The organism is Duganella sp. CF517, from assembly GCF_900110275.1.
Classification (GTDB): Bacteria; Pseudomonadota; Gammaproteobacteria; order Burkholderiales; family Burkholderiaceae_D; genus Rugamonas.
The window spans coordinates 172,154-228,820 of sequence record NZ_FODC01000009.1 but is presented as its reverse complement, the minus strand read 5'-3'; the positions used below and the strand labels follow the sequence as shown (position 1 = coordinate 228,820).

Genomic DNA, 56,667 nt, shown 5'->3' with positions numbered 1-56,667 from the left:
TGCGCCGCAACCGCCACTGTGACGGATACTCCCGCCGCTCCCAACAACCATGCCGCTCGTCTCATAACGCTTCCGTCCCGGTAATTTGCAAAATAGATAGCTCAGCAATGAAATTTATACCCCGACATTACCAGTGTCAAGAAAAGTATCCGGCGGTCAAGGCTGCGCCGGGCAGCGCTTTTCTTCTCCATACTTGTTGCCAGTTCGACTACCCGCCCCCGCTATGACAACCACCAACGACGTGCATGGGTCCGGCCACCTGGAACTCTGGGGTGGCCTGGAAGCGACCGTCAACCGGGTGCGCGACAGTTATTTCAGCCAGATGGAACAGAACGGCCACGACGGCAGAATCAGCGATCTGGACCGCTTCGCGTCGCTCGGCATCACCGCCCTGCGCTATCCGGTGCTGTGGGAACTGGTCGCCCCCGACGGCCTCGACAACGCCGACTGGTCGTGGACCGACGAACGCCTGCCGGCGCTGCGCAGCCTGGGCATCGCCCCGATCGCCGGCCTGGTCCACCACGGCAGCGGCCCGCGCGACACCAGCCTGCTCGATCCGGCCTTCCCCGAGAAACTGGCCGCCTATGCCGGCGCCGTCGCCCGCCGCTATCCGTGGCTGGAACAGTACACACCGGTCAACGAACCGTGCACCACCGCGCGCTTTTGCGCGTTGTACGGGCTGTGGTATCCGCACGAACGCAGCGACCGCGCCTTCGTGCGCGCGCTGCTCAACCAGTGCAAGGGCACGGTGCTGGCGATGCAGGCGATCCGCGCCGTCAACCCGCGCGCCAAACTGATCCAGACGGACGACCTCGGCAAGACCTACAGCACGCCGGAGATGGCCGCGCAAGCCCGGTTCTACAACGAGCGCCGCTGGCTGCCGTGGGACCTGCTGTGCGGCATGGTCGGGCCCCAGCACGCGCTGTGGCGCTACCTGCGCGACAGCGGCGCCTGCGCCGACGAGCTGCAATGGTTCCGCGATCACCCGTGCCCGCCGGACGTCGTCGGCATTAATTACTACATCACCAGCGAGCGCTGGCTCGACCACCGCGCCGAACACTACCCGGCGCAGGACGTCGGCGCGGACGGCTACGCCGACGTCGTCGCCGCGCGCGCGCTGGAAACGCCGCGCCCCGGCATCGGCCCGCTGCTGCAGGAGGCGTGGGAGCGCTACGGCCTGCCGCTGGCCGTCACCGAGGCCCACATCGACGCCAACCGCGAAGACCAGCTGCGCTGGGTGCTGGAGATCTGGCAGGCCGCGCAGCGAGCGCGGGGCGACGGCATCGACATGCGCGCCGTCACGGTCTGGTCGCTGCTCGGCTCGTTCGACTGGAACTGCCTGGTCACCGAGCGCAAGGGCTACTACGAAAACGGCCCCTACGACCTGCGCGGCCCCGAACCGAGGCCGACCGCGCTGGCCACCTTGATGCGCGAGCTGGCGACCGGCCGCACGCCGTCGAGCCCGGTACTGCAGGGGCTGGGCTGGTGGCGCCGGCCGCAACGCCTGGTGTGTCCGCCGATGCCGTTCGGGCCGGCGCTGGTGCCGGAACTGGTCACGCCGGCCGAGCCGGGCCGGCCTATCCTCATCAGCGGCGCCAGCGGCACCCTGGGCGGCGCCTTCGCCCGCCTGTGCGCCGAGCGCCACCTGGCCTGCCACGTGCTGACGCGGCAGGAAATGGACATCGCCGACCCCGCCTCGGTGGACGCCGCCATCCGCCGCTACCGGCCGTGGGCCATCGTCAACGCCGGCGGCTACGTCCGCGTGCAGCGGGCCGAACAGGACGCCGAACGCTGCCTGCGCGAAAATGCCCAGGGGCCGGTGATCCTGGCGACCGCCTGCGCCCGCCACGCGATCGAACTGCTGAGTTTTTCGAGCGACCTGGTGTTCGACGGCAGCAAGGGCAGCCCGTATCTGGAAAGCGACCCGGTCGCCCCGCTCAACGTCTACGGCCAGAGCAAGGCCGAGGCCGAGCAGCGCGTGCTCGCGGTCCACCCGCGCGCGCTGATGGTGCGCACCAGCGCCTTCTTCGGGCCGTGGGACAGGCATAATTTCGTCACCCACGCGCTGCGGACACTGGCGGCCGGCCAGCCGTTCACCGCCGCGAGCGACCTGATCGTCTCGCCGACGTACGTGCCGGACCTGGTCGACACCTGCCTGGACCTGCTGATCGACGGCGAGGCCGGCATTTGGCACTTGAGCAGCGGCAGCGCGCTGAGCTGGGCGGAACTGGCGCAGCGGGCGGCCACCTTGGCCGGGGTGTCGACCGAGCGGCTGCGGGCGCGCCCGGCCACGGCGCTGGAGATGGGCGCCGCGCACCCGGTGTTCAGCGCGCTGGGCAGCGAACGCGGCCAGCTGATGCCGCCGCTGGACGACGCGCTGGGGCGCTATCTGGCGGCGCTGGACGGGGGGCTTGGCGAATCCAGACAGGACTGCTACAATAGCGCGCCTTGGCCTGGTAGCTCAGTTGGTAGAGCAGAGGATTGAAAATCCTTGTGTCGGTGGTTCGATTCCGCCCCGGGCCACCAAGAATATGAAAAACGCCACCTTCGGGTGGCTTTTTTTTTGCAACTCCAGGATAAGTCCCATGCCATCGCGTAAAAAACTATTTAGCGCCGCGCTTATCATCATCGCCCTGCTTGTTGCCGCCGCTGCCCTCCGGTATGAGAAACCTGACACTGCGCCGCCGGCACCACCGCCAACCGCTACGGCGCACGCGCAATCAAGCCCACGGGTTGAAAAAGTGGAGGAAATAGAAACAAGTTATACACAGACACTGAAAGGACGCGACTTTCGCCTGCGTGTCAGCGTCAACGGTAACGACAGCTATCGCAACGTGGAGGTCGACATGGACGACGGAAAACCCGTCGCCTTGCTGGGAACGCTCGACGGCCAAGCCGCGAAATTAGAGAACATCACCTTCAATCCCAACGATCGCTTCAAGCTCGTCAAGCTGATTCCCGGCGATGACCGCGAGCAAATCGTCTGCGAGGGTAGTGCATACCTCAGCCGTGGCGAAGGATTATTGGAGACCTATATCGTCTACCGAATCGAAGGCGACCGTCTGCGGGAATTGATGAGTGTAATCATGCAGCGCGATCGCGAGGAAGGCAACGGCCCGCCCGCACAAAAGCTGGACGCCCGCATCGAGCCGACCACGCAGGATGGAAAAGCCGCCTTTATCTATCGTGTCAAGGCGGGCGCTGAACCGGAGCGAACCATCGTTTTCATTTGGAACGGGGAACGATTTGAGGACACCAGCGGCGCCTACGAGAAAATCCACGAAGAGTACAGTCCATAAGGCGTCAGCCTTTCGCCTGACGCCGCATCAACCACGCGAACAACAACCCACCCGCATACATCAGCACGCCGTACAACGCGCCCGGCACCGCCATCTGGTCCTGCTTCAGGACGGTGCTGGCGATCACCATGGCCAACGTCGCGTTCTGCACCGACGTTTCGATGCCGAGCGTGACCGACTGCTGGCGCGACAGGCGCGCGAGCCGGGCCACGCCGAAGCCGGTCGCCAGCATCAGCAGGTTCAATGAAATGGCGAACGGCGCCAGGGTGCCGAAATTGTCGCGCAGCGCCGCCCAGTTCTTCGACACCGCGCCCAGCACGATGATGATGAACAGCACCGTGGCGATCCTGGTCGCCACCGGCTCGATGCGCAGGGCGCGCGCGGTCCATTGGTGGCGCACGAACATGCCGATCGCCACCGGCAGGCCCAGCATGATGAAGATCTGCGCCATCATCATCCCGGCCGGCGCGCGCACCGTCTGGGCCGCACCGGCGAAGTGGTCCAGCGCGAACGCGACGATCAGCGGCAAGGTGAAGATGGTCAGCACGCTCGCCACGGCGGTGAAGCTTAACGCCAGCGCCACGTCGCCGCGCGCAAGATACGTCAGCAGGTTGGACGTGGTGCCGGTCGGACTGGCCGCGAGGATCATGAACCCGACCGCGAACACGCCGGCCATGCCGCTGACCTTGATCATGGCGAAGCACACCAGCGGCAGCAGGATGAAATGGCAGACCACCCCGACCAGCAGCGCGCGCGGCTGGCGCACGATGCGGCCGAAGTCCGCGGGCGTGAGGCCCAGTCCCAGCGAAAACATGATCAGGGCCAGCGATAGCGGCAGCAGCAACGACGAGAACAGATCTCCTTGCACGCGTTTCTCCAATGAGGGTTGAATGACGATGACGGGCAGCCATCATACTGCGTTTTAGTGTTGCAATATGATTATTGAAAACCTCGTTGGGCGCACCCTGCGCACCCGGCTAGCGCAGCACCACCAGCTTGGTTTTTTTGCCGGCGCGGTAGGTGGAAACGGTCAGCGCGCCATCCCTGATATCGCCGTTGGCGTCGAAGCGGATGGTGCCGGTCAGGCCGGGATGCTGGATCTGGCGCAGCACCGGCAGGAACTTGACCGGGTCGGTGGAACCGGCTTGCCGCATGGCCGCCGCCACCGTCATCGTGGCGTCGTAGGCATGCGGGGCGTAGGTCTGGATGTCGCTGTGGAAGCGCGCGTGGAAGCGGGCGACGAAATCGGCGACCGCCTTCTCGTGCGCGGCGTCGATGCCGCCGGCCTCGGCGCAGTAGACCGCGCCGTCGCGCATGGTTCCGCCGGCCAGCGTGGGCAGCGCCTCGGTGCAGATGCCGTCGCCGCCCATGAAAGGCAGCGCCATGCCGAGCGCCTTCATCTGGCGCAGCACGCCGCCGGCGGTGGCGTCCATGCCGCCGAAGAACACCAGATCCGGCTTCTTGGCGCGGATGCGGGTCAGGATGGCGCTGAAATCGCTGGCCTTGGCGGTGGTGAACTCGCGGCCGATGATTTTCAGCCCCGGCACACTGGCCTCGGCGCTTTTGATGAATTCGTCGGCCACGCCCTGCCCGTAGGCCGAGCGGTCGTCGATCACGGCGATCCGGCGCGCGCCCAGTTCGTTGACCGCGTAGCGGCCCAGCGAGCTTCCCAGCATGTTGTCGTTGGCCACCACGCGAAACGCGCCGGCGAATTTCTGCCGCGTGTACGCGGGGGTGGTGGCCGAAGGCGAGATCTGCACCACGCCGGCGGCGTTGTAGATGCGCGAGGCCGGCACGGTGGTGCCGGAGTTGGCGTGGCCGATGACCGCCTTGACGCCCGCGTCGACCAGTTTCTGCGCCACGGCCGTGCCCTGTTTCGGATCGGCCGCGTCATCCTCGCTTTGCATGACGAACACCGCCTTGCGGCCGCCGATGGTGACGCCGCGCGCATTCAAATCCTCGATGGCCAGCGCCACGCCGTTTTCCATCGCCTTGCCCAGATGCGCGATCTCGCCGGACAACGGTCCCGCCACGCCGATCTTGACCACGTCCTGCGCCATGACGGCGCAACTCCACAGTCCGCCAAGCAATAAGGGAAAAATGCGCGTCATTGCGGCTCCGGGTGGTGAATGATTTGCGCATTCTAGCAACGAACAGGCCGATCGAGGACAACATCGCGAAACCCTGCGGCATTCCCGTACCCGAAGCCGGTGTTTGCTCTAGAATGATTGCATTTCCATCACTACACGGGCGAGCTATGAAACGGGTGATCTTCAATCAAAAAGGTGGCGTGGGGAAATCGACGATCGCGGTGAACCTCGCGGCCATCGCGGCAAGCCAGGGAAAGCGGACGCTGCTGATCGACATCGACCCGCAGTGCAACTCCAGCCGCTACGTGCTGGGGAACGCGGCGCGCGACCTCTCGCCGACCTTGGGCGCCTACTTCGAACAAGTGCTCAGCTTCAGCCAGTTCGCGCAGCCGGCCGGCCATTACGTCCACCCGACGCCGTTTGAGAACCTGTCGGTCATCGTGGCCCATCCGGAACTGGGCGACCTGCAATCGAAGCTCGAATCACGCAACAAGATCTACAAGCTGCGCGACTTGCTGCGCGAACTGGGCAAGGAGTACGACGAAATCTTCGTCGACACACCGCCCGCCTACAACTTCTTCAGCCAGGCCGCCTTGATCGCCGCCGACAGCTGCCTGATCCCTTTCGACTGCGACGATTTCTCGCGCCAGGCGCTGTACACGCTGATCAACAACATCAAGGAGATCAAGGCCGACCACAACGCCGACCTGGTGATCGAGGGCATCGTGGTCAACCAGTTCCAACCACGGGCATTGCTGCCGCAGCGCATGGTCGAACAGCTTAAGGAAGAAGGCTTGCCGGTATTCGACAGCAAGTTGTCGAGCTCGATCCGCATCCGCGAATCGCACGAACGCAATCTGCCGATGATCCACCTCGACCGCAACCACAAGCTCAGCCAGGAGTACCTTGCGCTGTATGGCGAGTTGCGGGCCGCCTAGGGCGGCGGCGTGCCGCGGCTAGCGCAGAAACATCGTCGCGACGGATCGGCACCGTGCACATGCGCCGTCTTGCTCAACGGTCGCGCCCATAGGCGGCGGGCGTTTGGCCGAAAGTCCGCTTGAACAGGCTGATGAAGGCGCTCGCGCTGGAATAGCCCAGATCGAAAGCGACCGCCTGCACCGGCATGCCCTCGGCAAGCATTTCCAGCGACCGCATCAACCTGGCCCGTTGCCGCCACGCCGTGAAGTTAAATCCGGTCTCGGCGACAAAACGCCGGCTCAAAGTGCGCGCGCCGATGGCCGCCCAGGCTGCCCAGCTGCCCAGATCGCGATCATCGGCGGGGTCGTCGATCAGCGCTTGCGCGATCTTTTGGAGCCGGGCATCGGTGGGCAGCGGCAGGCCGAAAGGCTCGACCGGCAAGGTCCTGATCTCGTCGAGGATGACTTCCACGATACGCCGCTTTTGCTCGCTCCACTCCCCTTCCGGCCACGTACTCGCGCGCAGCACCGCCTCCCTCAGCAGGCCCGAGGTGCGGATGGTGCAGGGTTGCCGGGGCAAATCATGGCAAGCCTCCTCCGCGACGTACGCGCTCCAGCCGTGAAACGGTCCATGCGACCGGCCCGAGTGCAAGTGATGCGGCGGCAGCCACACCGCGTGGATCGCCGGCACGATCCACACGCCGTCCTCCACGCCGACGGACAACAGGCCTTGCATCGACGCGAACAACTGCCCCCGGGAATGCCGGTGCGCCTCGGTGACCAGCTCTTCCTCCTGGCTGCCCTCGACGACGAACACCACCGGCCCTTCCGAGGAATTGCTGGCGTGGCGATTGATGGATAGTCTGCGCATGGCCGCATTTTGACATTAAATGGCACGGATGACGTACAGCCGCCACCAAAATCGCATTAATCTGAAGCCTTGAGTAAACAAGGAGCCAGACCATGAGCGCAGCCGGTGAAGTACCAGAGACCACAGACAAGATAGCCGCCGACGGAGGCGCCGTCGACCTCGACGCCCTGTACGCCCCGCCGTCGGAGATGATCCAGAAGGCGGTGCTGGACCACCTGGTCGATTTCCACCTGGAGTATCTGAGCGCGGCGACGTTCTTCTGCCTGGCCACGGGCAGCGATCAAGGGCTGGACGCGTCGCCGCGCGGCGGCCCCGCCGGGTTCGTGCACGCGCTCGACGCGCACACGGTGGCCTTTGCCGATTGGCCGGGCAACAACCGTATCGAATCGCTGCGCAACATCGAGCGGGACGGTCGCCTCGGCATGCTGTTCATCTTCCCGGGGCTGGAAATCTTCATGCGCATCAACGGCCGTGGCGAAGTGTCGGCCGATCCCGCATTGCTGGCGCGGCTGGCCGAAGGAGACCGCCTGCCGAAGACCGCGACGGTGGTCCGGATCGACCAAGTGCTGCTCCACTGCGGCAAGGCCGTCAACCGCGCCAAGCTATGGCGCGCCGAGTCGCAACTCGCACCCGGCGCACTGCCGAGCGTCGGCAAGATCATCGCCGCGCTCGGAAAACGCGACCATCCCGAGGCGTCCATGGACGCCGCGCAGATCGAACAGATCAACCAGCACTACGATCACTCGGTACGGCACGACCTGTACTAGCCGCTAATCATCCCGCGCCCTTTTTGGTGACGACCACCTCCAGATATTCGGCCGGCGCGACCAGCGACGACGGCCCGGCGATATTCACCCGCTCCAGCAGGTCGAGCAGATCGCGCTCGAGCGCCTGGCGGCCGGCGGGATCGAGCGCGGCGAACGCCTTGTGCGTCGGTCCGTAGTAATCCCGGAACACCTGTAGCCAGTGGCGCGGCGACGCATAGCGGAACTTGAACATGCGGGACGCGATGTCGATGCGCCCCGCCTGCTCGCCGAACAGGCCGCGCAGATGCGTCTCCGTCCCCCACAGCAGCGGCGACTGCACACCGGCCGGCGGCGGCACATGGGCGCCGACCACCTTGAACAGCTGGCCGATGACGCCGGCCGGCGTCCAGTTGGCCAGGCCGATGCGGCCGCCGGCGCGCACCACGCGCAGCATTTCGCCCGCGGTGCGCGCATGGTCCGGGGCGAACATCGCGCCGAACGTCGACAGCGCGACATCGAACGCGCCATCGGCGAACGGCAGGTCTTCGGCGTCGGCCTCGCGGAACTCGACCGCCAGCCCCTCGGCGGCGGCGCGCGCCCGCCCCTTCTCCAGCAGGGCAGGCACATAGTCGGTGGACGTGACCGAGGCGAAGCGGCGCGCCGCCGCCAGGGTGGCGTTGCCGTTGCCGGCGGCGACGTCGATGACCTTTTCGCCGGCGCGCAAATCGACCGCCTCCGCCAGCGATTCGCCGACGATTTGCAGCGTGACGCCGACCACGGCGAAATCGCCGCTGGCCCAGGTCGCCTGCTGCCGCTGCTTGACGGCGGCCAGGTCCGGCGTGGTTGTGGGGATGGATGCGCTCATGGGACCTCCTTGCTCAAACCTGTTGGACCGCCGGCGGCCGCACAGGTTCAAACCGCGACGCTCACTTCACGGGGATCACCGCGGGCTTGTCCTTGTCCTTGAGCAGCCACACCAAAAACTTCGCCGGCTTGGTCTTGCTGGCGTTGCGTCCCACCGTGTGCAGGTCGGCCGGCCCCTCGTAAAAAGTCTGGCCGGCGTTGAGCGTATGTTCCTTGCCGCCCTGGACGCCCATGACGATGCTGCCCTCGAGCACGTAGATGAAGCCGTGCGCGTCGTGGCGGTGCACCGGGTCGGCGCCGCCCGGCGCATAGTCGACGGTAATCATCAGCACTTCCTTGCCGGGAAAATCGGCCAGCGCCTGGGTGAACAGCGGCGTGACGACCGGTTCCGGCGCGGCGGCGCGCACCGGCGGCGCGAGCAACACGGCCGGCAACAGGCCGGCGAGACAGAGGATCTTGTTGAGTTGGGACATGGCGCGGCTCCTTGATCGGTGCGGCTGCGACATCGCAGCGGCAGCCGCAGTGTGGGGCCGCGCGCGCCGCCGCGCTAGCCACGCGCCGGGCCCCACACTGGTGCCTCAAGAACACCAATCGCGCGCCGGCGCCCGTGGCACAGTGAGTCCTTTACCAAGCTTGGGACTGGCTATGCACATCGGTAAATCCTATGGGGTGTTCGAGTTCGTGCGCTGGACGCGCCGCAAGGCCTGCATCCTGGCGCCGCTCACGCTGGCGCCGGTCGCGCTGTATCAACTGGCGGGATGGCGCTGGCTGTCGCTGCCCTGGCCGGTGCTGGCACTGCTGGGCACGGCCGCCGCTTTCATCGTCGGCTTCAAGAACGCCCACACCTACGGCCGCACGGTCGAGGCGCAGCAGATCTGGAGCGCGATCACCAGCGCCAGCCGCTATTGGGGACTGATCAGCCGCGACTTCCCGGCCGGCGGCGCGGCGACTCGGGAACTGGTGCACCGCCACCTGGCGTGGCTGACGGCGCTGCGCTACGAGCTGCGCAGCCCGCGCGTGTGGGAGTCGGCCGCGCGCCACCACAACCTCGACTACGGAAACCGGCGCTACGAGGTGCCCGAGCGCGCCGTCGCGCTCGACCGCGCGCTGAGCCCACATCTGCCACCGGAGACGGTGGCGGCGCTGCTGCGGGGCGGCCGCCCGGCAACCGACCTGCTCGCGCTGCAGAGCGGCGCCATCCGCGCGCTGTACGCCGACCAGCACCTGCCCGTGCTGCACCATACCGAGATGCAAAAGACGCTCAAGGACCTGACCGAGCAACAGGCCCGCGCCGAGCGCATCAAGAATTTTTCGTACCCGCGCCAGTACGCCGTCATCCACGCCATCCTGGTGTGGACCTTCGCCGCGCTGCTGCCGCTGGGCGTGGTGCGGGAGTTCGACCGGCTCAACGACGGCGCCGCCGGGCTGATGGCCGGGCAGATGGCCTGGCTGGCGGTGCCGTTCAGCATGCTGCTGTCGTGGATGTACGTCTCGCTCGACCAGGTCGGCGAGAGCACCGAAAACCCGTTCGAGGGCGGCGCCAACGACGTGCCGATCTCGCAGATCTGCGCCAACCTCGAGGCCGAGCTGCACGCGCTGATCGGCGAGGCGGCGCCGGCGGCGATGCCGGCGCCGCCGCGCAACGACATCGTCCTTTAACCCCCCATCCCACCGGAGACTCCCGATGAAACTCTACCATATGCCCGGCGCCTGCTCGCTGGCCGACCTGATCGTGCTCGACTGGATCGGCGCGCCGCACCAGGCGATCCGCATGGACCTCGACAGCATCAAGTCGCCGCACTACCTCGCCATCAACGCCGGCGGCAATGTGCCGCTGCTGGTGCACGGCGACTTCCTGCTGACCGAGAACGTCGCCATCCTCGGCTACCTGGCCGATCTGCACCCCGGCGCCGCGTTGCTGGGCGACGGCAGCGCGCGCGGCCGGGCCGAGGTGATGCGCTGGCTCGGCTTCCTGAACTCCGACGTCCACAAGGCGTTCAAGCCGCTGTTCTCGCCGGCGCGCTTCCTCGACGAACGCGACCGCGACGACGCGCTGGCGCGCAACGCGCGCCACCACGTGCGCCTGTACCTGGAACGGCTCGAGGCGCACATGGACGGCCGCGAGTGGCTCACCGGCGCGCGCTCCGTGGCCGATCCCTACCTGTTCGTGGTGCTGCGCTGGGCCGAGGCCAAGCTGGTGGACCTGCACGGCCTGCCCAACCTGGCCCGCTTCAGCGACCGCATGGCGCGCGACCCCGGCGTGCGCGCGGCGCTGCGCGCCGAGCAGGCCTGAGCGGGCGGCGCCGGCCATGGCGCGATTTGCCCGCTATTTGTCGTTTACGCGGCGCCCCCGCCAACCCTATGATGAAAAGGACATTGACGGCGGCATCGATTGAAAGGACGGCATGAAAAGCGAAAGCTTCGGGAGCGGGGACCAGGGCGCGCCGCCGGGCGGCATCGCGGCAACTATCGGCAAGGCCGGCGCGCCGGCGCCCGACCCGCTGGCGTCGAGCTTCTCGACCACCTATGCCGGCGTGCTGGCGTTCATCGCGGTGGTGCACGAGGGCTCGTTCGCCAAGGCGGCCGAGCGGCTGGGCATCGGCCGCTCGGCGGTCAGCCGCAGCGTCCAAAAGCTGGAGACGCAACTCGACACCCGGCTGTTCCTGCGCACCACCCGCAGCACCTCGCTCACCGGCGAGGGCGAGCTGTTCTACGCCAACTGCAAACCCGGCGTCGAGCGCATCGTGCAATCGGTCGAGGAGATGCGCGAACTGCGTTGCGGCAGTCCGCGCGGCCAGCTGCGCCTGCACGCGACGGTCGATTTCGGCCGCCAGGTGGTGGCCCCGCTGCTGCGCGGTTTCCACGCCAGCTATCCGGATATCACGCTCGACCTGATCCTCGACGACAGCCCGGTCGACTTCATCGCCGACCGCATCGACGTCTCCTTCCGCAACGGCCGCATGGACGACGGCCAGGTGGTGGTGCGGCAGTTGATTCCGATGCAGATGCTGGTGTGCGCCGCGCCCGCGTACGCGCGCGCGCACGGCCTGCCGCAAACGATCGCCGAGCTGGAACGGCACCGCTGCGTCAACCTGCGCCTGCCGTCCGGCCGCCTGTATGAATGGGAATTCAAGGAAAACGGCCTGCCGCGCAAGCTGCTGCCCAAGGCGGCGCACAGCTTCAACGACGCCGGCCTGGTGCTGCAGGCGGTGCTCGACGGCGAGGGCGTGGCGCAGATGGCCGGCTACCAGGTGTGCGAGCACCTGCGCGCCGGCCGGCTGGTGGCCTGCCTGCCGCAGCACGCCCCGGACGACCGCGGCCACTTCATCTGCTACCTGAGCCGGCACCACCTGCCGCCGCGCATCCGCGTGTTCATCGATTACATGACGCCGCGCATCCGCGCCCTCGACCTGCATTGCCTGAGCAGCTTCGCGGCGCAGTTGCCGCGCGGGCTGGCCGCCACGCTCTGACGCGGGCCGCCGGCGCCCGCGCCGGCGCCGACGGTCCATTGGTGCCAAACACGCACCGTGGCGTGTCCCGCAACGTGCCTAGTGCGGCCCGCCGCGCGGCCCTACACTGGGTGCGCCACCAAGGAGACCCCCGTTGAAAAAGCGCCTCGCGCCCCCCTCGATATCGCTGCTCGACAAATACGTCGGCGACACCTTCCAGCCGTTGTACTCGACCAGCGTGCGGGTCAGCGGCGGCGAGACCGCGCACGGGCGCGCCTCCGGCGTGGCCCGCTCCGACGACGGCAACCTGGAACTGGAGTTGCGCCTGCCGGGCGCGCTGGGCGGCCCCGGCGGCGGCACCAATCCCGAACAGCTGTTCGCCGCCGGTTTCGCCGCCTGTTTCCACGGCGCCCTCAATCTGCTGGCGACCAAGGCCGGCATCGCGGTCGGCGACGCCACCGTCGATGTCGCCGTCAGCTTCGGCCGCGACCCGGTCGACGGCCTCTACACCTTGACGGCCGACGTGCGCATCGACCTGCCGGGCGTGCCGCGCGCCATCGCCGAGGACCTGATACGCAGCACCGAACGGGTCTGCCCCTACGCCAAGATGGCGCGCCAGGGCATCGTCTGCGTCGTCGCGCTGGTGCGCTAGCGGACCGGCCGGCGGCCGCGCCGATTGGTGCGTTCGGCGCACCACGGTGCGGCCCGCCACAGGGCTACCGCCCTGCCGGCCACCGTCCTACACTCGATTCCGAACTGCGACACTCGCAAACGGAATCCCAGCCGCACTGGGACGGGCCGCACCGGCCCGCTATCGGGAGTATCACCTCATGAAAATCATCGTTATCGGCGGCACAGGCCTGATCGGCAGCAAACTGGTCGCCCTGTTGAACCAGCGTGGCCACGAGGCTGTGGCCGCGTCGCCCAACTCGGGCGTCAACACGCTCACCGGCGAAGGCCTGGCCGGCGCGCTGGCCGGCGCCGACATCGTGGTCGACGTCGCCAACTCGCCCTCGTTCGCCGACCAGGACGTCATGGACTTCTTCACCACGTCCGGCCGCAACCTGCTGGCGGCCGCCGCCGCCGCCGACGTCAAGCACCACGTGGCGCTGTCGGTGGTCGGCACCGACCGGCTGGCCGACAGCGGCTACTTCCGCGGCAAGATCGCACAGGAAAAACTGATCCGCGAATCGGGCCTGCCCTACACCATCGTGCACTCGACGCAATTCTTCGAATTCCTCGGCGGCATCGCAGCCTCGGCGGCCGATGGCGACACCATCCGCCTGTCGCCGGCCTATGTGCAAGCGATCAGCTCCGACGACGTGGCGCAGGCGATGGCTGACTACACGCTCGGCGCGCCGCAAAACGGCGTGGTCGAAATCGGCGGGCCGGAGCGGGTACGCTTGTCGGACTTGGTACAGCATTACCTGACGTTTAAAAACGATCCCCGCAAGGTCGTCGCCGACGTCCACGCGCGCTACTTCGGCGCCGAACTCCAGGAAAACACGCTGGTGCCCGGCGACGACGCCCGCCTGGGCGCGATCAAGGTCGACGCCTGGTTGCAGGCGCAGGCGGCCAGGTAACAGCGGCGCGGCGCGTCAAGCGCCGCGCGCCGCGCCGGGTTCGGCCGCCAGCCGGCGCCGGTACTCGGTGGGCGACAGCTGCAAATGCCGCTGGAACGTCTTGCGCATGCGCCCTTCGTCGCCGAAGCCGCATTGCAACGCGATCTGGTCGATGTTGCGATCGGAATCCTCGAGCAGCCGGCGCGCCGCCTCGAGGCGAAAATTCTCGACCGCCTTGGCCGGTGTCTGGCCGGTCTTTTCCTTGTAGACGCGGGTGAAGTTGCGCGGACTCATTTGCATGCGTTCTGCCAGCAACTCGACGCTGAAGTCGACCACGGCCAGGTTCTCCACGATCCACAGATGCAAGCGGTCGAACAACGGGCTGTCCGTCGACTGCGCCCGCAACATCGAGCTGAGCTGGGGATGGCCGCTGGGCCGCTTGACGAACACCACCAGCTCGCGCGCGACCGCCAGCGCCACCTCGCGCCCGCAATCCTGTTCCACCATCGCCAGCGCCAGGTCGATGCCGGCGGTGACGCCGCCCGAGGTCCAGGTCTCGCCTTGCTGCACGAAGATCGCTTCGCGGTCGACCTCGATGGACGGGTGGGTCTGGCGCAGCAGGTCGCACACCAGCCAATGGGTGGCGGCGCGCTTGCCGTCCAGCAGCCCGGCCGCCGCCAGCAGGAACGCGCCGGTGCACACCGAGGCCACGCGGCGCGTGGCGGCGGCGCGTGCCCGCAGCCAGTCCACCAGCGGCGCCGAGCGCGCCACGGCGGCGACGATGTCCGGCGCGCCGGGGACGACCAGGGTGTCGATGCCGACGCCCGCGAAGGCGTCGAGCGGCTCGGTCTGGAACCCGACGCCCTCCAGGGTCTGCACCATGCCGCCGTCGACGCTGACGGTGTGGCGCGCATAGCCCGGCAGGCCGCGCTCCTCCATGTACTTCGACGCGCACCAGAACACGGTTTGCGGCCCGGCGATATCGAGCATGCACATGCCGGGAAAGCCGACAAACAGCACCACGCGTGCTGGTCCGGGCGGCGGCGAAGAGGTGGTCGCGATCATGTGCATGCCTTCGATGAAACCTTCGGAATGTGCCCGCAAGGCCCGGGCCGGGTGCCTGAAATAAACTGCGACAAACTGAGTCGGAGTTAAGTATAGCATCGCCGGCGGGGCGCTTGCCAGACGCGGCGAAAGCGCCTACCATCGAATTACGATCCATCGAGTCCGAGTTTTCATGTCACACATCAGTACCGCCGTCGAGTACGGCCTGCATTGCCTGTTGCTGCTGGCTACCGCCGAGGCGTCCACGCCCGAGACCAGCGCGCGCGACCTGGCCGAGCTGCAAGGCGTGTCGCCCGACTACGTCGCCAAGCTGTTCACCAAGCTGGGCAAGGCGGGACTGGTGCGCGCCACCGAGGGCGCGCGCGGCGGCTATACGCTGGCCAAGCCGCTCGACCAGATCAGCGTGCTGGCCGTGGTGGAGGCGATCGACGGCAAAAAGGACCTGTTCGCCTGCCGGGAGATCCGCGCCCGTTGCGCCGTCTTCGACGGCGAGCCGCCGCGCTGGGCGACCCAGGGGGTGTGTTCGATCCACGCCGTGATGCTGGCGGCCGAGCAAAGCATGCGCGCGGTGCTGGCCGGGCACACCTTGGCCGATCTGAGCCGGCGGGTCGACGCCAAGGCGCCGGCCGGCTTTTCGTCGTCGGTGGTCGGATGGCTGGAGCGCAGGCGCTAGGGCGCGCGCGGGCGATATCGATTTTAATATCGGATCGACCATAAACTTCATTGGACCGCCGCCCCGTATCGGCCTACCGTCGGCGGACAACCCCGTTACCGACGAGAGAATAACAATGAAGAGACTATTTACCGCTCTGAGCCTTGCGGCCAGCGCGCAGCTATGCATGGCGGCGCCACCGGCCCCCGTTCCGGTCAAGTTGACCGTCGACGCGGCCAAGGTCCAGGGCCCGATGACGCCGATCTGGGCCTGGTTCGGCTATGACGAACCCAACTACACCACCGCGCCCAATGGCAAGAAGCTGCTCGGCGATATCGCAGCGCTGAGCCCGGTCCCGGTGTATGTGCGCGCGCACAACCTGATGACCTCGGGCGACGGCAGCTACGCGCTCAAATGGGGCTCGACCGATATGTACAGCGAAGACCGGGACGGCAAGCCGGTCTACAACTGGACCATCATCGACCGGATCTTCGACACCTATATCGAACGTGGCATGAAACCGCTGGCGCAAATCGGTTTCATGCCGCAGGCGCTGTCGCAGCGTCCGCATCCCTACCAGCATCGCTGGCAGCCGGGCACGCGCTACGAGGAGATCATGACCGGCTGGGCCACGCCGCCCAACGACTACGACAAGTGGGCCGAGCTGATCTACCAATGGGTCCGCCACAGCGTGGCGCGCTACGGCCAGCAGGAAGTGGAAAGCTGGTATTGGGAAGTGTGGAACGAGCCGGACGGCCACTACCTGATCGCGCCCGACACCAAGCTCGAATACTTCAAGATGTACGACTACGCGGCCGACGCCGTCAAGCGCGCGCTGCCGACGGCGCGCATGGGCGGACCGCACACGGCCGGCGCGGGACGCTTCATGGACGATTTCCTCGAGCACGTCCTGCGCGGCAAGAACCACGCGACCGGCAAGACCGGCGCGCCGCTGGACTTCGTCGCCTTCCACGCCAAAGGCTCGCCCAAGCTGGTCGACGGCGTGGTGCGCATGGGCATGGACATGCATTTCAAGCGGCTCGACCAGGGGTTCGCGCTGGTCGAGAAATACCCCGAGCTCAAGGGCGTTCCGGTAATCATCGGCGAATCCGATCCGGAAGGCTGCGCAGCCTGCGGCATGGCGACCAATCCGGAAAACGCCTACCGCAACGGCACGCTGTATTCGAGCTATACGGCGGCCTCGATCGCGCGCGAGTTCGATCTGGCGGCCCGGCGCGGCGTCAATCTGATCGGCGCCGTCAACTGGTCGTTCGAGTTCGAGGACCAGCCCTGGTTCGCCGGCTTCCGCGACCTCGCCACCAACGGCGTCAACAAGCCGGTGCTGAACGTGTTCCGCATGTTCGGCATGATGAAGGGCGAGCGTGTCGCCGTCGGCGGCGACCAGGCCTACGACGCGGCGCGCATCATGGCCGAAGGCGTGCGCGGCCCGCGCACCGACATCAACGCGCTGGCGAGCCGGGACAACAACAGCATCGCGGTGATGGTGTGGAACTACCACGACGACGACGTCATCGACGCCGGCTCGCCGGTGGAACTGCGCATCGCCGGCATTCCGGCCAAACAGGTACTGATGCGGCACTACCGCGTCGACAACGACACCAGCAATTCCTACACCGCATGGAAGCGCATGGGCGCGCCGGCCAGTCCGACAGCGGCGCAAATCGCCGAGCTGCAAAAGGCCAGCGAACTCGCGCAAGTGGGCGCGACGTCGACGCTGAAAACGACCAACGGCAGCGCGCTGGTGAAGATGCAGCTGCCGCGCCAGGCGGTATCGCTGGTCATCCTGAGCTACAAATAAGTCGGATGGCGTGGGGCGGATCCGGCGCAACGCCGCAATCCGCCCGATCTGACTTGAATGCCTAGTTGGCGATCACGAACGGCCAGCCATCGGCGGTGAAGCCGAGCGGGTTGATGCCGAGGGTGGCGGCGCCGCCGTTGTTGCCGTCGTAGTAGTGATAAACAAACGTCGGCCGGTTGTTGTTGCCGGCGTCGGTGAACACGCTGCCGCCGCCCGGACCGATCACGTTGCCGTGGGTGCTGAGCAGGATCGTGCCGCCGCCGGCCGTCAACGCCACGCCGCCGCGATCCACATACGGCCCGGTCACGCTGGTCGAGCGGCCCACGATCGTGCGGTACGGCGAGCTGGCGTTGCAGCACACGTTGATCGGCGCGAAGAAGTAGTAATACCCGTTGTAGTAATAGATGAACGGCCCCTCGACGGCCGACGTCGGCGAGCCGCGCCGCGCGATCGTATAGACGGTGGTGTTGGTGGTCGACTGCAGGCCGGTGGCCGGATTGAGCTGCATCAGATGCAGGCCATCGGTCCACGAACCCCACGTCATCCACCAGTTGCCGCTGGCGTCGCGGAACGGCGCCGGATCGATCGCGTTGTCGGTGGTCTTCTTGAAACCGGCCGGCGGCACGTCGTTGCTGGTCCAGGACCGCGTGACGACGCCCTTGTCGGTCCACGGTCCTTGCGGCGCGGAACTGGTGGCGACGCCGATCAGCGCCTTGGCCTGCGTGCTCGGCAGGTAAGGAATCGAGTAGTACTGGTAGTAGGTGCCGTTGACCACCATCAGGCTCGGGGCCCAGATGTCGGTGTTGGCGCCGTTGTTCCATCCCTTCGGCGTCTGCAGGCCGCTCCACGACGGGAAATCCGGTCCGATCGACGGGCACGTCGCATAGCCGCCGCGCTGCGCGGTGGTGCAGTTGGTGTACGGCGTGAAGGTGTTGAGATCGGTCGATGTGGCCAAGGTCTGATGGCTGCCGTAGAGCCAGTAGGTCCCGCCCGCATCCCTCAGCATGTAGGGATCGTGGACGAAGCGGCCGTTGCCGCTGACGGCGCGCGGCAGCGGATACGGCCGCACCTGCGTGTTCACCAGCTGCCACTCCTGGCAGGCGCAGCCGGTCAAGCCCCACTGGTCGATGGTGGCGGTGTTCAGGTTACTGGCCTGGAACACTTCCAGATACTTGCCGCTGTTGACGTTCTGGATCAGGAAGTTGCCGCTGGCGGCCTGGGTGACGGTCCACAGGTGGTCGCGCGTGCCGCTGTCGGCCCACTGGACGATTTGCGCGCCGTCGGCGGTCGAGGCGCTGGACACGCCCAGCACCTGGTGCGTCAGCATGTTCTCGATGTTGTACTCGCCGTTGCCCATCGGCATGAAGTGCCACAGGTGATCGGTGGTGCCGTTGTCGGCCCATTGCACCACCTTGGCGCCGGCGGCCTGGCTGGCGCCGTCGATGCCCAGCACCAGCCCGCTGGCGGCGTTCTTGATCTTGTACTGCACGCTGGTGTTGATCGTGATCGCGGCGTGCGCGGAAAAGGCCGAGCCGGCCAGGCAGGCCAGCATCGCCAACCATAAAAGTATGCGTTTCATTATTGTCTCCAAGGATAGTGATCAGGTAGTCCGGAGCAATGCATGAATTCGTTCTTATCGGGAGGACCCGGCTCCGAACCGCGCGTGTCGATTTTTTTATTATTGCCAGTCCATGCTACTGGGCGCCCCCGAATCCCTCCAATCACATTTTCACCGGCGTCGATACGGGTTTCGGTATGCGCGCGGCGCCGACGCGGCCCGCGCCCGCCCGGATTACTCAGCAGCTGAAAAGCCGTTTCACATCGCGGGATCGCGCCGCAATTTATGCGGACCCAGCCATATCATTTTTTGAAAGTTCGTTTCACATGCCAAAATTCACAAATCAAGTCGTTGAATACAAACAGATAAATTTATGTCCTATGTCTTATATAAGACCTTGATGCAACGCACCAAAATACCCTACTATTTAGTCATGGAGTTCGCGATAAAACACCCAGCGGAACTCGACGATTTTCCAAACGCGCTTTTTTTCCTTCAGGAGATACACATGTCCCAATATCAAGACGACATCAAGGCAGTTGCCGGTTTAAAAGAACAACAAGGTAGCGCCTGGAACGCCATCAATCCCGAATCGGCCGCCCGCATGCGCGCCCAGAACAAATTCAAGACCGGTCTGGACATCGCCAAGTACACCGCCAAGATCATGCGCGCCGACATGGCCGCCTACGACGCCGACTCGTCCAAGTACACCCAGTCGCTCGGTTGCTGGCACGGTTTCATCGGCCAGCAGAAGATGATCTCGATCAAGAAGCACTTCAACAGCACCGACCGCCGCTACCTCTACCTGTCGGGCTGGATGGTCGCCGCGCTGCGCTCCGAATTCGGCCCGCTGCCGGACCAGTCGATGCACGAGAAAACCGCCGTCACCGCGCTGATCAAGGAGCTGTACACCTTCCTGCGCCAGGCCGACGCCCGCGAACTGGGCGGCCTGTTCCGTGAGCTGGACGCCGCCGAAGGCGCAGCCAAGGCCGCCATCCAGGAAAAAATCGACAACCACATCACCCATGTGGTGCCGATCATCGCCGACATCGACGCCGGCTTCGGCAACGCCGAGGCGACCTACCTGCTGGCCAAGCAATTCATCGAAGCGGGCGCGTGCTGCATCCAGATCGAAAACCAGGTCTCCGACGAGAAGCAATGCGGCCACCAGGACGGCAAGGTCACCGTGCCGCACGAAGACTTCCTGGCCAAGATCCGCGCCATCCGCTACGCCTTCCTGGAACTGGGCGTGGACGACGGCGTCATCGTCGCCCGCACCGATTCGCTCGGCGCCGGCCTGACCAAGCAGATCGCCGTCACCGCCACGCCGGGCGACCTGGGCGACCAGTACAACGCCTTCCTCGATTGCGAGGAAGTGTCGGCCGACGCGCTGGGCAACGGCGACGTCATCATCAAGCGCGACGGCAAGCTGCTGCGTCCGAAGCGCCTGCCAAGCAACCTGTTCCAGTTCCGCGCCGGCACCGGCGAGGCGCGCTGCGTGCTCGACTGCATCACGTCGCTGCAGAACGGCGCCGACCTGCTGTGGATCGAGACCGAAAAACCGCACATCTCGCAGATCGGCGGCATGGTCAGCGAAATCCGCAAGGTCATCCCGAACGCCAAGCTGGTCTACAACAACAGCCCGTCGTTCAACTGGACCCTGAACTTCCGCCAGCAGGTGTACGACGCGATGAAGGAAGCCGGCAAGGATGTGTCGTCGTACGAGCGCAGCAAGCTGATGAGCGTGGAATACGACCAGAGCGAACTGGCCATCACGGCCGACGAGAAGATCCGCACCTTCCAGGCCGACGCGGCCCGCGAAGCCGGCATCTTCCACCACCTGATCACGCTGCCGACCTACCACACCGCCGCGCTGTCGACCGACAACCTGGCCAAGGAATACTTCGGCGAGCAAGGCATGCTGGGCTATGTGGCCGGCGTGCAACGCAAGGAAATCCGCCAGGGCATCGCCTGCGTCAAGCACCAGAACATGTCCGGCTCGGACATCGGCGACGACCACAAGGATTACTTCAGCGGCGAGGCGGCACTGAAAGCGGCCGGTAAAGACAACACCATGAACCAGTTCTAAGATCCACGAAATCCGCTGACTGACTGAAAAAGCCCGCTACCGCGGGCTTTTTTTTCGCCCGGGCGCGCCGCCACCGGCGCCCCGGGGGATTGACGGGTATTGAGCCCGCCACGCGGCGGAAGGCGCATAATCGGCAGGCGGCAATCCGGCAACCTCGACCAAGGAGCACATCATGACCCGTCCCCGTTTCAGCGATGCATGGGCCGCCTCGCTGCGGATTTACGACCGCGACAATTCCGCCGCCAGGGTGGCGGAGGTGATCGGCGGCTATGTGGCCAGGAACATCAACAACCCCAACCCTTCCCAGCGCTGGGAAAACACCTGCGCCGTGCGGATGAGTTATATCCTGGGCGAAGCCGGCATGGTGTTGCCCGCGATGCGCGGCAAGACGGTGTCGGGGGCGGACAAGCGCCAGTATTTTTTCCGTGTGCGCGACCTGATCGCGTTCCTGACGCGCCAATGGGGCAAGCCGGAAGTAGTCGACCATCCCGCCTCCGGCGGCGGCCCGCTGGCCGGCCGGCAGGGCCTGATCCTGTTCGAGGTGTCCGGCTGGGACGACGCGCTGGGCCATGCGACGCTCTACGACGGCATCGCCTGCTATGACAACTGCTATTTCAACGAGCCGGGAGCAAAATACCGCACCGACCGCGCCAACTTCTGGAGCCTGAATTAGATTTTCACTTATCCACTTTGGTTTCAGCGGCGCCAAACTGAGCAGCAGCAGCAGCAGCAGCAGCGGCAGCAGCGGCGCCGGCATCGCAACCAAGGCAACACCGTCAGCGCCGTGCCGGGGAATCTGCCTGTTGCTGGATGGACTTGATGTGCCGCATCGGCGGCGCGCCGAACATGCGGCGGTACTCGCGGTTGAACTGGGTCGGGCTTTCATAGCCGACGCGGAAGGCGGCGGTGGCCGCGTCGGCCGCTTCGCTCAGCATCAATTCGCGCGCGTGGTGCAGGCGCAGGTGCTTTTGGTATTGCAGCGGGCTCATCGCCGTCATGGCGCGGAAGTGATGGTGCAGGGTCGACACGCCCATGCGCGCGATCCCGGCCAGTTGCTCGACGCGCAGCGGCGCCATGTAGTTCTGCTTGAGCCAGGAAATGGCCGCCGCCACCCGGTTGGTCTGCGTGCCGGACAGCGCGATGCGCCGCAGGTGCTCGCCCTGCTCTCCGCTGAGCAGCCGGTACAGGATCTCCTCGTGGATGTGTGCGGCGAGAAAGGGCAGGTCGCGCGGCGTGTCCATCAGTCCGATCAGGCGCGCCAGCGCGTCGAACAGCCCGGTGGTGGCCGTTCCCACCGCGATGGCCATGTCCCCCCGCTGCGGCGCGCTGGCGCGCACGTCGTGCTGCACGATGAGACGGCGCAGGCACTCCAGGTCGAGCCGCAGCAACGCCGCGTAATAGGGCTCGGCGTCGCTGGCGTCGAGAATCCGCACCGTTGTCGGCAGATCGATCGCCGTCAGCAGGAAGTTCGACTCGTCGTAGTCCAACACCGCCGCGCCGACCACCACCTGCTTGCGGCCACGAATGATCAAGGACACGCTGGGCTCGTAAATGCTGGAAAACGGCGCCGACGGTTCCGTCACGCGGTACAAGGTCAGGCCCGGAATGCCCGTCTCCAAGGCAGGCGAATGCCACGCCAGCCGCTCGCAATCGGCCAGGATGCGCCGTCGCACGGGCAAGGTGTGCGCGCTCGCCGGACGGTCCTTCAACTCTGATGCTTTCACAGGCGCTCCCGAAATCCCACCCCCACAGTCTAGCCGTTCGCGTGTGGATTGCGCCAGCACATTGCTTCACGGCGACAGGATTGGGCAAGAGTTGGACAGCATCGGGCTAGCCGATCGCTTATTTTTCCATCGGCGGAAACACCGAGAAGTCGGGCAGCGGATAGCGTTCGAGTTCGGCCTCGTTGCCGATGCGCGTCACCGACGCGTTCGTGCCGTCGTAGGCGGGCCAGGCCGGCAAACCCTTGCCCTCGGGGCTGCCCATGGCGGCGAAGTTGACCCAGGTCCGGGCCAGCCGCGCGGCCAGTTCACGATCCGGCTTGCTCCACGCGCGCCCGTCTTTGTCCAGATTGTCGAACACGTACGCAATCTCGGCCCCGTGGCCGGCGCCGCAGCCATAGCCGCAAGGCGTCGCCGGTTCGGCCGGCTGGTGCGCGAAAAAGTACGCGTACGATTTGGCGCGGCCATGCCTGGCGTGCAGCTTGGCCCAGGACAGGCTGCCCCAGCCCCACCAGTCGTTGGTGAGCTGATCGATGGAGGCTTTGGCCTGGGCATCGGTGGCGCCGGGATAGCGCGCCAGCAACGCTTCGGACGGCGCGTCACCGAGCAACCTGGTCGCCAGCTCGCGGTGCCGGGCCGCCGTGAAATCGCCGGTGCCCAGGATTTCCGGCGCCAGGTCCTTGCCCTCCTCGGCGTTCCATCCGACCAGCAGCGGCACGTCGTTCTGACGGTGCCGGCGATAGGTCGTGGCCAGGTCTTCGCGCAGCACGTGGCCATCGACAATCGCCTGCGGCGACCACGCCGGCTTTTGCAACGCCTCGACGCTCAGCGCGCGCAGCCGCGCCACGTCCGTCGCGCCCAAGCCCCGCGCGAAGGCCAGTCCCTGCGCCTCGGCGCGCCGGCGATCGAGGTGGCTGCGGTCGCCGGCGTCGCGCGGCACCGCCGCGTAGCCGCTCTCGGCGATGGCGCGCTGGAACAGGCCCTTCGCCAGCGGCGAGACCACCATCGCCCCGACCGACGTGCCGCCCGCCGACTCGCCGGCGATCGCCACGCGCTCCGGATCGCCGCCGAAGGCCGCGATGTTGTCCTTGACCCAGCGTAATGCCGCGATCTGGTCCAGCAAGCCCTGGTTGCCGGAGGCGCGGTGCGGCGATTCGGCCGACAGGTCCGGATGGGCGAAGAAGCCGAAGATGCCGAGGCGGTAGTTGATGGTGACGACGATGGCGCCGTGCCCGGCCAGGTTGGCGCCGTCGAAGCCGCCCTGCGCGGCGGTGCCGCCGTAGTAGCCGCCGCCGTGTATCCAGACGATCACCGGCAGCTTGGCGGCCTTTTCGGGCGCCCAGATGTTGAGGTAAAGGCAGTCTTCGCTTTTCGGGTTGCTCACCCACACGGCGGTCTGCGCGCACGCGGGCGAATACGCGGTCGCCGGCTTGACGCCTTTCCACGGCGCCACGGCCTGCGGCGCCCGCCAGCGCAACGCGCCGACCGGCGCGGCGGCGAAGGGGACACCGAGGTAGGTGTTCATCGCGCCGTCGCGCGTGCCGGCGATCGCGCCGCCGGTGACCTTGACCGGAACGGTCGGCTGGGCCGCGTGGGCCGCGCCGGCCGCCAGGCCCCCGAGCTGCAACGCGACCAGGGCGGCCGCACGTAAATGTCTCATTATTATGTTCTCCGATAATGGTCGGAATGCTACTCCCTTTATTGCTTGGCAAGCGTGTGAATTTGCGCAGCCGGCTTTTCGACATTCACCAACGGCTTGCGACGAAAAAAAACGCGCCGGGGGCCGTGGCCCGCGACGCGCAAATGAAATCGCCCCCTTGCGGCGACTACTACATGGTGACGCTTACATCTTCCAGCGCAAGCCAACCGCGACCGAACGTCCGATCTGGAGCGTACCGAAGTTGGTCGTCTGCGGGGTACCCGCATTGCCGAAGTGGTAGTACTGCTGCTGCATTTCGTTGGTCAGGTTGACACCGCTGATATCGACCGACATGTTGTCGTTGATTTTGTACGACACTTGCATGTCCACGCTCTTTTCCGGACGGCGCCAGATACCGAGCGGATTGGCGAACTGGGCGGCTTCGTTGGTGGACAGGAAGCCGGAGCGCCACACATAGGACAGGCGCGCGCTGACCGGACCCTTTTCGTAAGCCAGCGTGGCGTTGTACGACCGGTTGGACACGCCGAAGAACGGTGTCTCGAGCTGGGCGACGATGTCGCCGGCATCATTGACCTCGGGCACGTTCTGCGACGACGACAGTTTCGTGAAGCTACCCTGGAACCCCAGGCCGTCCAGCACGCTAGGCAGCCATTTCGGGAAATAAACCAGCCCCAGCTCGACGCCCTTGATCTTGCCGTCCGAAGCGTTGACCGGCGAGTTGATGACGTAGTCGTAGCCGTTCGTATGGTCGCCGCCCGAGGTCGAGTTACGGAACGGATCGTTCGCCGGATCGACGTGTACCCGGCGGCGCAAATCGACGATCAAGCCCTCGATCTTGCGCTGGAACGCGGTACCGTAGAGTGCGCTGTCCTTCTGGAAATACCACTCGGCCGTCAGATCCAGGTTCTTGGAGCGCGTCGGTTCCAGGTCCGGATTGCCGCCGCTGCCCGAGCCGTAACCCACCCGGGTCACGTCGTCGCCGAGTTGCAGGACCGGATTCAAACTACCGAAGTTCGGGCGGCGCAGGGTTTGACCATAATTGGCGCGTAGCACGACGTCCTTGGCCGCGTCGTAAATCAAGGTCGCGCTGGGCAGGAATTTGCTGGTCGACTTGCTGGCACTGGACGGCGTGACGGCTTTGGTGGTGGCATCGATCTTATAGAACGTCATGTCGGTATCGACCTTGACGTAGCGCATACCGAAATTGCCGCGCAGGCGATTGCCGAACAGCTCGTTTTGGGTATTCCCCATCAGGAACAAGTTGCTCGTCTTTTCATCGACCTGGAACGTCTTCTGCAGCCTCAGCTGGTCCGTCGTCAGGAAGTTCGGATCGGTCGAGCTGAACATCTTGCGCCAGTCGTCGATATGGTCGCGGATGTAGTAGGCATTGGGTTCCACCCATGCGCGCGGAACGTCCGCGATGTCGGTGCCGAAGCCCGAGTTGGTGGAGGAATACTCCGGACCGAGCGAGGCGAGGTTGCGGTTCAACGTGCCCGACTGGTTGCGGTTGGCCTCCGACGCCTTGCGCTCGTCGAGGCGCGCGCCGAAGTGGATCGTCTGCAGCGGGCCCCAGTCGGCATCGTAGATGCCCGACAGATTGGCCGTCGCTGCGCTACCCTTGTTGCGGTTGGCGGTATCGAAGAACTGCGCGACATTCCACTTGGTCGGGTCGGTCAGGTCGGCATTGTTGTTGAAACCAAAGGCCGTGTTGCCGCCGCCGGCATTGAAGTCGACGTTGATGGAAGGTGCGACGCGATCGATCCGGGTGGCGGTGAATTCCGAGTGGAAGCTGCTGGACTGGTACGAGACATCACCCTCCAGCTTCAGCCTGTCGCCGATATCCCACTTGCCGTTCAGGGCATACACGCGCGAATCGGTGGCCGACGTGGTGTAGTCGCCGCTGTTGAAGCCATAGACGCTGCCGACATTCCGGCTCTTGATGATATTGGTTCCCGGGAAGGTCGTAATCGTCCCCGCGGGGTTGCTGCCGAGATCGCCCCACCAGTCGGCAAAGCTGAACAGCAACTGGTTGAAGGCCTTGTCACGATAACCGCTGTACATCGATTCGAAGGTGTAGAGCGAACTGCTGTTCGGTTTCCACTGCAACGCGAGATTGGCGGCGGGACGCTCGCGCTTGCCCTGCAGGTCGCTCTGGAACACGGCGTCGCGCGCCAGGTAGTAAGGATAGGCCTTGCCGTTGAAATCGAGCGTGGAACCTGCCGCCATCGGCAAGCCGGTACGGGTGCCCGGGGTCCAGATGCTGGTGTCGGTGATGCGCTGCAGGGGCGTGTAGCCGGCGGGGACTTCGGCCGCGTTGGGGCTGGTGAACGGCACCATCGCCCCCGGCGTCACGCTTTCGTTGCGGTACTTCGTCCGGCTGGCCGACAGATTGATCAGGGCGCCGACTTCGCCGATGCCGGTTTCCCAACGGTTGCTGAGCAAGGCGCTGAGTTGCGGGTTGGCTTTCTTGGCGGGATCGAGATAGGTCTCACGCGCCAACAGCGACACTTTCGATCCCTTGAAATCGAACGGCCGCAGCGTCTTGACGTCCACCTGGCCGGCGATTCCAATCTCCAACTGGCTGGCGTCGCGCGTCTTGTAGACGTCGATCTGGCGAACCAGGTTCGACGGAATGTCCTGCAGCGCGACCTGTGTGCCGGACGCGGTAAAGATCGTGCGGCCGTTCCACGTGGTTTGGACGTCGGGCAGGCCGCGGATGGACAAGGTACCGACTTCGCCGCCGGAGCGGTTGGTGACCTGGATCCCCGTCACGCGCTGCAGCGCCTCGACCACATTGTTATCGGGCAGCTTGCCGATGTCTTCGGCAACGATCGATTCCACCACCTGGTCGTTGGTGCGCTTGATCGCCAGGCTCTTGATCAGCGACGCCTTGACGCCGGTGACGACCACGGTGTCGATCGGCGCCGCCTGTTCGGCCGGCGCTTGCGCCCACACCGAGGCGCTGCTCAGGATACCGGCGCCGGCGAGGACGGCGACCGACAGCTTGATTTTCAGATGATATTGGGGTGCCGCGTGTTGCCCCGTCGCAGGAACGCTCATGTCTGTCTCCGTAATTATAATTTTTGTAAATGATTTAGTTCGCAAGCATGTTTTCTTGTGCTGCGAAACTAATCTTAAGGAGCGAACCGACAGCGAACCAATCAAATTTTTCCCGGTTCCGATACCGAAACAGTTATGACAACGCGCTGGAAGTTACTGTTTTCGATCGTGAACGGCACTGCCCGGCCGACGGCTACACCGGGCGCACAAGCGGCAAAAGGGGGGATTCGGGCGCGCGCCGCGCACCGGCGCGGCGGCTACCTGAAGAAGAGCTCGCCACAAGCCGGGCGGCAGTAAAAAAAACCGGCCACGCGGCAAATTGTTGCGTGAAAGCCGCACTGCGGCGATGGCGGGGGGCGGGTGAGGCGGCCTCGGTAGAACCGCCGGCCCCGCCTGCCGGTTTGCGCGGGCTTATTCCGCGCGGCGCGCTTCGCCGCTGCGGGAGGCGAGTTTGGCCCGCAACTCCTTGATCTCGGCGGCGAAACTGTCGCGCGCCGTGACCGCGCCGACCAGTTCCATCTCGGCTTTGAGCCGCGCGTCGGACAACGCGGCGGCGGCCGCCACGTTGCGCTCGATCTGCGCGCGCAGGTCGGCCAACTGGCTATCCTTGCCCTCGATGGCCAGCTGGTCCTTCGCCTTGCCGACCAGCGCGTCGGTGGCGATATGGCGCGCGTTGCGCAGCTCGGCCTGCAACTGGTCGATCTCCTCGCCACGCTCGACCAGGGTCGCCAGCGCCTCGTCGCGCTCGGCCGTCAGGCCGGCCACCTGGGCCAGCAACTCCTCGCGCTCGGCCTCGAACTGCTCGCCGGACTTGAGCAGCACCTCCATATCCTCCTCGGACTGCGCCAGCGCGTCGCGCGCGCCGACGCCGGCCTCCTCGGCCAACTGCTGCGCCCACTTGCCCAGCGCGACGGCGATCGGCTCCGGAATATCGAGCTTGGGCGCCGCCGCCGGCTTGGCGTTGCGCGCGCGCCACGCCGTCAAATGCTTGTGCACCGCGTTGACGGAGGCGCCGTCGAGCAGCGCGCTCACCGCCTCGATCGTCACCCGCGTGCCGTCGCGCTGTAACCCATCGGCCGCCGAGGCGACCTGTTCGGCTGTGACTTCTTGACGTGACATTGCATGCTCCAGTGGAAATTTAACAAATACGATCCCCACAAGATACAGATGTTGTTACGCGACGGCAAGACTAATCCGGCGAATGTGCACGCCGCGCGCACAGGTCGCACAGCGGGTTGCTTAGTTGGTCACGACCTTGATTTGCTTAACGTCCAGGGTCGATTCGCCAAAGGTTTCCTTGTCGAATTCGCCGGTCAGCTCGACCAGCGTGTTCTGGTCGATCTTGGCGCCGTCCGGGAAGCGCTTGGCGTCGATCTCGACGGTCATCTTGCCGCTCTGGTCGGCGAACTCGTATTCCTCGCCGCCCTTGTGGTTGACCAGCTTGCCCTTGAGCTTGACGTACTGGTCGTCCTTGCCTTTGGCCAGCAAATCCTTGGCCGTCATCAGCTGCACGGTCGACGGGCCGGAGTAGCCGGCCGGCGCGGCGTTGGTCGACGGCCCGGCGTAGCCGCCGGGCTGGGCGACGGCGAAGGCCGAACCGGCCAGCAAAGCGGTGACGAGGGAGAGTTGGAATATGCGTTTCATGGTGTTGTCCTTTGTGGTTGTAAGTCGTTATCGGGACCTGCTATGTGTTGCAGGCACAGACGCATTACACCGATTGGACATTAACCGTATCTTAAAGAATCTTAGAGCATGCGAGGAGGAAGTTTGACATGCTCTCGATGAAGCACAACGAGACGCCGCGACCTACGCGGGTTCACACCAGTTGCTCACGAAAACTTGCATTCCTTGCGCGAGTGCAAAGGGCATTCCTGGCAGGAGTCTACGCTAAAAGCGCCTGCGCGATTGAAGCCCGTCAATCCAGTCACGGTAATCAGCCTTCGATACGAAAGACCGATATGATGATGACACAACCAGCCGCCGCCAAGGCGCGTTCCAGCTACGAGTTGTGGCAAGACACGATAGACGCTTCACTAAAGGATCGCCGATGGCACTCGCACGATTGTGACCTCCAACGCATAGTCGCCGAATTGAACCGTCATTTGTCCGGTAAGGGCGGCTATTTCCCACTCGATTGGCGTATCGTCAAGGCGATGGTTTGGACCGAATCAGGCGGTCCGAACAACCCGGCATGGCATAACAATCCAATGCAGATCGGCAATAGCGGGGACCCCGGACTGGCGGCCTTATTGTCGGGGAAAGAGGGCGGAAAAAGCTCAACCCCGGAGCATTCGTCCTGAAGCCGGGTCAGACACTGAAGTATCAGAAAGCAGCTATTCAGAAGGTCATTGTAGGATGGGACATGGTGACGACATCGACCGTCGCGGCGCGCTACAACGTCGGCGATCCGGCTTACGCGAAGAAGTTGAATTACTGCTTGGCTACGATGCGCAAAAGTGCGGTAAATGGCGACGGATGTGCGCCATGATCCGGCTCGCGCTTGCTTTATGCATGGCGGCGGGACTGACGGCACAGGCCGGCGAAGCGCCATTCACTGGTCGTTTCCTCGGTACCGGTCGGGCCTGCTATGGCATGCTCGCAGTGCGTACCCAGACCATATCCTGGCTAACTACATTCAGTCAGTGCCAGGCGCCCCATAAATTGGTCGAACACACGGACAGCGACGGGCACTTGCGCATCACCTGGCGCTTCACGCGAATCATTCCTGGCTGCCGCTACGAGCTCATCTCGCTCACGCATGATGGCGGCCCCAATCAAGACATCGGTTGGAGCGTTACAGGATATGGCAGCGAGCAAAGTTACCTCAACGATAAGCGTGCCGGCTATAAGGCTGCTACTCCGGACACAATGTCGTGCTACCTGGTCCGAGAAGCCGACCAAAAACCTCGCTAGAAAAAACACACAGGATAACCCTCGGTATCCGTGGATCGTTAAGGAAGAGGATCGGGCGGCAGGTTTAGCGTCACACCCAGGCCCCGGCCGTCGAGGCCGACGCCGAACACGATGTCGATGCCGTGCAGGTCGGCGATGCGCTTGACGATCGACAGACCGAGTCCGCTGCCGCCCTGCCCCTGCCCCAGCACGCGGAAGAACCGCTCCGTCAGCCGCCGCCGGCTGGCCTCGTCGACGCCCGGACCGTCGTCGCGCACGACGATGCGGCCGCAACCGGCGATGCGGTCCGCCGCGATCTCGACCCGGCTGCCGGCCGGGCAATAGCGCAGCGCGTTGTCGATCAGGTTGCGCAGCATGATCTCCAGCATCTGCGGATTGGCGTCCACCTGCTCCAGATCGCAGCGCGCGGTCAGCGTGACGCCGCGCCGCTCGGCCTCGGCCGCGTGGGCGGCCAGCAGCCGTTCGAACAACGGCGCCAGCGCCACCGGCTGGCGCACCAATTGTTCGCGCGCCAGCGGGTCGAGCCGGGCCAGCGCCAGCAGGCTGTCGACCAGCGCCGTCATGCGCGCGATATCCTGGCGCAGCTTCTGGAACGACGCCGCCAGGTCCGGATGCTGCCGCTGCAGCAATTGCACGTGCATGTGCAGCCCCGCCAGCGGCGTGCGCAGTTCGTGCGCGGCGTCGGCGGTGAAGCGGCGCTCGGCTTGCAGCGCCGCATCGAGACGGCCCAGCACGCCGTTCAGCGCCAGCACGATCGGCAACAGTTCGCGCGGCTGGCCGGCGGTCGGCACCAGCGCCAGATCGTCCGGCGTCTTGGCCGCGATGGCCGACGCGGTCCGGCGCAAGGGCTTGAGCACGCGCCCGGTCAAGACCCAGCACACCAGCGCCAGCAACGTCAGAAAGCCCAGCACCGGCAGCCACAGCGACTCGGCCAGTTCCTCCAGGATGTCGAAGCGTTTCTTGTACTGCTGGCCGACCTGCACCTCGAAGCGGCGCGCCTCGTCGCGCACCACGAACACGCGCCAGCGGCGCTCGTCCACCTCGGGATCGGCGAAGCCGTGGCTGTCGTCGAAGCCGGTGACGAACGGCCGTACCGGGGCGCCGCTGGTACGCTGGATCACGCGCCCATCGACGACGATCTGGTATTGCATGTCGACCTTGCGGCCGTTCGCGCCGCCGGGCCGCGCCGACGCCAGCAGGCCGCGCTCGTTCCATTCGGTGGTGGCGGCCATGATCATGTAGCCGGACTCCTCCAGCGCGTCGTCGAACACCTCGTTGGTCTCGTGCCAGGCGATGACGGTGACGATGCCCAGGCTGGCCAGCCACAGCACGGTGCTGGCCGCGACGATCGCCGCCAGCAGGCGCCGCCGCAGCGACCACGGCGCGCGGTGCGCGTCGGCCGGTTCAGTCGTCATTGTTTTTCAACCGGTAGCCGAGGCCGCGCACGGTGACGATGTTGTCGGCGCCCAGCTTTTTGCGCAGGTTGTGGATGTAGACCTCGATGGCGTTGCTCTCCACCTCATCGCCCCAGCCGTACAGGGTTTCCTCGATCTGTGCGCGGGTGACGATGCTGTTCTTGCGCAGCAGCAGCGCGTACAGCACGTGGTATTCGCGCGCGGTCAGCGCCACCGGCTGGCCGCCCAGGCTGGCCTGCTTGGTGTCGAGGTTGAGCGCGATGTCGGCGTGCACCAGGTCGTTGCTCACCTGGTCGGCGCCACGCCGCACCGCCGCCCGGATGCGCGCCGACATTTCCTCCAACTCGAACGGTTTGACCAGGTAGTCGTCGGCGCCCAGGTCCAGTCCTTCGACCCGGTCGGCCAGCGCGTTGAAGGCGGTGATGAGGATGACCGGCACGTGGTTGCCGGTGGCGCGCAGTTCGGCCAGCAGGGCGTCGCCGGACATGCCGGGCAAGCCACGGTCGAGCAACACGCAATCGTAGCGGTGCGTCATCAGCGCGGTCTGGGCCGAATCGCCACGCTGCACCCAATCGACCGCATGCTGGTCAAGCCGCAGCCACGCGAAGATGGTTTCGCCCAGGGAGGTGTCGTCTTCGACTAACAGTATGCGCATAGGGACTCGTAAAGGAGATTGCCGCCAGTATGGCGGAAGAACGCGGTCGAGTTTGGCGCGGCAAGATGAAACGAATCTTAAAGCAGGTCGCTCACCTTTAGCAGGTCGGGCGAATGTGTTTAAGGAAGCGGCTAGAAGTCTCTCAACAGGCGTCGCGTGAGCAGCGAGGTCATATCGCGCCGCACATCAACGATCATGTGGACGTAAATCTTGTCTTGGCGGACTTCATAAATTATGCGATTCAGCTCAGAAACGACTTGCCTAAACTGGTGAAGATTGAATTTTTCAATCTCGTCCGGGACGCCGCCCGAAAAAGGGACGTTCTGCAAATGTCGAATGGATTCTTTTAACTTTGCGTAAGTATCCCGCCATACTTCCAATGAGAAATTTTTGACAATGCAGCTTTTCAAGTCCTTGAGGTCTCGCTCGGCAGAGTCAAGGATGATCACCCGCATTCTCATCAGTCGTCAGCTTTATCCAATTCGGCAAAAACATCTTCTGCGTCTCGGAATTTGCCTTGTTCGATTTCTCGACTGCCTAAAGCTAACATCTTCAGCATCGCGAGCGTCTGCTCCTGCTCCTCGTAGCTCTTCACATCTACCTTCCGACAATGACAAACCAATTTTAGTCCGAATTTAGTCCAGCGCCCATAGGCTTAAAGCTTTTTTGAAACTCATGTGACGCCCATGCGGCACTGATGTAGCCACGGCGGCTGAACCGTTAATGAACCGTATATCACGCCACACAGTACGACATCCAGCGGACAATATTCGTTTGAACCTATAAATTACACCCATGCCGGTTGCAAAACGGTTCACTCAAAGGAGATCTACATGAAGAAGTTCTTGATGGCAGCAGCTTTCACCATGGCTTTCGGCGCGGCCAACGCGGCGGACATCGTCGACACCGCCAAATCGGCCGGCTCGTTCAACACGCTGGTGACGGCGGTGCAGGCCGCTGGCCTGGTCGACACGCTCAAAGGTCCGGGTCCGTTCACCGTGTTCGCGCCGACCGACGAAGCCTTCGCGAAGATTCCAAAGGCCAAGCTCGACGCCCTGCTGAAAGACAAAGCCGCGCTGACCAAAGTGCTGACCTACCACGTGGTGCCGGGCAAAGTGATGGCCGCCGACGTCAAACCGGGCAAGGTCAAGACCGTGCAAGGCGAATCGCTGACCGTCACCGCCAAGGATGGCAAGGTCATGGTCGACAAGGCCCACGTCACCAAGACCGACATCGCCGCCGACAACGGCGTGATCCACGTGATCGACACCGTCGTCATGCCGAAGTAATTTTCAAAGTCTCACCGTTTGCGACGGGCTGGGTTCTGCGGAACCCGGCCCTTTTCCGTTTGCGCATCAAGCCGACAAAGTCTCCAGCGCGGCCTGCTGGATTGCCTGCGTGGCAGGATGACTGATGCGCCGCTCGGTCGTGATCGCGTAGACCTGCTCGCGCAGCGACGGAATGGTGCCGATCAACGCCACGCCGTACTGCGCGCAAATGGTGTCGGCGATCGCCGCCGGCGCGAAGAACAGCCCGGCGCCGGATTGCCCGAAGGCCTTGATCATGGCGCTGTCGTCGAACTCGCCGATCACGCGCAGACGTGGCACATGCGTGTGCAGCCATTGCATCAACCTGGCATGCACCGCGAAATCCTCTCCGGGCAACAGCAGCGGGGCATTGTTCAGGCATTCCGGAAACGACCCGCTCAACGTCTCCACCAGGGACGGCGCTCCGAACACGCCTAGCTCGCTTTCTCCCAGCAAGTGGTTGTAGCCCCGCACGCTTAAATGGCTGGGCATGGCGCGGTCGGTGATGATCAGGTCGAGTTTGTGCACCGCCATGTCGGCCAGCAGCGCGGCCAGCCGCCCCTCCCTGCAGATCAATCGTGTCGGCTCGGCCAGCGACAGCGCCGGCGCCACCAGGCGGCAAGCCACCGCCTTCGACACCGAATCGGAAACCCCCACCCGGAACGTGGTGGCTTGTGTAGCGGACTGGTCCTTGACGACCTCCAGCAAGGCGTCGCCGGCGCTGAAGATGTCCTCGGCGTGGCGCAGCACGCGGTTGCCGGTCTCGGTCAGCTCCAGCCGCCGCCCCACGCGCCGGAACAGCTCGACGCCGAGCGTGTCGGCGAATTCGGTGAGCTGGCCGGAGATCGATTGCGGCGTCAAATGCAGCTGCTCGGCCGCCTTGGCGATGCTGCCGCTGCGCGCCACCATCCAGAAGTAACGCAGGTGTTTGTAGTTCAGAGTGGCCATGATGAATCCCCCAAATACATCGGTTAACTCGATGAATTAACCAAGTATATTCGAATTGTACGAATGATTGAGTGCCCCTATCATGAGCCTTGTCATCCACCAAGAAAGGAAATGATCATGAACATCGCAATCCAATCGAACGGCCTGGTCCTGACCGAAAGCCTGCGCGCCTACGTGTATCGTCGCCTGGAAACGTCGCTGGGGTGGGCGCTGACCCGCCGCCTGGCCGTCTGGCTGTCGGACATCAACGGCCCGCGCGGCGGGCGCGACAAGCGCTGCAAGATTCAGATCAGCCTCGACAACGGCAAGACCGTCGTCATCGAGGACACCGAGGAAGACATGTACGCCGCGATCGACCGCGCCGCCGAACGCGCCGACCGCGCGCTGGCGCGCCAGTTGTCGCGCAGCCGCGCCTTCACCCACGACAAGGTGGCCACCCTGGCGCCGGCGGACGACGAGTCCGACGGCAAAGACGATCGTTAAACGTAACCACCAAGCGGAGAGCGGCAAATGACTGGAATCGAAAACATCGCCACCGCCCCCATGTGGGCGGGCTTCGTGGCCTTCGTGCTGTTGATGCTGGCCGTCGACCTGTGGGTCTTCGGCGGCAACAAGGCGCACAAGGTGACATTGCGCGAGGCGGGCGCGTGGTCGGTAGGCTGGTTCAGCCTGGCGCTGGCGTTTAACGGCGGCCTGTGGTGGTATTTGAACGGCACCGTTGGCGCCGAGATCGCGGAGCAAAAATCGCTGGAGTTCCTGTCCGGCTACCTGATCGAGAAGGCGTTGTCGGTCGACAATATCTTCGTCTTCCTGCTGATCTTCACCGCGTTCCAGGTCAAGCCCGAATACCAGCGCCGCGTGCTGATCTACGGTGTGCTCGGTGCGATCGTCATGCGCGCCGTCATGATTCTGGCCGGCGCATGGGTGGTCAGCGAATTCAGCTGGGTACTGTACCTGTTCGGCGCGTTCCTGCTGTACACCGGCGTCAAGATGTTCAGGGCGGTCGACGACGAACCGGACGTCACCAACAACCCGGTGCTGAAGTTCGCCCGGCGCCACCTGCCGGTGTCGGAAGGCGATCACGGCGAGAAGTTCTTCGTGTGGAAAGACGGCAAGCGTTATGTGACGCCGCTGCTGCTGGTGCTGATCCTGATCGAGGTGACCGACCTGGTGTTCGCGGTCGATTCGATCCCGGCCATCTTCGCCATCACGTCGGACCCGTTCATCGTGTTCACGTCGAACATGTTCGCGATCCTGGGTTTGCGGGCGCTGTACTTCCTGCTGGCCGATATCGCAGACCGGTTCCACCTGCTCAAATTCGGCCTGGCACTGGTGCTGTGCTTCATCGGCTTGAAGATGCTGTTGCTGCCGTGGATACACATCCCGGTCCATATCTCGCTGTCGGTGGTGGCCTTGCTGATCGCGGGTAGCGTCGTCGCCAGCTTGTATGTGACGCGTAAAAAATAAGTTAAATTCTGAAGGAGTAACGCAATGCGACATTACGAAACCGATAGCGCCAGCGCCGCTGGCCGACTCGTGGCCCTGTGTATGGTGGTGGACGGCAACATGGCGCCGTCCGAGCTGCAGGCGCTGCAACGTTCGCGGCTGCTGGAATACATCGATATCGATATCGACAACTTCCACGACCTGGTCGACGACCTGTGCCAGGACATGCTGAGCACCGCCGTCAAGCACGAGCACGTGGTGCTGGACGAGGCCACCATCGACGCCCTGCTCGGCGAAATCCACGACCCGGCGCTGCGCCGCCAGTTGCTGCGCGCCATGTGGAACATCGCCGACGCCGACGGCGTGCTGGCCGACGCCGAGGCCAAGCTGCTGTCCCGGGCCTGCGCCGTGTGGTCGGCCGAGTCGCACTTCGTCAAGGACGAAGCCAGGCAGCTGGCGGTTCGCTAAGCTGAACCGACTAGGCAAGGAGCCGCCACCGCCGAAAAGCGGTGGCGGCTTTTTTTTACGTTTCTATTTCGGCAGCGGCAGCACGCCGGCGGATTTGAGCGTACCGTCCGGCTGCGCCAGCGCCACCACCATCTCGCCCTGCGCCAGGCTCTCGCCGACCAGCACGCGGATGTTGATGTCGTGGGTCACCAGCACCAGGTTGCCCGGCGCCTTGTGCGCGGACAGATAGGCCCGCAACGCGCGCACCTTGTTCTGGCGCGCCGCGTCGTCGTCGTTGAACATCGAATCGACCATCGCCTCCGGCCGCACGCGGCCGAACGCCAACTGCGCCGTATCGACGCAGCGGCACCACCTGCTCGACAGCACCTCGGACACCGGCACCTCGCGCTCGCGGAAGGCGGCGCCGACGCGGCGCGCATCCTCGCGTCCACGATCCGACAAATTGCGTTGGGTAGCGCACGCTCCGAGCTTAAAATTTTCCGGGTCGCCGACGCCCGGCACGGTCGCCGCGTGGCGCATCAGCACCACATAACCGCCTTCGCGCAGGCGGCGCCACAAGGCCGCGCTGTCCGTATCGGCAGCACTGGCGGGGCGCGCGCCCAGCAGCGCCAGTATTCCCATAAATGAACGACGCAGCATAACGCCTCCTGAATTGGCCAATCCAGACAGTATGCGGCACAGCTCGACCGTGTGACGCGCTCTTGGCATCTGGCGTATGCTGAATGTCCATTCCATCCACTTGAGGAGCCCTCCCATGTCAGGCACATCGAAGACGCTGCGCGCGCTCGCGGCAACGCTGATGCTCACCACCGCCGTCGCCGCCTCGGCCCAGGACAGCAAGGGCAACAAGACGGAAGTGCAATGGCTGGGACAGGCCACGTTCAAGATCACCACGCCGGGCGGCAAGGTCATCGTCGTCGATCCGTGGCTGACCTCGAATCCCAAAACCCCGGCGGCTTATAAGAACCTGGAAGCCCTGGGCAAGGTCGACCTGATCCTGGTCACGCACGGCCACAACGACCACTTCGCCGACGCCCCGGCGCTGGCCAAGCTGAACAACGTGCCCGTCTACGGCCCCGCCGGACTGATGCAATCGGTGGCGGCGCTGGAGATCCTGCCGGCCGCGCAGGCGGTACGCTTCGGCAAGAGCGGCACCGTCACGCCGCTCGGGCCCGACATCAAGATCACCGCCGTGCACGCCGAGCACAGCTCGGAGCTGGGCTGGAAGAACCCGGCCACCGGCAAGGACGAGGTGCACGTCGGCGGCGAGCCGGTCGGCTACATCATCGAACTGGAAAACGGCTTCAAGATTTACCACATGGGCGACACCGGCCTGTTCGGCGACATGAAATTCATCGGCGACTACTACAAGCCGGACCTGGCGCTGATGCCGATCGGCGGCCACTTCGTCATGAGCCCGAAGGACGCCGCCATGGCGACGCGCGAATGGCTGCATCCGCGCTACGTCATCCCGATGCACTACGGCACCACGCCTCAGCTGAAGGGCACGCCGGCCGAATACAGCGCGGCGCTGGGCCACGGCAAGATCAAGGTCATGGCGATCAATCCCGGCGACAAGCTCGACTTTTAACATCACACAAAGGACACACATGAACATTCTGATGGTACTCACCTCGCACGACCAACTGGGCGACACCGGCAAGAAAACCGGCTTCTGGCTGGAGGAATTCGCCGCGCCGTACTACAAGCTCAAGGAAGCGGGAGCGAAACTGACCGTGGTGTCGCCGAAGGGCGGCCAGCCGCCGCTCGACCCGAAAAGCGACGAAGCCGACGCGCAAACCGAAGCGACGAAACGCTTCAAGGCCGATCCGGAGGCGCAAGCGACGCTGGCCAACACCGGCAAACTGGCCGACGTGTCGGCCGCCGAGTTCGACGCCGTCTTCTATCCGGGCGGCCACGGCCCGCTGTGGGATCTGGCCGAGGACCGCGACTCGATCACGCTGATCGAAGCGATGATCGCCGCCGGCAAGCCGGTCGCCGCCGTCTGCCACGCCCCCGGCGTGCTGCGCCACGTGAACGGCCCGGACGGCAAGCCGCTGGTCAACAGCAAGAAGGTGACCGGCTTCACCAACACCGAAGAGGAAGCGGTCGGCCTGACCGACGTGGTGCCGTTCCTGGTCGAGGACATGCTGCGCGAACGCGGCGGCATGTATTCGAAGCTGGGCGACTGGCAGCCGTACGCGGTCACCGACGGCCTGCTCGTCACGGGGCAGAATCCGGCGTCGTCGGAAGTCGCCGCCGAAGAACTGCTGAAACTGCTGAAGTAGACCAGGACCGCCCCATGGACAACACCGTCACCTCCCTGAGCGCGCAGCAATGGGCGCTCGGCTACGGCGCCGCGCTGCTGGCATTGCTGGCGATCGATGCGCTGTGGCTGACGTTCTACATGGGGCCGGCCTACAAGGCGGCCCTCGGCGACCTGCTGCTGGCCCAACCCAGACTGGCGTCGGCCGCCGCCTTCTACCTGCTGTTCGCCGTCGGCGTCGTGGTCTTCGCCGTGGCCCCGGCCCTGCGCGCCGACAGCTGGCAAACCGCCGCGCTGCTCGGTGGCCTGCTCGGCCTGGTCGCCTACGGTACCTACGACCTGACCAACTACTCGGTGCTGAAGGCCTGGCCGCTCGGGCTGACGTTGATCGATATCGCCTGGGGCGGCCTGTTGTCCGCTGCGGCCGGCATTGCCGGCTACGCGGCCGCCAGCCGCTTCGGCTGAGTCGCCAGACGAACCGAGCGGATCAACGCTTCCAGCCGCGCTGCTTGGCCGCCAGCTCGCCCTGCGCATCCAGGGTGGCGCCGGCGATGCGGGCGTCGATCGCCTCCAGCACCGCCGCCGGCATCGCACTGCCCGCTTGCCTGTATACGCCCCCCTGCGTCCCCTCGCCGTTGCCCGCCTCGGTCGTCATCACCAGTTTCCATTGCTCGCCGCTGCGGCAGGCAAGCCCGGCGGTCTGGCGCATTGTAAAGCTGCGGCACAGCGCGCCATCGTTGGCCGCGAAGCTGACGCCGATGTCGACCGCCCCGCCGCGCGCGCCGGCCGATTGCTGCGACAGCGCATTGGACAATGGCCCCCGCGCCACCAGCGCCCCATCGGCGCCGGCCACGGCGATGGCCGCCGCGCCCGCGCCTTCGCGCGCGGCGCCGCCAAACACCAGACTCCCCACCAGTACCCCGACCGCCAGCGAGGCGGCCACGCCGCCCCACTCCCGCCACGACCAGCGCCGCGCTTCCCCATCCCCGGCCGCGTGGGACGCCGGCGCCGACGCGTGATGCGCGCCGCCGGCCCGGGCGGCGCGCACCGCGCTCAGATCGGCCACCTTGCCCGGCCAGGCGGCCGCCACCAGTCTCGGCGGAACCGGCTCGTCGGCGACGGCGGCGAACGCCGCGAACACGTCGGCCCGCAGCGCCTGGTGCTGCGCCACGCGGGCGGCGACGGCCGGATCGGTGCGCACGGCGCGCTCGACCTCGCTGAATGCCGGCTCGGCCAGTTCGCCGTCAGCATAGGCCATCAGGGTTTCGTCGGAAAGGCTCATGTCGCGGTCCTCTGTTGATCAGATAAGATTTCCTGCAATGCGGCGCGGGCGCGCACCAGACGGCTGGTCAGGGTGCCCATCGGAATTTCCAGCACCTCGGACGCTTCCTTGTACGGCATGCCGTCGACCAGCACCAGCGCCACCACCATGCGGTGCTCCTCGGACAACATGCCGACCGCCTTCTCGACCGCCATGCGTTGCTGCTGCGCCTCGGCCGCCTGGTCGCCGACATGCTCGCCCGCGTCTTCCGGCGCGAACAGCTTGTCGCGCCGGATGCGCGCGCGCACCTCGTCGATCCAGGCGTTTTTCATGATCCGGAAGATCCAGCTGTCCAGGCGCGTGTCCGGTTGCCATTGCGCGCTGCGTGCCAGCGCCCGCTCGACGGCGATCTGCACCAGGTCGTCCGCGTCGTCGCGGTTGAAGACGATGGTGCGGGCGAAACGGCGCAAGCGCGGCAGCAAGGCGGCGATATCGTTGTTGATGGTGGCGTTTGCGGTCATGGATATCGGGTAAACGTCGCGGCGCGGGATTTTAATCCCTGCCCCGTTCGTTTATTCATCGGAAGCCGAATGCTTATACTATCATCGTCCAATATGCCAAACAGACCGCAACTAAACGTGCGACGGCTGCGACTGTCTGTGGCGCTGGCGGGTTCCGTTGCCGCCGGCGGCGCGGGCGAGCGCGTCGAACGGCCCGGGCGCCGTGTCAACAGCAGGCGGCAGGCGGCGCGGCAGGCAGCGGCGCGGCGGCCATGAGCGGATTAGCGGAGCGTAATCGGCCATCCTTGTTCATCGGCGGCGCAAAGATGGCCGATTACGGCGTGCAGCCTAATCCGCCCTACGCCTCCAGATCGAAGCATCATTTGACGGCCATGGCGTGTTGCCAGATACCGCACCGTGCGACCGCCCGATCAGCCGCCAGCCTTCGCCAACGACGCCCGCAACGTCATCGTCACCGGATACTGGTGCGTCACCGGCCGCTTTAGGTCGTAACAACCATTCAGCAGCGCATTGAGCCCGTTCTGGGTCATCTCGCGCCACGGCATATGCACCGTCGTCAGGCGCGGCGCCGAGAATTCCGCGCTCGGCGTATCGTCGTAACCGATCACCGACAATTCGCTCGGCACGTGAATCCCCGCCTCCTGGAAATACGACAACGCGCCGACCGCCATTTCGTCGTTGGCGCAGAACATCGCCGTGCAAGAATAACCCGACTCCACCAGCTCCCTGGCCGCCGACCAGCCGCCGGCCGGCGAAAAATCGCGCTCGACCAGCCACACCTTGCCGGTATCGATGCCATGCGCGGCCAGCTCGTACATGAAGGCATCGATACGCACCACGTTATCCGGCAAGCTCGACGGCCCGGAGACGACGGCGATGCGCCGGTGCCCATGCTCGAGCAAGCTGCGCGCCGCCAGCTGTCCCCCCAGTTGATGGTCGACGGTGAAGCATTGCCCGGCGATGCTGTCGAAGTGATGGTTGAGCAGCACCACCTGGTGCTGCTTGGCGCCCAGCGCGGCGATGTCCTCCTCCAGCAGCACGTTGGTCATCAGGATCAACCCGTCGCAGCCGCGCTCGATCAGAAACTCGATGCCCTCGATCGCCTGCTGGCGCGCGCCGCCCAGCCCGACGCCGAACGCCACCACCATGTGCAGGCCGGCGGTGCGCAGCTCGGTGTCGATGATTTGCAGGATGGGCGTGTAGAACGTCCCGCTGAGCACGGGGATGTAGACGCCGATCATGCGGCTGCTGCCCGACAGCAGCGAGCGCGCCGCGTGCGACGGCCGGAAGTCCAACTGCTCGATCGCCGCCCGCACCTTGGCCACGGTGGCCGGCGACACCGAGCCCTTGCCGCTGACCACCCGCGAAGCGGTCCCCAGGCCCACGCCGGCGAGGCGGGCTACGTCTTTGATGGTGGCCACGGGTTCGTCACTTTTGCTTTTTTACGTAAGTCATGATGTTCAGGAAGGTGTCGGTCCAATAGGTTTTCCGGTTCTCGGCCAGATAGCGCACCAGTTCCTCGTGCGCCTCGGCCGAGGTCACCAGGTAGTCGCCGCCGACGCCGTGGAAGGTAAAGTTGACCATCGTCCCCCGCTCGCCCGCCTCGCGCACCAGCGCGATCAGCTGCTTGCCGCTCAAGCCCTCCGGCGCCAGCACCGTCACCGCGTACGGATCGAGGCCGCCCATCGACGGCGTCACCGCTTGCCCGCCGGCGGTCTTCATGGCGACGAACTCGCCGGCGATGGCCGGCAGGTAGCTGGCGCGCCCTCCCGGCGCGAGCGCCATGGTATCGCCGCAGGGTACCGTGTAGGTGCGCTCGCGCCGGCCGTCGATGGCGGCCAGCATCGTATTGCCCAACCGGACTTGCGCGGCCATCTGCGCCACGCTCAGGGTGTCGAGATCGCGCTCCGGCCGCACCCACTGATGCCCCGGCAGCGAGCCAGAGCACTGGTGGAACAGGCTGTGGTTACCCAACTCGTGGCCACGGACAGCCGCCGCCCGCCACGCCGCCATGCGCCGCCCGACCGACTGGCCGGACAACTCCAGATAGAAGCTGGCCTTCAGGCCGTACTTGTCCAGGGTCGGCAAGGCGGTGTCGAGCTGCGAGTCGAGGGAGTCGTCGTAGGACAGACTGACGGCGGCGCGGGCGCCATCGGGCCAGCGGAATGCCGCCTGCCCCGCGCCCTGCGCCTGCGCCGCCGGCTGGGCCAGAAAAGCCGCAGCCGCCAACGCCGAAATTATCCGTATTGTCATCCGAAGTGTCTCATTTTGGAAACGTTCCCATATGGTGCACGCCCTGATTTGCCCTGTCAACGAAAACCTCGGGCGTTTACCCGCGAACGCAAATTGACTTTAAAAAACGAACGATGCTATATTTGCCAACATCGAATGGAAACCTTTCCAAGATACTTGGGAAAATGGCGAAGGTTGGCGATGGTGGACAGCGGGGCAGCGCGAGAGCGGTTTATAAAAACAGAGGAGACAACATGCAATATCCAAACACACGACAGAAACTGATGACCTTGGCCGTGGCCGGCGCCTTCGTGGCGACGGCCCTGCCGGCGTTCGCGCAAACCCAGCCGGCCGTGCAAGCCGCGCCGGTCGAGATGGCCGGCGAGCCGCCGGTGGTGCAAAGCGTGGTCGTGACGGGCATGCGCCAGGCGCTGATCTCGTCGATGAACCTGAAGCGCAATTCCGACGGCGTGGTCGACGGCATCGTCGCCGAAGACATCGGCAAGTTCCCCGACACCAACCTGGCCGAGTCGCTGCAGCGCATCTCCGGCGTGTCGATCGACCGTTCGATCGGCGAGGGCTCGAAGATCACCGTGCGCGGCGTCGGCCCCGACTTCAACATGGTGCTGCTCAACGGCCGCCAGATGCCGACCTCCAACCTGGGCGACCTGAACGGGCGCGCCTTCGACTTCGCCAACCTGGCGTCGGAGGCGATCTCGCAGCTGCAAGTGTATAAAACCAGCCGCGCCGACAACCCGACCGGCGGCATCGGCGCCACCGTCAACGTGATGACGGCGCGTCCGTTCGACCGCCCCGGCCTGCACGCCAGCTTCGGCGTCAAGGGCGTCTACGACACCTCGAACGACAACCTGCCGGCCGACGTCAAGGCCAGCAACTCGACCACGCCGGAGCTGTCCGGCATCTACAGCAACACCTTCGCCGACGGCAAGTTCGGCATCGCCATCACCGGCAGCTACCAGGAACGCAACCTGGGCTACAACACCGCCGCCGTCTCCAGCGGCTGGCACGGTCCGGTGCGCGGCGACGAGAACAGCTGGGGCTCGATCCCGCAGCCGGGCGCCGCCGGCTCCGAGAACATCACCAACCGTCCCGGCCCGAACGACGTCTACATGGTGCCGCAGAACCTGAACTACAACTTCAACGGCGTCAAGCGCCAGCGCACCAACGGCCAGTTGACCCTGCAATTCAAGCCGGTCAAGGAATTGGTCACGACCCTGGACTACACCTACTCGGAAAACAAGATCCAGACCAAGCGCAATGACATCAGCGCCTGGTTCAACTTCGGCCCGTCGGCCAGCTCGTGGACCAAGGGTCCGGTGTCGAGCCCGCTGAGCTACACCGAGATCATCCCGCGCAACGCCAACGATCCGACCATCGGCACCTCGGACGTGGCCATGGGCGGCGCCGACTTCGCCACCAAGACGCAAAACAAATCGCTCGGCTTCAACGCCGTCTGGAAGCCGACCAACGACCTGCGCTTCGAGCTCGACGCGCACCGCTCGTCGGCCACCTCCGGCGCCGACAGCCCGTTCGGCTCGAGCAACACGCTCGGCACGGCCAGCTTCAGCCGCGGCACCACCACGGCCAACTTCAGCCAGGATTTCCCGGTGCTGAGCATGGAGGGCGTGGACTTCGCCAAGGCCGGCCAGCAGGTGACCGGATCGAACTTCACCAATTCGTACATGCGCGGCGAGGTCGAGCAGGCCCAGGTCAAGGGCGCGCTGAAGGTGTTCGAAGCGTCCGAACTGAAATTCGGCGTCGGCAGCACCAAGGTCGACAACCGCTCGGCCTTCTCCAACAACCAGCGCGACACCTGGGGCGGCGCCACCAAGGCGTCCGACTATCCAAGCAACGTCTGGCACAAGGACACCATCCGCCAGTACTTCGACAAGATCGACGGCAGCGACAACCCGGCGCTGTTCAACCAGTTCTACACCTTCAACTTCGACCAGGTGCGCCAGCTGGCGGCGAAGGCCTCCGGCCTGCCGGCGCTGTACCTGCCCAAGACCACCTTCGACAACGACTCGCGCGTGGAGGAAAAATCGAAGTCGGCCTACGTCCAGTTCAACACCGACTGGGACACGCCGATGCCGATCCGCACCGCGCTCGGCGTGCGCTACGAGAAGACCGACGTCGTCTCGACCGCGCTGGTGCCGGCCGCCACCAGCATCAGCTGGGTGTCGCAGAACGAGTTGCCGGTGGCCTTCGGCGCGCCGACCTTCACCACGCTGACCGGCAAATACCACAACATCCTGCCGAGCCTGGACTCGGACATCGAACTGACGCCGACCCAGAAGCTGCGCCTGAGCTACGGCCAGAGCATCGGCCGGCCGCGCTACGACCAGATCCAGGGCGGCACCACCTTGAACTCGCTGGCGCGGGTCGACGGCGGCAGCGGCAACCAGGGCAATCCGGCGCTGAAACCGGTCAAGTCGAAGAACCTGGACCTGTCCTACGAGTGGTACTACGGCCAGCAGAACTTCTTCTCGCTGGGCTACTTCCGCAAGGACTTGACCAACTACGCCGGCCAGTCGACCTTCAACGCCACGCCGTTCAACCTGCACACGCCGGTCGGCGGCGCGCTGTGGAACGAGGCGCTGGCCAACGGTTGCGCCACGGCCGACACCACCTGCATCCGCAACTACATCTTCCGCAACCACCCGACCGCCCCAGGCGTGACGCGCGGACCGGACGACGCCGGCACCGGCAACGCCACCGGCACCATCGTCGGCCAGCCGAACGATCCGATCGCCAACTTCAAGATCAACTCGTTCGCCAACCAGAAGAAGGCCAGCCTGGACGGCATCGAGGTCAACCTGCAGCACATGTTCGGCAGCAGCGGCTTCGGCATCTCGACCAACTACACGTATGTGAACTCGGGCCTGAAGTACGACAACGCCAGGCTGGGCGAGCAGTTCGCGCTGGTGGGACTGAGCAACTCGTCGAACGTGGTCGGCATCTTCGAAAACGACAAGTGGACGGCGCGCCTGGCCTACAACTGGCGCGGCGAGTTCCTGTCGTCGACCTTCGACTCCTACGGCCCGAATCCGCAGTACACCGAGTCGTACGGCCAGATCGACCTGAGTGTTGGCTACAACTACAACAAGAACATCAGCCTGCAATTCGAGGTGATCAACGCCGGCAACTCGATCCAGCGCGTGCACGGGCGCACCAAACAAGCGGTGGAATCGGTCACGCAGGCCGGACCGCGCTACATGCTGGGGGCGCGCTACAAGTTCTAATAATGTAGTGTAATTACAACCAAGGAAGGACAAGGCCGCTGCCCGACAGCGGCCTTGTCGGTTATACTTTCCGCAATAATCTGGGACATCGAATGGCCAATGAGCTGATCCGACGGATAGTGATAGTGGGTGGCGGATCGGCCGGCTGGCTGAGCGCCGGCCTGATCGCGGCCGAGCACCGCGCAAGCTCCCCCGGGGGGCTGCAGGTCACCCTGATCGAATCGCCCGACGTCGCCCCGATCGGCGTCGGCGAAGGCACCTGGCCGAGCATGCGCGACACCTTGCGCCGCATCGGCGTGTCCGAATCGGACTTTTTCCGCGAATGCGACGCCGCGTTCAAGCAAGGCTCGCGCTTCAACCGCTGGTGCACCGGCGCCGACGACGACTATTACTTCCACCCGTTTGTATTGCCGCAGGGCTACGGCGAAGCGAACATGCCGGAACACTGGCTGGCCCAGCATCCCGACGTGCCGTTCGCCGACCTGGTCAGCTACCAGCCGCACCTGTGCGCCCGGGGCAAGGCGCCCAAGCAGGCCGCCACGCCGGAATTCGCCGCCGTCGCCAACTACGGCTACCACCTGGACGCCGGCAAGTTCGGCCTGTTCCTGCGCAAGCATTGCCTGGAGCACCTGGGCGTGCGCTACGTGCCGGACCACGTGACCGGCATCAACTCCGCCGCCAACGGCGACATCGCCTCGCTGCAAACGCAACGCCACGGCGCGCTCGAAGGCGACCTGTTCATCGACTGCACCGGCATGCAATCGCTGCTGCTGGGCAAACACTACGACATCGACTTCGTGTCGCAAAAGCACGTGCTGTACAACGACTCGGCGCTGGCGGTGCAAATCCCCTACCCCGACGACAATTATCCGATCGCTTCGCAGACCTCGTCGACGGCGCAAAGCGCCGGCTGGATCTGGGACATCGGCCTGCCGACCCGGCGCGGCGTCGGCCACGTCTACTCGGGCGCCCACATCGGCGACGACCAGGCCGAGGCGGAACTGCGCGCCTACATCGTGGCGACCGGCGGCCCGGCCGACATCCCGGCGCCGCGCAAGCTGAGGTTCGACCCCGGCTACCGCGCCAAATTCTGGCATCGCAACTGCGTCGCCATCGGCCTGTCGGCCGGCTTCATCGAGCCGCTGGAGGCGTCCGCCCTGGCGCTGGTGGAAATGTCGGCCGCCATGGTCAGCGACGACATGCCGGCCACGCGCGCGGAAATGGACATCGTCGCCAAGCGCTTCAACGAACACTTCACCTACCGCTGGGAGCGGGTGATCGATTTCCTCAAGCTGCACTACGTGCTGAGCAAGCGGCGCGACAGCGCCTACTGGCGCGACAACACCGAGGCCGACCATGTGCCGGAGCGACTGGGCGAACTGCTGACCTTGTGGCGCCACCGGGCGCCGTCGCGCAGCGACTTCAACCGCATCGAGGAAGTGTTCCCGTCGGCCAGCTATCAGTACATCCTGTACGGCATGGGCCGCACCACCGAATTTACCAAGCAACACCCGCACGAAGCGGCGATGGCCGACGGCTATTTCCGCGAAGCGGCCAACCTGACACAGAAGATGCTGGACGCACTTCCCACCAACCGCGAGCTGATAGAGCACATCAAACGCCACGGCCTCCGCACATAACAACGCAGTTAACAAAGACAAGAGACAGTCATGCCAAAACCAGTATTACTCAACAACGTCGAACACAAGAACCTGCGCGTGATCACGCGGCGCGGCGCGCGCTTCGGCGACGCCCAGATGGCGGCGCCCACCTTCCCGGCCGAATTCCGCAACATCCAGGCCTGCTACCCGATCGTCTTCCGCCAGACCACCGACGGCTTAGGCTTCGAGCCGATCGCGCTGCTCGGCTTCCAGGAGGGCGAGAACCTGTTCCTGCAGGGCGAGCGCTGGGACGCGGTCTACATCCCGATGCTGGTCGAGCGCCAGCCCTTCCTGATCGGCATGGGCGGCGCGGGCGGCCAGGACCTGACGGTGCACATCGATATCGAGAACCCGCGCGTCAGCGACAGCGAAGGCGAGGAAGTGTTCAAGCCGCACGGCGGCACCACCGATTACCTGGAGCGCGTCAACTCGCTGCTGGCGGCGATCCACAACGGCATGCAGGACATGCCGCTGTTCCTGGCCACCCTGGTGGAGCACGAGCTGCTGGAAAGCTTCGTGCTCGACGTGGGCCTGGACGACGGCTCGCAAAACCGCCTGGCCGGCTTCTACACGATCAACGAGGACCGCCTGGCCGGCTTGAGCGGCGACGTCATCGCCAAGCTGCACGCGGGCGGCCACCTGCACCACATCTACATGGTGCTGGCGTCGCTGTCGAACTTCCGCGCGCTGATCGACCGCAAGAACGCGCTCCATGCCTAAAGCGATACGCGAGATCGCCGGCGTCGGCCCCAATGGGCTGACGGACGACATCCTGACCGCCACGCAGCCGCTGGTGCTGCGCGGCGTGGCGGCCGGCTGGCCGATGGTGCGCGCGGCGCGCGAATCGCACCAGCAGGGCGACGCCTACCTGCGCCGCTTCTACGGCGACGCGGCCACCGGCGCCACCGTCGGCGCCATGCTGGGACCACCGGAGGCCGAGGGCCGCTTCTTCTACAACGAGGATATGAGCGGCTTCAATTTCTACCCGGTGCACGCCAAGCTGACCGGCGTGCTCGATGAAATCCTCGTCAAGCGCGACATGGAGAAGCCGCCGACGGTGTACGTGGGCTCGACCAGCGTCGAGACCTGCCTGCCCGGCTTCCGCCAACATAACGACCTCGATCTGGGCGGCCGCGACGCCTTGATGAGCATCTGGATCGGCAACCGCACCCGCATCGCCGCCCACTACGACGTGCCGGACAACCTGGCGGTGGTGGCGGCGGGCCGGCGGCGCTTCATGCTGTTCCCGCCCGAGCAGCTGAAGAACCTGTATATCGGCCCGCTCGACTTCACGCCCGCCGGCCAGGCCATCAGCCTGGTCGACATGCTCAAGCCGGACTTCGCCAAGTTCCCGCGCTACGCCGAGGCGCTGGAGCATGCGCAAAGCGCGGTGCTGGGGCCGGGCGACGCCCTGTTCATCCCCAGCATGTGGTGGCACCACATCGAAGCGCTGGACGCCTTCAATGTGCTGGTCAACTACTGGTGGCAGCGCACGCCGGAATTCATGGATACCCCGACCAACGCCTTGATGACGGCCTTCCTGACGATGCGCGGACTGCCGCCGGAACAACGCAGGGCATGGCAGGAAGTCTTCCGCCACTACATATTCGAAGCCGACGAAGAAACGGCGGAACATATACCCGAGGCGGCGCGCCACGTGCTGGCGCCGCTGACGGCCGACGGCGCGCGCGCGTTGCGCGCCCAAATACTAAAAAAGCTGAACCGCTAAGGAGACCGGCAAATGCAAGACCAAAACAAAGAATCGAACAATCGGCAAGCGGTGCGCCGCGTCGTCATCTGCGGCGGCGGCACCGCCGGCTGGATGGTCGCCGCGGGCATCGCCAAGGTGCTGGGCAAGCGCCTCGACATCAAACTGATCGAGTCCGACGAAATCGGCACGGTCGGCGTGGGCGAGGCCACCATCCCGACGCTGATGAACTTTCACAATCTGCTCGAGATCAACGAGCAGGAATTCATGGCCGAGACCCAGGCCACCTTCAAGCTGGGGATCTCGTTCGAGGAGTGGCGCAACGTCAAGGAGAACTACATCCACTCCTTCGGCTTCACCGGCGTCGATCACTGGACGGCGGGCTTCCAGCACTTCTGGCACAAGGGCGTCGAGCGCGGGCTGGCCAGCGACTACGGCGACTACTGCCTGGAACTGAAAGCGTCGTTGGAGCACCGCTTCGCGCACCTGCCCAACAACGGCATGAACTACGCCTACCACCTGGACGCGAGCCGCTACGCCAAGTACCTGCGCCGCCTGAGCGAACCGCGCGGCGTGCAGCGCATCGAGGGCAAGATCGTCCGCTACACCAAACATGACGGTGGCGACGTGCGCTCGATCGTGCTCGAATCGGGCCGGGAGATCGAAGGCGACTTGTTCATCGACTGCACCGGCTTCCGCGGCCTGCTGATCGGCGACGCGATGGAGGAACCGATGGAGGACTGGTCGCAATGGCTGTTCTGCGACCGCGCCATCGCCGTGCAGACGGAGGCGGTGGCCGACGCCATTCCGCTGACGCGCTCCATGGCGCACCAGGCGGGCTGGCAGTGGCGCATCCCGCTGCAGCACCGCGTCGGCAACGGCATCGTCTATTCGAGCCGCTACCTGGACGACGACACCGCGCGCAAGCAGCTGCTGGCCAACGTCGAAGGCCGCACCCTGATCGAGCCGCGCGTGATCAAGTTCAAACCGTGCCAGCGCAAGCAAACCTGGAAGGGCAACGTGGTCGCCATCGGCTTGTCGAGCGGCTTCCTGGAACCCATCGAATCGACCAGCATCCACCTGATCCAGCGCAGCGTGGTGCGCCTGATGCAGATGTTCCCGTCGGACGGCGTGCGCCAAACCGACATCGAGGAATACAACGCACAGTGCAACCACGAGATCGAGCACATACGCGACTTCATCATCCTGCACTATCACGTCAACAACCGCACCGACTCGCAGTTCTGGATCGACTGCCGCGAGATGAGCATTCCGGACTCGCTCAAGCACCGCCTCGACCTGTTCCGCGAAACGGGCCGCGTGTTCCGCGTGCCGAACGAACTGTTCGCCGAAAACTCGTGGATCCAGGTGATGCTGGGCCAGGGCATCATGCCACGCTCGCACCACCAGACGGCGGACCTGATGGGCGACGAAGAGCTAAAGCAATTCCTCGGCAATATCAAGTCCAAGGTCGACCGCACGGTGGTGCAGCTGCCGACGCACCAGGCCTACGTCCAGCGTTACTGCGGTCGCGCCGAATCGGTCAAAGCCGCCTAGCCACCGCCTGCCCGACCCCGAACGCCGCCTGACCGCGGCGTTTTTTTTCGGCTAAAAATATTTATTACTTTCACATTTTCGCCGTAGTATTATTACAAAGCCATCCTTCCACAGACGACAGGAGGCCATTACACCACAAAGACAATGGAGACGCGCATGACAACGCACTGTAGTTTACTTTCACACCTGAAACTTATTCCAGCATTGGCGATGCTTGCGGCATTGGCCGCCTGCGGCGGCGGCGGCGAGGACAGCTCCGCCACGCCAACCGTCCAGACCATGGCCAGCACCACCATCGGCACCGCCATCAGCGCCGCCGCCAGCCCGCAAGCCGCCGGTACCATCCGCATGCACTACCACCGCGCCCAGGGCGACGAGGCGCAATGGGGCGTCTACTCGTGGGAAGGCCCGGCCACCCCGAGCCCGGCGTGGATCACCGGCCGCTTCATGTTCACCCAAAGCGACGCGTTCGGCCGCTACGTCGATATCCCTGTCGATACCGCCAAAGCCGCGATCTCGTTCCTGCTCACCGACGGCAGCGGCAACAAAAACTGCGGCAACGACCAATCGGCCGCGTTCAACGCCAACATCGCCACCGTCGGCCAGCAGGTCTGGATGCTGGAAGGCGACTGCACCGTCTACACGACCGAACCGGCCATCAGCCTGGGGAACCTGAACGGCGCCAGCGCGCACTGGCTGTCCGCCACCACCTTCGCCTGGCCCGGCGTGCCCGCCGCCGGCACTTACAAACTGTATTACGCGGCCAACGGCGGCCTTGGCTCGAATCCGGCAGGCGTCACCGGCGCGGAAGGCAGCATCGCCCTGAACGCCGTCGGCGCGCTGTCGGCCGCGCTGCGCGAAAAGTACCCGCACCTGGCCGGCGCCACCGCGCTGACGATGTCCAGCACCGACGCGGCGGGCATCGCCGCCCGCGCCGGCAACCAGTTCGCGATCGCGCAATTCGACGCCAGCGGCAAACTGATACAAGTGACCTCGCTGCAAACCAGCGGCATGCTCGACGACGTCTTCGCCGGCGCCGCCGCCAACGCCACGCTGGGCCTGAGCTACAACCGCAACGGCGCCCCTACCTTCCGCGTCTGGGCGCCGACCGCCAAGGCGGTCAGCCTCAATCTCTACCCGGACGCCAACAGCGCCAGCACGGCCACGCGCGCCATGACGCGCGACGGCGCCAGCGGCGTGTGGAGCTACACCGCGCCGGACGCCAGCTGGGTCAACCGCTACTACTACACCTACAACGTGCAGGTGCTGTCGCGCTGGGCCGGCAACACGGTCGTCACCAACACCGTGACCGATCCGTACTCGCTTAGCGTCAGCGCCAATAGCCAGCGCAGCTTCGTCGCCGATTTGGACAGCCGCGCGCTCAAGCCGGGCGGCTGGGACCATCACCGCATCCCGCGCCTGGACCAGCCGACCGACATCGCGCTGTACGAACTGCACATCCGCGACTTCAGCGCCAGCGACGCCAGCGTGCCCGCCGCCCACCGCGGCAAATACCTGGCCTTCACCGACGACGGCTCCAACGGCATGCGCCACCTGCGCGAGCTGCGCAAGGCCGGACTGACGCACATCCACCTGCTGCCATCGTTCGACTACGCCAGCGTCAACGAAACCGGCTGCACCACGCCGTCGATACCGAACGCCGCGCCCAACGCGCCGGACCAGCAGGCGGCGGTGGAAGCGGCGCGCGGCGCCGACTGCTTCAACTGGGGCTACGACCCGGTGCATTACACGGCGCCCGAAGGCAGCTACGCCACCAACGCTAACGACGGCGCGACACGCGTGCGCGAGTTCCGCGCCATGGTGCAGGGCCTGCACGAGCAAGGCCTGCGCGTGGTGATGGACGTCGTCTACAACCACACCAGCGGCTCTCAGCAAGGGCCGCTGTCGGTGCTCGACAAGATCGTCCCGACCTACTACTACCGTTTGAACGCCGGCGGCGGCATCACCAACGACAGCTGCTGCGCCGACACCGCGTCGGAGAACGCCATGATGGCCAAGCTGATGATCGACTCCGTCAGCACCTGGGCGCGCGACTACAAGGTCGACAGCTTCCGCTTCGACATCATGGGCTTCACGCCGCTGTCGGTCATGAAGCGGCTGCAGGCCGCCGTCAACACCGCCGCCCAGCGCGACATCTACCTCTACGGCGAAGCGTGGAACTTCGGCACCGTCGGCAACGACGCCCGCTTCGTGCAGGCGCGCCAGGCCAATATGTACGGCTCGGGCATCGGCTCCTTCAACGACCGGCTGCGCGACGCGGTACGTGGCGGCGGCTGCTGCGACAGCGGCGCGAGCCTGATCGACCAGCAAGGCTTCATCAACGGCGCCTTCTACGACCCCAACGCGCGATCCACGCAGACCAAGGACGATTTGCTGCGGCTGGGCGACCTGGTGAAGGTCGGCCTGTCCGGCACCCTGCGCGACTACGCCTTCACCGACCGCACCGGCGCCTGGCGCAAGAACTGGCAGATCGACTACTCCGGCCAGCAGGCCGGCTTCGCCGCCAACCCGGCCGAAACCATCAACTACGTCGAAGCGCACGACAACCAGACCTTGTTCGACCTGAACGCCTACAAGCTGCCGCAGGCGACCAGCATGGCCGACCGCGTGCGGGTACAAAACCTGGGCGCGGCGATCAACATCCTGTCGCAGGGCGTGCCTTTCCTGCATGCGGGGCAGGAAATCCTGCGCTCGAAATCGATGGACCGCGACAGCTACGACGCCGGCGACTGGTTCAACAAGCTCGATTACAGCTACCAGTCGAACGGTTTCGGCATCGGCTTGCCGATGGCTGGTGTCAACCAGGACAACTGGCCGTTGATGTCGCCGATCCTCGCCAATCCACTGATCAAGCCTGACACCGGCGCCATCGTCGCCGCGCGCGACTACGTCGCCGACATGCTGGAGATCCGCCAGGACAGCGCCCTGTTCCGGTTGCGCAGCGGCGACGAGGTGGCGAAGCGCCTGCGCTTTTACAACACCGGCCCGCAGCAGATCCCCGGCCTGATCGTCATGAGCCTGGACGGCCGCGTGCCGTTGCGGGGCGGCGACGCCAAGTACAAATCGGTGGTGGTGCTGTTCAACGTCGACAAGGTCGCCAAGACGATCGCCGTGCCCGAGCTGGCCGGCCGCAGCCTGGCGCTGCACCACGTGCTGCGCAAGGCCGGCGGCGGCCGCGGTATCGCCGACCATGACAGCGTCGGCGGCCGCTTCACCATCGCCGCGCGCGCCACCGCCGTCTTCGTCGAAAGATAACCCCGGGGTCAAGTCTGTCATTGCGACACGAACCCGGCTGTAGCACTGCCTGCAGCTGTGTTAGATAACCCCGGGGTCAAGTCTGTCATTACGACACGAACTCGGCTGTAGCACTGCCTGCAGCTGTGTTTGTGTCGTAATGACAGACTTGACCCCGGATTGAAAATTACCGAGCCGTAATCTGTGTAGTGGCCGGAAACTGTGCCGGCGGCGGCATCTTCAGTTATAGTCCTCGTGTGGCCAACGGCCCGACCATTCGCATTTCGACCGCAGAGGAAACCATGATGAAAAAACTGTTCGTTGCCAGCCTGATCCTGTCCCTGAGCGGCGCCGTGTTCGCCGCCGAGCCGACAGCCCAGCAAAGCAAGATGAAAACCTGTAACGCCGATGCGACCGGGAAAAAAGGCGATGAGCGCAAGGCATTCATGAAGGAATGTCTAAGCGCCAAGCCTGCGGCGCCGGAAGCCAAACTGACCCAGCAGGACAAGATGAAAAAATGTAATGCCGACGCCACCGGGAAAAAAGGCGACGAGCGCAAGGCATTCATGAAAACGTGTCTCAGTAACAAGGCTTAAGAGTCAGACCAAAATGCCATCCAGACCGGATGGCATTTTTTTTGTTGCACTCTTGCCTGTCTGGCATAAAAATTGCTGCAGACATACTTTTTTTGTGTCGAATCCAGGATATGAACACGCCAACAGCCGCTAGCTCCGACACCTTTTTACCCTACATGCCGGACGTGGCCCGCTGCGAGCTGTCGCTGCGGGAACTGAATCAAATGTGGCAGCTCATCGAGTCGTCGGCCAAGATGAATTGTCCGGCCGAGGCGCGCCTGCTGCTGCCGGCGATGGTGGCCACGCGCACCGGTTTCGCGCAGCTGGAACGGGCCCTGATCGCTAATCTGGTGCAGGAGAAGGTGCGCCACGTGCTGGCCAACCTGGGCACCCAGGCGCGCTACGCGATCGACATCCTGGTCCGCAACCTGTTCGAGCGCACCGCCGATGTCGGCTTCCTGGCCACCGACGTCGATCTGTGCCGATTCGCCGCGGGCGGCGATGGCGGCGACGGCCATGATGGCGACGGCGCCCTCGCGGCAGCCCGCCAGCGCCTGTCCGACTACCGCGACAAATACACGGTCTACGACGAAATCCTGCTGCTGGACCTGGACGGACGCGTGCTGGTGCAGGCCGATCGCGCCACGCCGGTGGCCCACAGCCGCGATCCGCTGCTGGCCGAGACGCTGGCCGCCACCGGCTATGTCGAGACCTTCCGCGCCACCGATCTGCGACCCGGCAAGCCGCGCGCGCTGGTGTATTCGCACCGCATGCTGGACCCGGACAGCGGCGAACCGGCCGGGGTGCTGTGCCTGTGCTTCAATTTCGAGCAGGAGATGGACGCCATCTTCGCGTCCTACCGCGATCCGTCGCAGCGCGCCAACATGCTGTTGCTCGACGCGCAGGACCGCGTCATCAGCAGCGCCGATCCGCTGTGGATACCGGCCGGCGTCAAGGTGCCGACCAACGTCGACGGCCTGCCGCAGCTGCTGATGTTCGGCGGCCGCGAATACCTGGTGCGCACCTTCCGCTCCGACGGCTATCAGGGCTATCCCGGCCCGGCAGGCTGGAAGGGGCAATTGATGATGCCGGTCGACCTGGCCTTCCGAAACGCCGGCGCCGATGCGCTGGGCGGCGCCGATCCGGAATTGATCGAAGGCTTGCTGTCGCATGCGCAGGCCTTCAGCCCCACCCTGCATGAATTAATGAGCGCGGTGACACGCACCACCCGCACCATCGAACGCATCGTCTGGAACGGCAAGGTCACCAGCGCCGCCAACAACCAGGTGGTCGGCCACGGGCACGAAACCGGACACGATCTTCATCGCGGCAACGTCAACAAGCTCAATACCGTGCTCGATCAGATCACCGAGACCGGCGGCCGCAGCGACGCGATCTTTTCGCGCTCGATCCAGGACCTGTACCAGACCGTGCTCACCGCCAGCATCAGCGAGGCCGCGCTGACCTCGCGCCTGCTGGTCGATATGTTGGACCGCAATCTGTACGAACGCGCCAACGATTGCCGCTGGTGGGCGCTGACGGCGCAGCTGCGGCGCGGCCTGGCCTATCCGTCCGCCGAGCAAAGCGCCGCGATGAGCGAAGTGCTGGCCTACATCAACAGCCTGTACACCGTGTACGCGCGCCTGTTCGTCTACGATCGCACCGGCCGCATCGTCGCCAGCACCGGCGAAAGCGGCGAAGGTGACCACGTGGCGACCAGCATCGGCACCCATATCGATGGCGCCACGCTGGGCCGCGTTTGCGCGCTGCGCGGCGAACTGGATCACTATCCCG

Annotated in this window: 53 protein-coding genes and 1 tRNA gene (2 of these 54 only partly in view); 31 read left to right on the top strand and 23 right to left on the bottom strand. The window is 65.2% G+C overall.

Going from position 1 to position 56,667, the window contains the following annotated elements; genetic code table 11:
* Positions 1–65: the 5' end (the start) of a M20/M25/M40 family metallo-hydrolase gene (locus tag BMX85_RS27730; protein WP_090326831.1), read on the bottom strand. It extends 1,348 nt beyond the left edge of the window; only the first 65 of its 1,413 coding nucleotides appear in the window; the start codon lies at positions 63–65; its stop codon lies off the left edge, out of view.
* A gap of 158 nt (positions 66–223) precedes the next feature.
* Here BMX85_RS27730 and BMX85_RS27725 point away from each other — a divergent pair, with 158 nt between their 5' ends.
* The 3 genes from BMX85_RS27725 (at position 224) to BMX85_RS27715 (ending at position 3,299) form a co-directional block, all read left to right on the top strand.
* Positions 224–2,485 (top strand): family 1 glycosylhydrolase, encoded by a 2,262-nt coding sequence (locus BMX85_RS27725; protein WP_229210692.1) that lies wholly within the window; start codon positions 224–226, stop codon positions 2,483–2,485.
* Positions 2,451–2,526 (top strand) — tRNA-Phe (locus tag BMX85_RS27720). Before BMX85_RS27725 ends, BMX85_RS27720 begins: the two co-directional genes overlap by 35 nt.
* Before the next feature lie 59 nt (positions 2,527–2,585).
* Positions 2,586–3,299, top strand: a complete 714-nt coding sequence (locus tag BMX85_RS27715; protein ID WP_143068085.1) for a hypothetical protein — start codon at positions 2,586–2,588, stop codon at positions 3,297–3,299.
* Positions 3,300–3,303: 4 nt separating this feature from the next.
* Here BMX85_RS27715 and BMX85_RS27710 read toward each other — a convergent pair whose 3' ends face one another.
* Entirely contained in the window at positions 3,304–4,167 is an 864-nt protein-coding gene (locus BMX85_RS27710; protein ID WP_143068084.1) for a bile acid:sodium symporter family protein, read from the bottom strand.
* Between the two features lie 109 nt (positions 4,168–4,276).
* Positions 4,277–5,410 carry a branched-chain amino acid ABC transporter substrate-binding protein gene (locus BMX85_RS27705; RefSeq protein ID WP_090326820.1) on the bottom strand — a complete coding sequence of 378 codons (1,134 nt, stop codon included), beginning with the start codon at positions 5,408–5,410 and terminating at the stop codon, positions 4,277–4,279.
* A gap of 146 nt (positions 5,411–5,556) precedes the next feature.
* Here BMX85_RS27705 and BMX85_RS27700 point away from each other — a divergent pair, with 146 nt between their 5' ends.
* Positions 5,557–6,327, top strand: a complete 771-nt coding sequence (locus tag BMX85_RS27700) for a ParA family protein (protein WP_090326816.1) — start codon at positions 5,557–5,559, stop codon at positions 6,325–6,327.
* A gap of 73 nt (positions 6,328–6,400) precedes the next feature.
* Here BMX85_RS27700 and BMX85_RS27695 read toward each other — a convergent pair whose 3' ends face one another.
* Positions 6,401–7,177: an AraC family transcriptional regulator gene (locus BMX85_RS27695; protein WP_090326812.1), complete on the bottom strand. Its 777-nt coding sequence runs from the start codon at positions 7,175–7,177 to the stop codon at positions 6,401–6,403.
* A gap of 92 nt (positions 7,178–7,269) precedes the next feature.
* Here BMX85_RS27695 and BMX85_RS27690 point away from each other — a divergent pair, with 92 nt between their 5' ends.
* Positions 7,270–7,944, top strand: coding sequence for an MSMEG_1061 family FMN-dependent PPOX-type flavoprotein (locus BMX85_RS27690; RefSeq protein WP_090326807.1), 675 nt, complete (start codon positions 7,270–7,272; stop codon positions 7,942–7,944).
* Between the two features lie 7 nt (positions 7,945–7,951).
* On the opposite strand, the gene BMX85_RS27685 is transcribed toward BMX85_RS27690, so the two are convergent.
* A complete protein-coding gene (locus BMX85_RS27685; protein ID WP_090326801.1) occupies positions 7,952–8,788 on the bottom strand; it encodes a class I SAM-dependent methyltransferase in 837 nt (278 codons plus the stop codon).
* A 61-nt stretch (positions 8,789–8,849) separates the two neighbouring features.
* The gene (locus tag BMX85_RS27680) at positions 8,850–9,260 is read right to left on the bottom strand and encodes a cupin domain-containing protein (RefSeq protein ID WP_090326798.1); all 411 of its coding nucleotides are present in this window, start codon (positions 9,258–9,260) and stop codon (positions 8,850–8,852) included.
* Positions 9,261–9,432: 172 nt separating this feature from the next.
* Between BMX85_RS27680 and BMX85_RS27675 the strand changes: the two genes are divergently transcribed.
* The 5 genes from BMX85_RS27675 (at position 9,433) to BMX85_RS27655 (ending at position 13,819) form a co-directional block, all read left to right on the top strand.
* Positions 9,433–10,446 (top strand): bestrophin family protein, encoded by a 1,014-nt coding sequence (locus BMX85_RS27675; protein ID WP_090326792.1) that lies wholly within the window; start codon positions 9,433–9,435, stop codon positions 10,444–10,446.
* A gap of 25 nt (positions 10,447–10,471) precedes the next feature.
* Positions 10,472–11,080, top strand: a complete 609-nt coding sequence (locus BMX85_RS27670) for a glutathione binding-like protein (RefSeq protein WP_090326787.1) — start codon at positions 10,472–10,474, stop codon at positions 11,078–11,080.
* 112 nt (positions 11,081–11,192) lie between these two features.
* On the top strand, positions 11,193–12,257 hold the full coding sequence (locus tag BMX85_RS27665) for a LysR family transcriptional regulator (RefSeq protein ID WP_090326784.1): 1,065 nt from the start codon (positions 11,193–11,195) through the stop codon (positions 12,255–12,257).
* A 133-nt stretch (positions 12,258–12,390) separates the two neighbouring features.
* Entirely contained in the window at positions 12,391–12,888 is a 498-nt protein-coding gene (locus BMX85_RS27660) for an Ohr family peroxiredoxin (RefSeq protein ID WP_090326779.1), read from the top strand.
* Between the two features lie 178 nt (positions 12,889–13,066).
* The gene (locus BMX85_RS27655) at positions 13,067–13,819 is read left to right on the top strand and encodes an SDR family oxidoreductase (protein WP_090326774.1); all 753 of its coding nucleotides are present in this window, start codon (positions 13,067–13,069) and stop codon (positions 13,817–13,819) included.
* Between the two features lie 15 nt (positions 13,820–13,834).
* Here the strand turns inward: BMX85_RS27655 and BMX85_RS27650 are convergent, their stop codons facing one another.
* Positions 13,835–14,863, bottom strand: coding sequence for a GlxA family transcriptional regulator (locus tag BMX85_RS27650; RefSeq protein ID WP_090327085.1), 1,029 nt, complete (start codon positions 14,861–14,863; stop codon positions 13,835–13,837).
* A gap of 172 nt (positions 14,864–15,035) precedes the next feature.
* On the opposite strand from BMX85_RS27650, the gene BMX85_RS27645 reads away from it, so the two are divergent.
* Together BMX85_RS27645 and BMX85_RS27640 are read left to right on the top strand one after the other, a co-directional pair.
* Positions 15,036–15,536 carry an RrF2 family transcriptional regulator gene (locus BMX85_RS27645; protein WP_090326770.1) on the top strand — a complete coding sequence of 167 codons (501 nt, stop codon included), beginning with the start codon at positions 15,036–15,038 and terminating at the stop codon, positions 15,534–15,536.
* 115 nt (positions 15,537–15,651) lie between these two features.
* A complete protein-coding gene (locus BMX85_RS27640; protein ID WP_090326766.1) occupies positions 15,652–17,334 on the top strand; it encodes a GH39 family glycosyl hydrolase in 1,683 nt (560 codons plus the stop codon).
* A 61-nt stretch (positions 17,335–17,395) separates the two neighbouring features.
* On the opposite strand, the gene BMX85_RS27635 is transcribed toward BMX85_RS27640, so the two are convergent.
* Positions 17,396–18,913, bottom strand: a complete 1,518-nt coding sequence (locus BMX85_RS27635) for a family 43 glycosylhydrolase (protein WP_090326762.1) — start codon at positions 18,911–18,913, stop codon at positions 17,396–17,398.
* A gap of 487 nt (positions 18,914–19,400) precedes the next feature.
* Here BMX85_RS27635 and BMX85_RS27630 point away from each other — a divergent pair, with 487 nt between their 5' ends.
* Both BMX85_RS27630 and BMX85_RS27625 read left to right on the top strand, forming a co-directional pair.
* Entirely contained in the window at positions 19,401–20,981 is a 1,581-nt protein-coding gene (locus BMX85_RS27630) for an isocitrate lyase (RefSeq protein ID WP_090326757.1), read from the top strand.
* A 172-nt stretch (positions 20,982–21,153) separates the two neighbouring features.
* The gene (locus BMX85_RS27625) at positions 21,154–21,654 is read left to right on the top strand and encodes a type VI secretion system amidase effector protein Tae4 (RefSeq protein ID WP_090326753.1); all 501 of its coding nucleotides are present in this window, start codon (positions 21,154–21,156) and stop codon (positions 21,652–21,654) included.
* A 103-nt stretch (positions 21,655–21,757) separates the two neighbouring features.
* Here BMX85_RS27625 and BMX85_RS27620 read toward each other — a convergent pair whose 3' ends face one another.
* From BMX85_RS27620 to BMX85_RS27600, 5 genes are all read right to left on the bottom strand, one after another.
* Positions 21,758–22,705, bottom strand: coding sequence for an AraC family transcriptional regulator (locus BMX85_RS27620; protein WP_090326750.1), 948 nt, complete (start codon positions 22,703–22,705; stop codon positions 21,758–21,760).
* A 118-nt stretch (positions 22,706–22,823) separates the two neighbouring features.
* Entirely contained in the window at positions 22,824–24,362 is a 1,539-nt protein-coding gene (locus BMX85_RS27615; protein WP_090326747.1) for a carboxylesterase/lipase family protein, read from the bottom strand.
* A gap of 183 nt (positions 24,363–24,545) precedes the next feature.
* Entirely contained in the window at positions 24,546–27,422 is a 2,877-nt protein-coding gene (locus BMX85_RS27610) for a TonB-dependent receptor (RefSeq protein WP_090326744.1), read from the bottom strand.
* Positions 27,423–27,833: 411 nt separating this feature from the next.
* Entirely contained in the window at positions 27,834–28,541 is a 708-nt protein-coding gene (locus BMX85_RS27605; RefSeq protein WP_090326740.1) for a DNA-binding protein, read from the bottom strand.
* A 120-nt stretch (positions 28,542–28,661) separates the two neighbouring features.
* Entirely contained in the window at positions 28,662–29,066 is a 405-nt protein-coding gene (locus BMX85_RS27600; RefSeq protein WP_090326738.1) for a YgiW/YdeI family stress tolerance OB fold protein, read from the bottom strand.
* A 314-nt stretch (positions 29,067–29,380) separates the two neighbouring features.
* Here BMX85_RS27600 and BMX85_RS31535 point away from each other — a divergent pair, with 314 nt between their 5' ends.
* On the top strand, positions 29,381–29,722 hold the full coding sequence (locus tag BMX85_RS31535; RefSeq protein ID WP_307174377.1) for a hypothetical protein: 342 nt from the start codon (positions 29,381–29,383) through the stop codon (positions 29,720–29,722).
* Between the two features lie 55 nt (positions 29,723–29,777).
* Positions 29,778–30,335 carry a hypothetical protein gene (locus BMX85_RS27590; protein ID WP_307174375.1) on the top strand — a complete coding sequence of 186 codons (558 nt, stop codon included), beginning with the start codon at positions 29,778–29,780 and terminating at the stop codon, positions 30,333–30,335.
* A gap of 38 nt (positions 30,336–30,373) precedes the next feature.
* On the opposite strand, the gene BMX85_RS27585 is transcribed toward BMX85_RS27590, so the two are convergent.
* The 4 genes from BMX85_RS27585 to BMX85_RS31390 all read right to left on the bottom strand — a co-directional run bounded on the left by BMX85_RS27585 (position 30,374) and on the right by BMX85_RS31390 (position 33,000).
* Positions 30,374–31,750: an ATP-binding protein gene (locus tag BMX85_RS27585; RefSeq protein WP_090326732.1), complete on the bottom strand. Its 1,377-nt coding sequence runs from the start codon at positions 31,748–31,750 to the stop codon at positions 30,374–30,376.
* Entirely contained in the window at positions 31,740–32,405 is a 666-nt protein-coding gene (locus BMX85_RS27580; protein WP_090326729.1) for a response regulator, read from the bottom strand. The genes BMX85_RS27585 and BMX85_RS27580 overlap by 11 nt, the downstream gene beginning before the upstream one ends.
* A gap of 131 nt (positions 32,406–32,536) precedes the next feature.
* Entirely contained in the window at positions 32,537–32,860 is a 324-nt protein-coding gene (locus BMX85_RS27575) for a type II toxin-antitoxin system RelE/ParE family toxin (RefSeq protein WP_229210691.1), read from the bottom strand.
* A gap of 5 nt (positions 32,861–32,865) precedes the next feature.
* On the bottom strand, positions 32,866–33,000 hold the full coding sequence (locus BMX85_RS31390) for a hypothetical protein (protein ID WP_255372403.1): 135 nt from the start codon (positions 32,998–33,000) through the stop codon (positions 32,866–32,868).
* Between the two features lie 238 nt (positions 33,001–33,238).
* Here BMX85_RS31390 and BMX85_RS27565 point away from each other — a divergent pair, with 238 nt between their 5' ends.
* The gene (locus BMX85_RS27565; RefSeq protein ID WP_090326724.1) at positions 33,239–33,694 is read left to right on the top strand and encodes a fasciclin domain-containing protein; all 456 of its coding nucleotides are present in this window, start codon (positions 33,239–33,241) and stop codon (positions 33,692–33,694) included.
* Positions 33,695–33,760: 66 nt separating this feature from the next.
* Here BMX85_RS27565 and nhaR read toward each other — a convergent pair whose 3' ends face one another.
* Positions 33,761–34,660: a transcriptional activator NhaR gene (gene nhaR, locus BMX85_RS27560; RefSeq protein ID WP_090326721.1), complete on the bottom strand. Its 900-nt coding sequence runs from the start codon at positions 34,658–34,660 to the stop codon at positions 33,761–33,763.
* A 117-nt stretch (positions 34,661–34,777) separates the two neighbouring features.
* On the opposite strand from nhaR, the gene BMX85_RS27555 reads away from it, so the two are divergent.
* Genes BMX85_RS27555 through BMX85_RS27545 form a run of 3 tightly spaced genes read left to right on the top strand, consistent with a single transcriptional unit; the run spans position 34,778 to position 36,574 of the window.
* Entirely contained in the window at positions 34,778–35,143 is a 366-nt protein-coding gene (locus BMX85_RS27555) for an HPF/RaiA family ribosome-associated protein (protein ID WP_090327080.1), read from the top strand.
* A gap of 27 nt (positions 35,144–35,170) precedes the next feature.
* The gene (locus BMX85_RS27550; RefSeq protein WP_090326718.1) at positions 35,171–36,127 is read left to right on the top strand and encodes a TerC family protein; all 957 of its coding nucleotides are present in this window, start codon (positions 35,171–35,173) and stop codon (positions 36,125–36,127) included.
* Positions 36,128–36,151: 24 nt separating this feature from the next.
* Positions 36,152–36,574, top strand: a complete 423-nt coding sequence (locus BMX85_RS27545; RefSeq protein WP_090326715.1) for a tellurite resistance TerB family protein — start codon at positions 36,152–36,154, stop codon at positions 36,572–36,574.
* 63 nt (positions 36,575–36,637) lie between these two features.
* Here the strand turns inward: BMX85_RS27545 and BMX85_RS27540 are convergent, their stop codons facing one another.
* Positions 36,638–37,213: a histidine phosphatase family protein gene (locus BMX85_RS27540; RefSeq protein ID WP_090326712.1), complete on the bottom strand. Its 576-nt coding sequence runs from the start codon at positions 37,211–37,213 to the stop codon at positions 36,638–36,640.
* Between the two features lie 160 nt (positions 37,214–37,373).
* Here BMX85_RS27540 and BMX85_RS27535 point away from each other — a divergent pair, with 160 nt between their 5' ends.
* From BMX85_RS27535 to BMX85_RS27525, 3 genes are read left to right on the top strand one after another with little or no spacing between them, the layout of a single operon-like run.
* Positions 37,374–38,165 carry a metal-dependent hydrolase gene (locus BMX85_RS27535; RefSeq protein WP_229210700.1) on the top strand — a complete coding sequence of 264 codons (792 nt, stop codon included), beginning with the start codon at positions 37,374–37,376 and terminating at the stop codon, positions 38,163–38,165.
* A 19-nt stretch (positions 38,166–38,184) separates the two neighbouring features.
* Positions 38,185–38,862, top strand: a complete 678-nt coding sequence (locus tag BMX85_RS27530; RefSeq protein WP_090326707.1) for a type 1 glutamine amidotransferase domain-containing protein — start codon at positions 38,185–38,187, stop codon at positions 38,860–38,862.
* Positions 38,863–38,876: 14 nt separating this feature from the next.
* Positions 38,877–39,305: a DUF2177 family protein gene (locus BMX85_RS27525; protein ID WP_090326701.1), complete on the top strand. Its 429-nt coding sequence runs from the start codon at positions 38,877–38,879 to the stop codon at positions 39,303–39,305.
* Between the two features lie 22 nt (positions 39,306–39,327).
* Here the strand turns inward: BMX85_RS27525 and BMX85_RS27520 are convergent, their stop codons facing one another.
* The 4 genes from BMX85_RS27520 to BMX85_RS27505 form a co-directional block, all read right to left on the bottom strand.
* The gene (locus BMX85_RS27520; RefSeq protein WP_090326698.1) at positions 39,328–40,122 is read right to left on the bottom strand and encodes an anti-sigma factor family protein; all 795 of its coding nucleotides are present in this window, start codon (positions 40,120–40,122) and stop codon (positions 39,328–39,330) included.
* Entirely contained in the window at positions 40,119–40,622 is a 504-nt protein-coding gene (locus tag BMX85_RS27515; protein WP_090326693.1) for an RNA polymerase sigma factor, read from the bottom strand. The genes BMX85_RS27520 and BMX85_RS27515 overlap by 4 nt, the downstream gene beginning before the upstream one ends.
* Before the next feature lie 410 nt (positions 40,623–41,032).
* Complete coding sequence (locus tag BMX85_RS27510; RefSeq protein ID WP_090326689.1) at positions 41,033–42,043, bottom strand: LacI family DNA-binding transcriptional regulator; 1,011 nt, start codon at positions 42,041–42,043, stop codon at positions 41,033–41,035.
* 7 nt (positions 42,044–42,050) lie between these two features.
* The gene (locus BMX85_RS27505; protein ID WP_090326686.1) at positions 42,051–42,875 is read right to left on the bottom strand and encodes a polysaccharide deacetylase family protein; all 825 of its coding nucleotides are present in this window, start codon (positions 42,873–42,875) and stop codon (positions 42,051–42,053) included.
* A 233-nt stretch (positions 42,876–43,108) separates the two neighbouring features.
* Here BMX85_RS27505 and BMX85_RS27500 point away from each other — a divergent pair, with 233 nt between their 5' ends.
* The 8 genes from BMX85_RS27500 to BMX85_RS27465 all read left to right on the top strand — a co-directional run.
* On the top strand, positions 43,109–46,117 hold the full coding sequence (locus tag BMX85_RS27500; protein ID WP_090326684.1) for a TonB-dependent receptor: 3,009 nt from the start codon (positions 43,109–43,111) through the stop codon (positions 46,115–46,117).
* Positions 46,118–46,242: 125 nt separating this feature from the next.
* Entirely contained in the window at positions 46,243–47,757 is a 1,515-nt protein-coding gene (locus BMX85_RS27495; protein WP_229210690.1) for a tryptophan halogenase family protein, read from the top strand.
* A 30-nt stretch (positions 47,758–47,787) separates the two neighbouring features.
* A complete protein-coding gene (locus tag BMX85_RS27490) occupies positions 47,788–48,498 on the top strand; it encodes a SapC family protein (protein WP_090326681.1) in 711 nt (236 codons plus the stop codon).
* Positions 48,491–49,507 (top strand): cupin-like domain-containing protein, encoded by a 1,017-nt coding sequence (locus tag BMX85_RS27485; protein WP_090326676.1) that lies wholly within the window; start codon positions 48,491–48,493, stop codon positions 49,505–49,507. Before BMX85_RS27490 ends, BMX85_RS27485 begins: the two co-directional genes overlap by 8 nt.
* Positions 49,508–49,519: 12 nt before the next feature.
* A complete protein-coding gene (locus BMX85_RS27480; RefSeq protein ID WP_090326672.1) occupies positions 49,520–51,043 on the top strand; it encodes a tryptophan halogenase family protein in 1,524 nt (507 codons plus the stop codon).
* Positions 51,044–51,253: 210 nt separating this feature from the next.
* Complete coding sequence (locus BMX85_RS27475) at positions 51,254–54,319, top strand: alpha-1,6-glucosidase domain-containing protein (RefSeq protein ID WP_229210689.1); 3,066 nt, start codon at positions 51,254–51,256, stop codon at positions 54,317–54,319.
* A gap of 284 nt (positions 54,320–54,603) precedes the next feature.
* A complete protein-coding gene (locus BMX85_RS27470) occupies positions 54,604–54,894 on the top strand; it encodes a PsiF family protein (protein WP_090327072.1) in 291 nt (96 codons plus the stop codon).
* A gap of 110 nt (positions 54,895–55,004) precedes the next feature.
* Positions 55,005–56,667 carry the 5' portion of a chemotaxis protein CheW gene (locus BMX85_RS27465; protein ID WP_090326665.1) on the top strand. 941 nt of this gene lie beyond the right edge of the window, so the window shows 1,663 of its 2,604 coding nt (coding positions 1–1,663); it begins with the start codon at positions 55,005–55,007; its stop codon lies beyond the right edge, outside the window.

What these genes read in the sequence shown, in the direction of transcription:
- BMX85_RS27640 (WP_090326766.1), top strand. Translation starts at nt 15,652, where the DNA reads ATGAAGAGACTATTTACCGCTCTGAGCCTTGCGGCCAGCGCGCAGCTA.
- BMX85_RS27685 (WP_090326801.1), bottom strand. Translation starts at nt 8,788, where the DNA reads ATGAGCGCATCCATCCCCACAACCACGCCGGACCTGGCCGCCGTCAAG.
- BMX85_RS27475 (WP_229210689.1), top strand. Translation starts at nt 51,254, where the DNA reads ATGCTTGCGGCATTGGCCGCCTGCGGCGGCGGCGGCGAGGACAGCTCC.
- BMX85_RS27535 (WP_229210700.1), top strand. Translation starts at nt 37,374, where the DNA reads ATGCTCACCACCGCCGTCGCCGCCTCGGCCCAGGACAGCAAGGGCAAC.
- BMX85_RS27525 (WP_090326701.1), top strand. Translation starts at nt 38,877, where the DNA reads ATGGACAACACCGTCACCTCCCTGAGCGCGCAGCAATGGGCGCTCGGC.
- BMX85_RS27690 (WP_090326807.1), top strand. Translation starts at nt 7,270, where the DNA reads ATGAGCGCAGCCGGTGAAGTACCAGAGACCACAGACAAGATAGCCGCC.
- BMX85_RS27580 (WP_090326729.1), bottom strand. Translation starts at nt 32,405, where the DNA reads ATGCGCATACTGTTAGTCGAAGACGACACCTCCCTGGGCGAAACCATC.
- BMX85_RS27565 (WP_090326724.1), top strand. Translation starts at nt 33,239, where the DNA reads ATGAAGAAGTTCTTGATGGCAGCAGCTTTCACCATGGCTTTCGGCGCG.
- BMX85_RS27470 (WP_090327072.1), top strand. Translation starts at nt 54,604, where the DNA reads ATGAAAAAACTGTTCGTTGCCAGCCTGATCCTGTCCCTGAGCGGCGCC.
- BMX85_RS27575 (WP_229210691.1), bottom strand. Translation starts at nt 32,860, where the DNA reads ATGCGGGTGATCATCCTTGACTCTGCCGAGCGAGACCTCAAGGACTTG.
- BMX85_RS27485 (WP_090326676.1), top strand. Translation starts at nt 48,491, where the DNA reads ATGCCTAAAGCGATACGCGAGATCGCCGGCGTCGGCCCCAATGGGCTG.
- BMX85_RS27680 (WP_090326798.1), bottom strand. Translation starts at nt 9,260, where the DNA reads ATGTCCCAACTCAACAAGATCCTCTGTCTCGCCGGCCTGTTGCCGGCC.
- nhaR (WP_090326721.1), bottom strand. Translation starts at nt 34,660, where the DNA reads ATGGCCACTCTGAACTACAAACACCTGCGTTACTTCTGGATGGTGGCG.
- BMX85_RS27615 (WP_090326747.1), bottom strand. Translation starts at nt 24,362, where the DNA reads ATGAGACATTTACGTGCGGCCGCCCTGGTCGCGTTGCAGCTCGGGGGC.
- BMX85_RS27490 (WP_090326681.1), top strand. Translation starts at nt 47,788, where the DNA reads ATGCCAAAACCAGTATTACTCAACAACGTCGAACACAAGAACCTGCGC.
- BMX85_RS27625 (WP_090326753.1), top strand. Translation starts at nt 21,154, where the DNA reads ATGACCCGTCCCCGTTTCAGCGATGCATGGGCCGCCTCGCTGCGGATT.
- BMX85_RS27520 (WP_090326698.1), bottom strand. Translation starts at nt 40,122, where the DNA reads ATGAGCCTTTCCGACGAAACCCTGATGGCCTATGCTGACGGCGAACTG.
- BMX85_RS27655 (WP_090326774.1), top strand. Translation starts at nt 13,067, where the DNA reads ATGAAAATCATCGTTATCGGCGGCACAGGCCTGATCGGCAGCAAACTG.
- BMX85_RS31535 (WP_307174377.1), top strand. Translation starts at nt 29,381, where the DNA reads ATGATGATGACACAACCAGCCGCCGCCAAGGCGCGTTCCAGCTACGAG.
- BMX85_RS27480 (WP_090326672.1), top strand. Translation starts at nt 49,520, where the DNA reads ATGCAAGACCAAAACAAAGAATCGAACAATCGGCAAGCGGTGCGCCGC.
- BMX85_RS27630 (WP_090326757.1), top strand. Translation starts at nt 19,401, where the DNA reads ATGTCCCAATATCAAGACGACATCAAGGCAGTTGCCGGTTTAAAAGAA.
- BMX85_RS27700 (WP_090326816.1), top strand. Translation starts at nt 5,557, where the DNA reads ATGAAACGGGTGATCTTCAATCAAAAAGGTGGCGTGGGGAAATCGACG.
- BMX85_RS27695 (WP_090326812.1), bottom strand. Translation starts at nt 7,177, where the DNA reads ATGCGCAGACTATCCATCAATCGCCACGCCAGCAATTCCTCGGAAGGG.
- BMX85_RS27545 (WP_090326715.1), top strand. Translation starts at nt 36,152, where the DNA reads ATGCGACATTACGAAACCGATAGCGCCAGCGCCGCTGGCCGACTCGTG.
- BMX85_RS27515 (WP_090326693.1), bottom strand. Translation starts at nt 40,622, where the DNA reads ATGACCGCAAACGCCACCATCAACAACGATATCGCCGCCTTGCTGCCG.
- BMX85_RS27585 (WP_090326732.1), bottom strand. Translation starts at nt 31,750, where the DNA reads ATGACGACTGAACCGGCCGACGCGCACCGCGCGCCGTGGTCGCTGCGG.
- BMX85_RS27555 (WP_090327080.1), top strand. Translation starts at nt 34,778, where the DNA reads ATGAACATCGCAATCCAATCGAACGGCCTGGTCCTGACCGAAAGCCTG.
- BMX85_RS27635 (WP_090326762.1), bottom strand. Translation starts at nt 18,913, where the DNA reads ATGAAACGCATACTTTTATGGTTGGCGATGCTGGCCTGCCTGGCCGGC.
- BMX85_RS27705 (WP_090326820.1), bottom strand. Translation starts at nt 5,410, where the DNA reads ATGACGCGCATTTTTCCCTTATTGCTTGGCGGACTGTGGAGTTGCGCC.
- BMX85_RS27675 (WP_090326792.1), top strand. Translation starts at nt 9,433, where the DNA reads ATGCACATCGGTAAATCCTATGGGGTGTTCGAGTTCGTGCGCTGGACG.
- BMX85_RS27715 (WP_143068085.1), top strand. Translation starts at nt 2,586, where the DNA reads ATGCCATCGCGTAAAAAACTATTTAGCGCCGCGCTTATCATCATCGCC.
- BMX85_RS27610 (WP_090326744.1), bottom strand. Translation starts at nt 27,422, where the DNA reads ATGAGCGTTCCTGCGACGGGGCAACACGCGGCACCCCAATATCATCTG.
- BMX85_RS27645 (WP_090326770.1), top strand. Translation starts at nt 15,036, where the DNA reads ATGTCACACATCAGTACCGCCGTCGAGTACGGCCTGCATTGCCTGTTG.
- BMX85_RS27550 (WP_090326718.1), top strand. Translation starts at nt 35,171, where the DNA reads ATGACTGGAATCGAAAACATCGCCACCGCCCCCATGTGGGCGGGCTTC.
- BMX85_RS27725 (WP_229210692.1), top strand. Translation starts at nt 224, where the DNA reads ATGACAACCACCAACGACGTGCATGGGTCCGGCCACCTGGAACTCTGG.
- BMX85_RS27500 (WP_090326684.1), top strand. Translation starts at nt 43,109, where the DNA reads ATGCAATATCCAAACACACGACAGAAACTGATGACCTTGGCCGTGGCC.
- BMX85_RS27505 (WP_090326686.1), bottom strand. Translation starts at nt 42,875, where the DNA reads ATGACAATACGGATAATTTCGGCGTTGGCGGCTGCGGCTTTTCTGGCC.
- BMX85_RS27600 (WP_090326738.1), bottom strand. Translation starts at nt 29,066, where the DNA reads ATGAAACGCATATTCCAACTCTCCCTCGTCACCGCTTTGCTGGCCGGT.
- BMX85_RS27605 (WP_090326740.1), bottom strand. Translation starts at nt 28,541, where the DNA reads ATGTCACGTCAAGAAGTCACAGCCGAACAGGTCGCCTCGGCGGCCGAT.
- BMX85_RS27650 (WP_090327085.1), bottom strand. Translation starts at nt 14,863, where the DNA reads ATGATCGCGACCACCTCTTCGCCGCCGCCCGGACCAGCACGCGTGGTG.
- BMX85_RS27665 (WP_090326784.1), top strand. Translation starts at nt 11,193, where the DNA reads ATGAAAAGCGAAAGCTTCGGGAGCGGGGACCAGGGCGCGCCGCCGGGC.
- BMX85_RS27590 (WP_307174375.1), top strand. Translation starts at nt 29,778, where the DNA reads ATGGGACATGGTGACGACATCGACCGTCGCGGCGCGCTACAACGTCGG.
- BMX85_RS27670 (WP_090326787.1), top strand. Translation starts at nt 10,472, where the DNA reads ATGAAACTCTACCATATGCCCGGCGCCTGCTCGCTGGCCGACCTGATC.
- BMX85_RS27530 (WP_090326707.1), top strand. Translation starts at nt 38,185, where the DNA reads ATGAACATTCTGATGGTACTCACCTCGCACGACCAACTGGGCGACACC.
- BMX85_RS27540 (WP_090326712.1), bottom strand. Translation starts at nt 37,213, where the DNA reads ATGCTGCGTCGTTCATTTATGGGAATACTGGCGCTGCTGGGCGCGCGC.